The sequence below is a fragment of the Chroococcidiopsis cubana SAG 39.79 genome (assembly GCF_003991895.1).
Classification (GTDB): Bacteria; Cyanobacteriota; Cyanobacteriia; order Cyanobacteriales; family Chroococcidiopsidaceae; genus Chroococcidiopsis; species Chroococcidiopsis thermalis.
On the sequence record NZ_RSCK01000052.1, the window covers coordinates 1 to 45,691 of the forward strand.

Sequence of the window (45,691 nt, forward strand, 5' to 3'; positions counted from 1 at the left end):
GAATTGAGAGAGCAACTACAAAGGTTTCTCTAGCTTATCGGCTTCTCCTTATTCCCACAAGCTATCTAGGATTGCTATAGTAAAAAAACCAAGATTTCGCTGCCAGCTAATTAATAAATCGAAGTTCCGAATCGCCTCCAGGAAACGCTGTCTCAACCCAATAGATTCTTCTGCTTCACCTTGATAAAAAGCAATTGATTCTGCGTTATCGCGGACGTGAATTAATCCATAACGAAAATCAGCTTCTTTTTTGAGCTGGTCGAAGTTAATACTAATTAGCCTTTGACCGATCCAAGCAGTGATAATTGTCCCTAAAATTGCATAGATTAGCAGAGAAATCGATAGAGAAACGGAAATAGATAGTAAAACAGCAGTGAAAGAAATTAATGTGATAACCGATGTCAAAATTAATAGCAGAAAAGTCAGGCTAGTACGGGTAAAAGCTCTAACATCCTCAGCAATTCGCTGGTCTGGGTTGTCGATATTTCCGTTAAAATTGAGCTGGTAGTAAGCTCGATTTTGCATGTATTTATTCAGAAAACGATTCGTCAGCCACTCTCGCCAAGCTAGTCCTAATTTATCTCGAAGATAGGCAAACATGACAACAATGGGAGTGCCGATCGCCAATAGCCCAATATAAATAAAAATGAATTGCCAAAAAGTTGACGCATCCTTAGTTTGAGGAAATCTTGCTAGGGATGTATCGATATTTCTAAAAATAAAACTAATGCTGACATTAATGGCATTAACGGCGAATGACAGCAAGAGCAATAACAGTAACAGTCCTCTTGCTTTCCACTTGCGTTCGGAAAACCAGTAAGGTTTGGCGATCGCCCAAAATTTTCTCCACAATCGACGGTCAAATCGGTTCTGTCTATTGGTTGCAACGCTCATCGCTAATCGAGGTTTAGATGATTTTAATCGTAGATAAACTACAGATTAACGCAGATGAACGCTAAAAACCGCCCCTACTGTACCGTGCTAGGTCATGTAAGGGCGGTTTTGGCGATCGCTTTTAGAAATGTGTTACACCGCAAGTTATCTTTAAGCGCTACCTGTAAAAGTAACTTCAGGAAATTTTGACTGAGCTTCGCCTAGCGGTCGCCGCCTGCCTTCCTCTTGCCAGTAGTTGATCACTTCCGTGGATTTATTGAGTAACTCCACGCGCTCTTGCTCCGTGATCCAGCTTTTTGATTCTAATTCCTTTTTCAACTCCTCCCAAGCATCATTGCGAGGCCAGAAAAAGTATTTGGTTAAGGGGCTTGTGCCTTTGCCCACGACCTGATCGACTGCTAAAGCAACGTTTTCTTCTAACCACAAAACTTTTAAGATAAACTTTGTCAATCCAACCTCCGCTCGTTCCGATTCAGCAAAACTACAAATAGGTGCAATCTATTACTATACCTTAATATCTAAATAAAATGAATCTTGTATCTTACATTCGGTTAACTCAGTACCGAGAGATAAAAAGCCGCTCTCAACCAAACACCGACATTTTGACTTTTAACTTCTGTACGGGCGGGTTTATCAAACAATTTTGACTAGGGCAAATATTTTCAGTGAACCCGTCCCTACAACTTTTGACTTCTTTTTGCAGGAGGTAACGATAAATTGACTCAGCAAACTAGGGCGATCGCAGTATTTGATATTGATGGTGTCGTGCGCGATGTGAGCGCTTCCTATCGACGGGCGATCGCGGATACTGTAGAGTATTTTACGGCAGGTGCTTATCGTCCTACCCAGGCAGATATTGACCGCTTGAAGTCGGAAGGAATTTGGAATAACGATTGGGAAGCATCCCAGGAGTTAGTTTATCGCTACTTTGAGACCCGGGGAAAGGGGCGATTGCAGCTCGATCTAGACTATCCTACTCTAGTCGCCTATTTTCAATCTCTTTATCAAGGTGCAGACCCGCAAAACTGGACGGGTTATATTTGCGATGAAACATTGCTGGTGCAACCTACGTATCTCGAACAATTGAGTGCGGCTGGTATTCCTTGGGGTTTTTTCAGTGGTGCGACTCGCGACGAGGCGAAATACGTCTTAGAACGTCTTGGTGTAGTATCTCCAGCCTTAATTGCAATGGAAGATGCACCAGGTAAACCCGATCCGACAGGATTGCTAGCTGTCGTGCATCAGTTAGAAGTCCAGCATCAGCTACCAGCAACAACCCCAGTTTTGTATGCAGGAGATACGGTAGCGGATATGTATACCGTCATCAAAGCCGCAGCACTTCAACCTCAACGTCAATGGATTGGGGTGGGTATCTTACCTCCTCACGTTCAAGCTATCAGCGATCGCTGCCACAATTATACGGAAACTCTCAAATCTGCGGGTGCGGCGATCGTTTTTGGCAATGTTGAGGAACTTACGCCAGCACAAATTCAGGCATTGCTACCAGTTTGAGTAATGATTTAGTGCAAGAAGGCAGGAGGTAGAAAGCAGAAGGTAGAAGAAAATAATGCTGACAGGCGTAATAAGACGATCGCGTTATTCAACTGTAAAGATTCTTTTGCTATATAGCACTAGTCTGTATTACCTTTGCGTGCGAAGTTTTTGGATATCTTTGAAGAGTGCCGACTTAAATTCGTATCCCAGTAGTTGCTTAAGTTTAGGTGTTGCACGGTCTACAACCTCTTGTTGCAAGCCGTGCAACGGATCTTCCAGTGGACGCACGAACTTAGGTGCGTAATTGCCAAGAATTGATACCCTGGGCTTTTGAGTGGAGTTAACAGAGGTATCGTGCCAGCAAAGACCGTGAGACAAAACTAGCGAACCAGCCTTTCCAGTTATTTTTTCAGCCGTTTTAGAAAAATGCTCGAAGTTAGGTAAGTTCCCCAACTTCTGACTACCAGGGGCAAAAACTGGCGCACCGTTTTCCGTTGTAAAGTCTTCAACCATCCAAATTGCTTGTACTTCTAATGCTGGATAAGTAGGGAAAGGTGGCTGCATCGCCCAATAGGGATAATCTACATGGATACCCATGCTTGTTGCGCCAGGATGAAGGATATGAGCAGAAAAACCACCAAGTGTCATGTCTGTACCCACAATAGCTTCGACGATTTCAATTGCTATTGGGTGTTGTACCATTAATTCAAAAATGTCACCTTTGTAAACTAAACCATATACTCTTTCTCGCTGCCCTTCACTTAATATCTGCCCCCGTTCTCTCTCGTCTTCCAATAATTTAAGGACGGTTGAGCGAGCTAATTCTGCTTCTGCTGTACTTAAGAGATCGGGAATCACAACGTAACCTTTCCCGTTAATAATTTCGTCTACCAAACTTGCAACTGCCATATCAAATTTCTCCCGATCGCGGTGTAATTTTGTTGAATGGGAAATTTTATGCTTCAACTAACATTAGCAAGGACGGGTTTACCTGTAGATATAGCTTGTTCGATAATATCGGCAGCGCGAGTCACGCCACCAGATGTTTGAATTGCCTGTTGCAGTTTTATTGCATTTTGTTTGTAAGAATTTTCTGTGAATACTTTCTGGACTGCTGCGCTTAAATTAGGCACGCTCAAGCGAGACAATGGGACAAATTCTCCTACTCCAGTCCAAGCTATACGCGCTGCTACACCTGGTTGGTCGTTTGTCACTGGAATTGCTACTAGTGGTACGCCATTACTTAAAGATTCTAAAGTTGTATTTAACCCTGCATGAGTAATTGTTAAACTCGCTTTTTTCAATAAATCTAACTGAGGTGCATATTTAACAATTAAAGGATTTCCAGGTAAGTTATGTAACGACTCTGGCTCGGCAGAATCCCCTAGAGAAATTACTAATTGAGCGTCCAATCCGTGACAAGCTTCTGCTATGTAGCGGAATACATACTGCAAGCGATTTTGTAGGGTTCCCATTGAAGCATAAATCAAAGGTTGTCCGGTTAACTTTTCAAACGGAAAATCAACAGGTTTTCTGCCACTAGAACTGTGATAAGGTCCGGTAAAGTGAAACCAAGGTGGTAGATTACTACGGGAATATTCTAACTGAGCAGGTTGCTGGCTAATAATTGCTAGTTTTGAGTATAGTTCGTCAGATTTAGAGTAAGGCGGTAACTGCCACTGCTGGCGGTACTCGCTTACTACTTGCCGAATCGGCTGTGTGACGCGGCTCATCACAACATAACCTGCACGATTGCGCAAACGCGCCCATCCTGTGGGATTATATCTCCAGGTGCTGAAACATGGGGGAATGCTGTCTTCGTAATTCAGTACTAAAGCACTACACACGTTCACATAGGGAAGATCGAGAAATTGCGCTAAAGTCCCTCCTGGCGATGCGGTCACTTGGTCAATTATTAATGCTTCTACACCAGCTTTTTTAATGACTCCTGGGGCATCTCGTAGTAGCCAATTCGCTGATTGCTTCAGTACATTTCCAGTCTGGCGCAGTGCTGTCAATCCATTCAGTTTCCCTAAATCGGCAAATAATCGTGCCATCGTTCCCTGAGGACAATCAGACTCAGCGATCGCTAAAAAATTCAACCCAGCCGACAATACTTTAGGTTGACCGTCAAGTATTCCAATCCAACTTACCTCATGACCCCGCGATTGCAGTTCACAGCCCAAAGGTAACACTGTATTGAGATGTCCGGTTTCTGCGGGGCAGAGGATGCCAAAATGAGTCATAAACTACTGCGTAGATTAAGTTATATAGCTTTGGCTGAGTTATTAAGCAATGCGATCGCATCACCAACAACTCTCCTTGTATTTAACTTCAATCCCCAACAGTCTTATTACTTCAATTGTGACGATTTTTTCACAACCACCAATTCACTAAGGCTAATTCATGCCTTAAATAGCAAAAGACGCGGAATTTCGCGTCTTTTGCTATGTTAATTTATTTTGATTGGCAGCTATACAGTCGAGAAAATGCCCCGAGCTAATGCTACAAGCATCGTTCTCCCCTGCTATCTCGTACTAGCTTACTGTCCGTCTCCACCAGTAATTTTATTAATGGTATTAGCCGTACCTTCAACTGCATCAGCTACACCCTGGACTGCCTTAGATACAACACTACCCTCCTGCATCTGTTGAGCTTGAGGTGATTTCATCGTACCGTGAAGTTTTGGATCGGGTTGAGGAAGATTTGGTTCTGGTCCTATTGGCTGCGGATTTGCTACATACTCAAACTGACCTTTACCGTCGATTGAAGCACCTTTCGCCCAACGACCTTGAGCGCTTTCTTCTCCCTCAGAGTGATTCCAGAACTGATAAGCGTTCTCTTTCTTCCCATATTCATACGCGATCTTGGGAACAACTGTTTCCTCAAATCCTTCGCTTTTCAGATCTTCAATTGCCGCTAACCACTGGTTTTGATGCATGGTGTCGCGGGCAATATTGAAACTGAGCATGTCTCTTACACCTGGGTCGTCTGTCATTTCGTACAACCGTACAGCCTGTAAAAGACCCTGAGATTCGGCGTGAAGATTAGAGCGGAAGTCTGCCAACAAGTTGCCACTAGCAACAATAAAGCGTCCGTTCCAAGGAAAACCTACGCTATCCGCTGGCATTGCCCCCCCACCCGAAACAGTGGCGTGTTGAGGATTCATTGCCGCTGCCATAATCACATCTCGCGGACGAACGCCACCCATGACCGCACCAACGACTGGATCTTTTGCCCCATCTTCTTGCATATTGACTGGTGCTTTATCCAACAAATGAGCAACCATCGTTGCTAGCATTTCAACGTGACCGATTTCCTCAGTTCCAATGTCTAATAGCATATCGCGGTACTTAGCGGGTCCCCGGCAGTTCCAACCTTGGAATAGGTACTGCATCATCACGGTCATTTCGCCAAAAGAACCGCCAATTAGTTCTTGAAGCTTTTTTGCATAGGCAGCATCGGGTTTTGCTGGTGGAGTGAAATACTGTAGCTGCTTCTTGTGGTAAAACATGAAGATCTCCTGAAAAAATTTTACTGATCGACGCGATCGGTTGTAGTGCGATCTATATTTTGACTGGCGAAATTTTGTTGCTAGAATTTTGTTGCATTACCCTATCTAGGTAACTACTGACTCACTTCTTTTTCCTCAACCTACAGACAGAATGACGGAATTCAACTGAAAGAGATAGGTATTATTATTTAGGTTTAGTTGCTCTATTCTTTTTTGAAAACTAGAATATTTTTAATCGAACAAAGTTTCCTTGCAGAGTGGGTGCTATCCAATCTGAATTTCAATTTCACATATTAAGTAAGACTGCTATGCTTTAAAGATATTGTTAAAATTCATCTGCCGATACAGCAATCTGGCGATCAAATAGAATTTACGGCAGCGAACTCAAGAAAATAAACTGAAACTACTGTAAGATACGCTCTATCAAATAGTGCAGCCGCTATTAAATAGTAGCGGCTGAAAGCTTTATTCCTCACTAACAAATCTTATTCATCTCTTCCGTGAACCTGTGACGGAGGACTAGTAGCTTCGACAGCAGTAAAAGGTTCCAAAATTTTATAAGTATGAGATGCACCTTTAGGTACAACCCAAGAATCTCCAGGTTCTAGTAATACCATTTGACCTTCAAGATGTAACTCTGCCTTACCGCTAATTACATAGCCAACGGTTTCATAGTCTCTTGTCGTGGGAGATTTAGTTTCTGCTGGTTGTTCGTTTTCCCACAAACGCATCGAAAGAGATTTACCGGAAGCTAAATACTTCTGTCCCTGCTTACCATGAGGGGAACTACTAGAATCTACCTTTTTAACACTGGTATCGCTCATATTTTCATCTCCCATAGAATTTGCGATTGCACTGCCTGCTCTTTTCCATCCCATCTCGATTTCTGCTTTAGCGCATCATCCTTAATTGGTAATTGGTTGTTATAAGTGGCTAGTGGCTGGTGGCTAGTGGCTGGAATCTTTTCTAGCTTAAATTTAACAGTTCGATATTTGGAAAAGTCGATCGGTTAGTGGCTAGTGGCTGGAATCTTTTCTAGTCACCAGTCACCAGTCGCTAGTCACTCTCTACTGTCAACTGATATCGTGCGACCTGTCCGTGCTGCTTCGTAAATTGCTAACATCAATCTCACATCCTGTAAGCCTTCTTCACCAGGAGTTTTCGGTTGCCGATCTTGCATGACCGATTCAGAAAGATGATCCATCTCTAGGGCAAACTGGTTTTGTTCCTGAATCTGCCGTTCTTCTTGTACCTTTTCTCGTTTTACAGTTAATTGATGCCGATAGTAATCTGTAGCAGGGTCGAGTTCGAGCGTACCATTACTACCAAATACCTGAAAGCGTTTGGTACTGGAGTAGCCATAACTAGAAGTACAGTTGGCTAGCACGCCGCTAGGGAAACGCAAAATGAAGTTAACGTTCTCCTCTACCTCCTTAAAGCGAGGATCGTTGGGAGTGCTATAGGTCATAGCACAGACTTCTGTAGGTTCTTCGCCTGTAATGTAACGCGCAGCCTGTAAGCTGTAGATCCCAATATCAAATAGCGAACCACCACCAGCCAGTTTCTTATTCATCCGCCAGACATCCGCTGGGTCTTTGGGGTCGAGGTTGCGCCCGTGGTCGGCGACGATCGCCTTGAGTTGACCGAGTTGTTTTTTCTGCGCGATCGCGATCGCCTCTAAGTTGAAAGGTTCGTATTGAGCGCGGTAAGCTATCATCAACTTGCGGTTTGCTTGATTACAAGCAGCAATCATCGCCTGACACTCTTCTACCGTATTTGCCATCGGCTTTTCACATAAAATATGCTTTCCTGCTTGTGCGCCACGGATAGTATATTCAGCGTGTAAACCGTTAGGTAGAACTATATAGATAATGTCTACTTCTGGATTATTCCGAAGGGAATCGTAATTTTCGTAATTGTAAATATTTTTAGGATTGACATTATATTGCCGCGCATAATTTTCAGCTTTAGCGCGATCGCCACTCACCAACGCCACTAATTTTGACTGCTTGCACTGCGAAAATGAAGGAATAATTTGTTGCGTAGCAAATTTACCCAACCCGACAACAGCCCAACCGAGTTTCTTTTCGTCGGGTATTGGTGGTTCTTTAGCTGGTTTATAAGCGGGCTGGGCGATCGCAGGTGAATTTCGCGTTACCACTCCCGCCACTCCTACACCCAAAATTCCCATCCCAGAACCAATTATTTGCCTGCGCGTGAGGAGATTTTTGACTGCATTCAACATATATTTTTTTGCCCTGTAATTGTTAGTAGGGGCGCACAGCTGTGCGCCCCTACAGATTGTTATCGCAACAGCACTGGTTTCGCATTAATGCGGGTACGAAACAGACTGTATGGTTTTTCGCGCAAATCTTTCTTCTGATGGAACTGGGGCTGACGGTGAAGTTGATTGGCAATGAAATAGAGGTAGCCGTCATTGGCGACAGACAGCGTATCAGCCCATAAAACGCGAGGATCGTGAACTACAGTTTCATACATCCCATCAGGCGATCGCCGCAAAATTGCATTATGCTCGTAGTTGGTCAGATAAACTCGATTTTGAGCATCCGACTCTAAGCCATCAGATGCACCGCCTTTATCTCCCAAATCTTGTACGGTCGCTGCTACTTCTTTGTCGCTTAATTTCTCATCGACTAAAGCATCAACGCTGACACTATATAACCTTCTTCCAGCTAAATTACAGTAAAATAACTGTTTCCCATCGGCACTGATTGCAATTCCATCCGCACCAATTGTAATTGGGCTAGGTGGCTTGTCTGGCGGACGGTTCATCAACGGTTGTCCCTCCACTACTGGGAGAAAATTCGGTTCTGCTTTCGTAGAAGGATGGTCGTTCAGCCGCCGCCAACTTTTACCAGAATCTAAATCGACAACAATAATGGCATTAGCACCGTTACCGGAAGAATCGGTAATAAAAGCCATCCCTGCTTTACCGCGCCGTAAATCGAAGCGGATATCGTTCAAATAGGTAGTCGGTAGCGCTACATCTTGGGGAAACAAGATAGTCTTAAAAATTCGATTTTGTTTCAGATTTATCCCGATTAATTTCGGTCCCCCATAAGCAGTAGGTGCAAATTGAATGCTGCCAGTATCCAAGATCCACAAACGGTCTAAAGGATCGACAACCACACTTTGAACAGAAACGAGTGACTTCGATTGGTCTTTTTGAGGGCGATTGAATTTGGCGTTGGGATAAGCTACGGCTTTACCCCTGACTATCTCCGCTACCGTATAATCTACTTTGTCTCCCCAGCGAGGGAAGTTAACAAAAATTCTCCCTCTTTGAGACACTGTTACTCCGGTCGGCATAGCACCGTTAAACGAAGCTACCGATTCAATCTTGCCCACAGTCTTTTCCTGCGGTAAGGCATAAGCCGGAGGAACAAAAGCAAGAAACAATAAACTCGATAAAAGCAGACAGAAGAATTTTTGTCGCAAGCTGTGCCAAAACATAGTTTTTTCTTTGGTAGTTACTGGTTGGTAATTGGCAAGTCGCAACTACCAATTACCCATTACCAATTACCTATTACCAATTTCAAGGCTTCAACACAACTTTGATACAATTATCTTTTTTATGCTTGAAGATATCGTAGGCGTGGGGTGCTTGTTCTAAGGGAAGAGTATGAGTGATGATGAACGTTGGATCGATGTCACCGTTTTGAATGTGTTCTAGTAGTGGTTTTAAGTACCGATGGACGTGGGTTTGTCCCATCTTGAATGTCAAACCTTTGTTCATTGCCGCACCCATTGGGATTTTATCGAGGAAACCACCATACGCCCCTGCGATCGAGACATGACCTGCTTTCCCGCAAGCAACGATCGCATTACGTAAGGCTGTGGGTCGGTCTGTTTCCAACCGCACGACTTGTTTTGCTTTATCGAACAAGTTCATAAAATCAGTACCGTGCGCCTCTAGTCCTACGGCATCAATTACCGCATCGGGACCGCGCCCGCCAGTCATTTCTTTTAACGCTTCCCCGACATCCACGTCTTCGTAGTTAAGTACGTCGGCTTTGCCCTGTTCCTTAGCCATTTGCAAGCGTTCGGGGATGCGATCGATCGCGATAACTTTTTCCGCACCCAGCATATACGCACTCTTAATCGCGAACTGTCCTACCGGACCACAACCCCAGACAGCAACGATATTACCAGGCTTAATATGACAATTCTCTGCTGCCATGTAGCCAGTGGGAAAGATATCGGTTAAGAATAATACTTGCTCGTCTGTCAGCCCATCAGGAATCTTAAATAACCCGACATCGGCAAATGGGACTCGCGCGTACTCCGCTTGTCCGCCAGCATAACCGCCAAAGATATGAGAGTAGCCAAATAGACCAGCTGGTGAATGTCCCATCAGCTTCTCTGCCATCCAACCGTTGGGGTTAGAATTATCGCACAACGACCACAGATCGCGATTGCAGAAAAAGCAGTTACCGCAAGAAATTGTAAAAGGAACGACGACGCGATCGCCTACTTTTACATTCTTAACCGCACTCCCAACCTCAACCACTTCTCCCATAAATTCGTGACCGAGGATATCCCCTTTCTCCATAGTGGGGATAAAGCCATTATAAAGGTGCAAATCCGAACCGCAGATTGCTGTTGACGTAATTTTGACAATTGCATCGCGGGGATTTGCAATTTTAGGATCGGGGACTGTATCTACCTTGACATTCTTTTCCCCATGCCAGCAAACTGCTTTCATAATTAATGAGTGAGTAGGAAGTAGTTTTTTATTTGTCCTTTGTCATTAGTCGTAAGTCAATTGGTAATACGTTTCTTACTTACGACTTACGACTTACGACTTAATTTGTATTTTTCTGATAAGAACCTTGCTCTTTTCCAGTGACGGGCTTAACTGTTTTTTCCACGTTTTTCTGAGCAGAATTCAAAACTTCTTTCGTACCAGGATCGAGTGGCTCATCTAAATTGAGCTTTTCTCGAACATTTTCAGCAGTTTCTTTGATGCTTTCCTTAGCCTTTTCAAGCGGATTTCCTCGATTCATTTCAGTTCCAGGCTGCTTTGCTTGATATGCTCTAGCTTCAGGTGTTACTGTTTCAGCTCTAGCAGACAAATTACTGTTATAGCCAAATTGCAGTATAGAAACAGTCAACCCTACCAAAAAAACAATTATTACCTGACGAAAAAGGGAAATTAATTTCTTCATTGTCATCCTCTACTTTTACTTTTCAAGTGTTAATTATAATTACCAATTACCCATCTACGGTTTCAGTACAACTTTGATACAGTTGTCTTTCTTTTGTTGGAAAATGTCGTAGCCGTGGGCAGCTTGTTCTAGCGGTAATTGATGCGTGACCACGCGGGAGGGATCGAATTTCTCTTCCAGAATCATCTTGAGCAACAAATGCATATATTTTTGTCCGTGCATTTGTCCCATTCTAAAAGTTAAAGCTTTATTAAAAGCTGCACCAAAAGGCATCTTATCTACAAAGCCACCGTAAACACCCATAATTGAAAGAGTTCCACCTTTACGACAAGATAGAATCATTTGTCGCAAAACATGCGGACGGTCGGTTTCTAGCTTTAATTTCTGCTTAGTCTGGTCGTAAAAGTCTTCAAAGCCAACTCCGTGCGCTTCCAAGCCTACAGCATCAATACAAGCGTCGGGACCCATACCCCCCGTCATTTCTCTCAAAGCTTCGCCTGCATCTACTTCTTCGTAGTTAATTACTTCTGCTTTAGCGAAATTTTTGGCTAATTCTAAGCGTTCGGGGAAGCGATCGATCGCAATCACTTTTTCTGCACCCATCATGTAGGCGCTAATCATGGCAAATTGCCCGACTGCACCGCAGCCCCACACTGCTACTGTATCCCCAGGTTGAATGTCACATAACTCAGCTCCCATGTAACCTGTAGGAATGGCATCGGAGATAAATAGTAACTTTTCGTCTGGTATGTCCTTAGGGACTTTGACCACATCTACATCGGCAAATGGGACGCGCACGTACTCTGCTTGCGCCCCAGCATATCCACCGAAAGCATGGGAGTATCCATAAATCGCTGAGGTGATATTGCCAAACAACTTCTCTTCAACCCAACCGTTAGGGTTAGAGTTATCGCACAGCGACCACATATCGTGTTGGCAATAATAGCAACCACCACAACCGATTGTAGAAGGAACGACGACGCGATCGCCGACTTTTAAGTTGTTAATTCCTCTACCAACTTCGACCACTTCCCCCATAAATTCGTGACCGATAATGTCACCTGGTTGCACGGTGGGAATGTAGCCGCCGTAAATGTGCAAGTCAGAACCGCAAATTGCAGTAGAGGTAATCTTTAAAATCACATCGCGAGGATTAAGAATTTTCGGATCGGGTACGGATTCCACCCGCACATCATTTGCGCCGTGCCAGCAAACTGCTTTCATACTTAACTTTTAGTTGTTGGTTGTTGGTTGATAGCTGATGGTTGATGGTTGACTATCAACCGCCTTTTGGTTGTCCTTCAGTGGTAGCAATTTCACCTGCTTCCATAAGCATTTTGAAGCGGCGCAGGTCGTCACCAATTTGTTGTTCCGGTTCCTCACCAAAGAGTTTGGCGATCGCCGATGCTAAGACTCCGCCTGGTGGCGCGTATTCAATGACTACTTTTACTTCCGTACCGCGATTTCCTGGTGCTGGCTTAAATCTGACAAAACCAGAATTGTCTACATCTGCCCCTTCTACCGAAGTCCAGGAAATAAATTCGTTTTCGCGGTCTTCAATAATTTCTGCATCCCATTCAACACTTGCACCTAAAGGTGCATTTGCTACCCAATGCGATCGCTTGTTGTCGTACACCTCTACTGACTTGAGATGTTTCATAAAAGTTGGCAGATATTTGAAATCATGCCAGTAACGATACAGCTCATCAGCAGGCTTATTTATCGTTACCGTCTTTTCTACCTTAATTGCTTGGTTTAAACCCAATGCTTGTTGCATATCGCCCTTTTCCGTTGCTGCTTTATATGCCAATCCACCACCTGCGATCGCCAACAAAGCACCCCGTAGCGATCGCTGTTGTAACCCCATCAGTACCATTGCACCACCACCAATCAGTGATGCCCAGCGCCCGATTTCGTTACTATCTCCCTGTCCTTGCTGATTCTCTACCGTCGAAGCCACCTTCTCTGTCTCCCTTGTCTGAATAGATCTCCCCTCTTAAAAGTGGAGATTGCAGGGATCTCTTAGCCCCCTTTTTAAGGGGGGTTGGGGGATCTTCCTACATAGTTACCGCCGCCCCAGTTGTCGGCTTCCCAGGCTGTGTCGTTCCTACACGCAAGCGATAGAGTTCTGCCATATGGCGTTCGTACAGCGCTCCATCTTGCTCGATCTGCTTAAATAAGGCTGTTGATACGGGATCTGTAAATTGAACAAACAGATTGTGCGCATCTACCACACCTGTCTGAATATCTCCTAAAGCCCGTCGCATTAGATTGCGATCGTCGCTACCTTGTAAAGCAGTTTTCACTTTGGCATACTTATCAGCCACATTTGCCGTCAGTGATGGTTTCTCGCCTAAAGCTGACAGTCTTGCTTCTAGCCGCTCGATGTGTTGCTGCTTATTAGCAACAATCTCTAGCAACAATGCCTTAAATTGAGGGTCAGATGCTTTCTCTATATACTGCCCAAACGCCTCTTGAGCGTACTTTTCACCAGCTAAAGCAGTATTTAGCCCTTTGACAATTTCTCCTTTAGTAGAACCACCCCAAGCATCAGCTAGTTTCCACCATTCTGCATTGACATCTCGCACATCTGGTAAAGCAGCTTCTTTGCCACCGTAACCTAGACGGCTGAGGATAGCTGTGGTGAAAATTGCTAAGTCTCCGGGCTGACGGGAAGTGATTAAATTACCATCAATTACCAGTGGCTCATCGACGTAGTTTGCACCCGCATTGATCATGTCCTTGCGCACGGCAATAAATCCTGTGGCTTGCTTGCCTTTTAGCAAATCGCCTTCAATTAAAACTTGGGGTCCATGACAGACAGCAGCAACTAATTTCCCTTGTTGCATTGCCTCTTGAACGAAGCGCACGGTGTTGGGGTTGACACGCATTTTGTCGGGAGCCATCCCACCAGGAATAACCACGGCATCAAACTCTGATGCCATTGCTTCAGTTGTCGTGCCGTCTGCCGATTGCGAAACTTTACCTTGCTTACCTTTATATGTTTCGTTGGTTCGAGAACCGAGAACTACAGTTTCAATTCCCGCCATTTTCAAGGCTTCATAAGGAATTTTGAATTCCGCATCTTCCACACCATTCTCAATCAGAATGGCAACTCTTTTTTTTCCGAGATTACCGTTAGCTTGTGTCATAAATATCTCTCCTACTTTGTAAGTTTTATTGAAAGCCGAAAACAGCGATCGCTACGAAGCAGCAAACGCTCCTAGATTCGATCCTGTGGCGAATAAGTCGATATAATCGTCCGAAAAGTTAGCTTTGAAATCGGTGAATTCTCCAGGTGTCACTGCATTCTGCAACACTGCAAATACAGCCCGAACGTGGTTAGCTGCGACAGTTGGCTCTACTTGTTCTTTGGCACTGACGCGCTGTAGAAATTCTTCCATTGAGAAAGGCTGACCGTCTTCACCCTCTCTTCCACGCAAATATTCACTGAATTGTTGCGGTAATTGCGAAGCTAAATCTTTGGCTTCGTTACCGACAATCCTTTCTCTAATAGTTTCTAGAGTTGCTTGTGTCGCCCGTTGTGCATCTTCACGGGAATCCATCTGTGCCACTGTCTGAACGTGTTTGATGAACTCGTCGTACTTCACTCTGTATGTCCTCAAACTCAGTAAAACTTCTTTGCTCCAGTACCAAGCCTATGCAGCCGTACCCCAAATCCTCTTCCTCCAAAGGGTATGGATTATGTTCTTTTCTGGGGATATAACTCTGGGAATAGGTGCAATTTGATATAAAACGCTATCTTGAAGTGGAGCTATCAGTGACCAACGAATAGTTGCCAACAACCATCAACCAACAACTAAATGACTCTGAACTTATGGGCGATCGCAACGATAAAAATCTTCAAGACTTATCCGAAGAAATTACTGAATCTTTTGGTACTGGCGTTCACGATGACCCAAGGACGAACGCTGGTAGAGAAGCAGGAGAATACACTAATACTAGTCCAGAATTGACTGGCGGAGATGTCGATGCATCGTGGCAAACAGCAGCAGAAGAAGGAGATGAGGCTGTAGGTGGTACTGTTGCTACTCCCGACCAAGATGTAACTGAAGAGATTGAAGCAGCTGTTGGTCTGGAAATGGACGATCGCAGTTTTTTACGCACTCAAGATATTCTAGAAGACCGCGACGATCGCCGTTGGGAATTAGATCCCAAATCTTCTGATGACTACCAAGAACGGCGCGATTGAAGTAACATTCGCTTCAATTGCTACTTCAGCAAATGCTTTGTCAGTAAGGCGCTTGTTGCCACGCTCATGCAAAGAATTAGGGTGGGCAATGCCCACCAGAATATACAAGTTTTTTTCTAGCTGGTTAGCATTGAAACCTAAAACCCGCCGCTGTAGCGCTCCTCTGCCCAAGGTTCGCCTCGACGATGATAGCCGTTCCGTTCCCAGAAGCCTAATTCATCTTGTTCTAAAAACTCTAGACCATTGATCCACTTGGCGCTTTTCCAAGCATAAAGGTGAGGTACGACTAACCGCATTGGTCCACCATGTTCGGCAGGAAGAGGTTCGTCAAATACAGTGTGGGCAAAAAAGTTTTCTTCCCGCAGAAAGTCTTCTAAAGGAATATTTGTCGTGTAGCCGCCATAACAATGTTCCATGACATAAGCGGCTTTAGGATCGATTTCAATCAGTTGCATGAAGTCTGTCACCTTCACGCCAGTCCATTTGACATCCAATTTAGACCAGCGAGTGACGCAATGAAAATCCGCAGTAAAATCATGCTGCGGTAGCGCCATAAAATCTTCCCAAGTCAGAGTCTTTGATTGTGCCAGACCCCAAACCTTAAATTGCCATTGTTCTCGATTAACCCGAGGAGTATCACCATAGGTTAGTACGGGAAACCCCTTGGTTAAGTATTGACCAGGAGGGACGCGATCGCTTTGTTCTGCTCCTGGTTTCTGAAAAAATTTTCCTACCATGCGGTGTAGACGTATAGGTTATTGTTGCATTCAAAGGTTAAAAAACCTTTACTTAGATCTTTAGCGCAACTCACCGATCTCTTACAACACTTCTAGGCAGATCCATGAGCGATAGATGCCTAAGCGCACCACAACTAGGATTCAGTATCTTCTTCCTCTTCTTCAGGATTGGGATAGACAAACTTAGAGCGTCCGCTGAGAATAGACTTACCTAACGACAGGGCTTTTTGTGCTTCTATTGCAGCTTTTCCTCTCCAAGTAGCTCGGCGCTTATCTCTTTTAGACTTAGATGTTTTCTTCTTTGGAACAGCCATGACGACACAGACTTAATTTTTCACAACCTTTCCATTGTAAGCCAAATATTTATTGAGTGGTAATGGGTAATGGGTAGTTGGTAGTTGGTAGTTGGTCACTGCTCCCTGATAACTGATAACTGATAACTGATAACTGACAACTGACCTCAAGGTTGTGTCGTCGGCGTAGTGGTTCCAAAAGGTGAAGTCGTGGGGGTAGAACTCGTTCCTGGTAGGGGTGAGGTTGATGGAGTCAGGGGTTGACTGGGTGTGAGTCCCGAAGGAGTAGCAGGCGTTGCTGGAGTTATACCCGTGTTAGAAGATGAAGCAGGAGTTGTTGTAGACGGACTGGTTGATGTATCTGGTGATGAATCGGGAAATGCAGTTGGTTGGTTTGTCGGCGTGTTTGATGAATTGGGGGTTATGGAATTGGGAGTTGTATCTGGCAACGATTGAGGGACTAAACCCGTACCTGGTTGTGTTTGACTGCTAGGTGTATTGGTTGAGTTTGTCGTACCTGGCTGACTAAAAGGAGTGGTGTTAGTAGGCTGTTCCGATGTAGATGGAATCAAGCGTCCTGGCTGGGAGAACGTTCCCTGTCCGCTACCTCTTGTGTTGCTAGAATTCGAGTTGGCTGGCATTCTCGATGAGGAGGGAGTTGGATTCGGAAACGATCTTCGAGGTGCGCTATCGGCATCGTTTGTTGCTACATCACGCTCGTCAAATCGAAGTAGCGATCGCGCTTGGTCGAAATATTTAATTCCTTGCCGGGGATCGGGGTCAATTCCTTCAGTGCGATTTGCTGTCAGCGAAAGTATAGGTGCAATTTGCCCGCGATCGCGGATAACTACCGTAACGGTGATATCTGTAGCTTGTCGATTGGTTGCTAAATTCTGTGTTGCTGCTGTTCTAGCCGCTGTTCTAGCCCGACTGCGTAATGCTTCGTAGGTTTCGTCGGGGCGACGGTCGAGTGTCACGTCAGTATTGACTGTTTGGGTGCGGGCAATTTGTGGTACTTGATGCTCTATTACCAGCCAGAAACTGCTTGCTAGCCCCAGGGAACTGAATGAAACAACAGCAATTTTAGTCGCTTTGGCTGCTAGATCCAACCATTGGTGAAAGAAGTATCTCCCCATAGTCGCTTAACACTTATAATTTGGTAATTATATTGAGCGCCGATAGCCGCGATCTCCTTCTTTTTAGGTTGTTGCAGCTCAGCCTCAGTATAACTCCATGTCAAGCGATCGTCACATCAGTCGTAGTGCGTGAATTTCATGGCGACTTGCGAAAGAGCGATTTGTGACTTGATAGTTGCTCCCTGCTCGCTTTCTTCACTGATAACTGTTAACTGATAACTGTTAACAGTAAGGGGTTACGTCTTCACCACATTCGTCGGCTAGGTAGCATAAGGCGCGGAAACGCAAGCCTACAACTTCTTCATATAGCGGGTTGAGCTTGCACATTGGTGGAATGTGGAACAGCTTGCGACCGAATAGAACGACATCCCGTTCAAACGGACACTGGGAAGGAATAAGTTGACATAAGCGATGTGCTAACTGAGGGTTGCGAACTTCAACGCTATCCAGCCAGCGGCGCAGAGGTAACAACAAGTCTAATTTGCGCTGTTTGGGTTGCTGTAACGGACTAGCTGCAATGGGTATTTCTGGAGACTGTTGAGTTTGGTCGATCCAGATCCAACTGGCTAGGGCAATATCTTGGGATGTATATGGGGAAGCATTCATGATTCACTCCTCGTACTGTATGAAGCAACTTGAGCTTGCTATAGAACACATACAATGTCTCAACGATCTTTACCGGAATAATGTTTCCTAAATCAATTAAAAATTTTTGAAGGATTTTCTCTCAATTCAGGAACCTATTTATCACTACCCCACGTTAACTAACGATTTGGCAGAACTGGTAGGTTACTAAAGAGATTTTTCTGAAATTTGACCTATATAAAACTTTAGTGAAGTTTAGCGAATTTGACTGGAAGTGCATGTATAACAAACATTCAAGCGATGCACGAATCACATCTACATCAATTTCGTATTCAAAAATACAAATTTATTCTTTGTAGTTTCAAACACAATTTTTGTTCTACCTCTCTAATAGGAATCGCTTTGATTCTGCCTAAAATTCCTGCGTGATGTATGAGCAACAATACGGAAATTTTTAAAATAATAAAGAAATAATTAAAAGCAGCTTCCGTATATTTACCGATGTTTGACGATTTGTCAAGCTAATTTCGTTAGATTTTCTTTATAGTTGATGGAGAGTTGATAGTTGATAGTTGATGGTTGTTAGTCACTCTATAAGTGATGTGACATGTCATAGCAATTCTCGATTGTGTGGATGACATTGGTAGGGGTGCACAGTTGTGCGCCCCTACCAGACATATATTGCATCCAATTGAAAAGCGCTATCAGACTTCTACACCAATCGCTGACAACATAAAATCCCCCGTAATCGCCTTTTGAAGGCGCATCGGAGGGATTTTACGTATTGAGCCATTTAGATAGAAACCCTATCTGTCACTGACAGCCGGTTACTGGTTGCTGGTTGCTGTTCACGAGGCGACTGGTGCAGCAGCAGTGCGTCGCCGTCTTCTACCGTCAGCTGCCTTGACAGGTTCTTCAGGGATAGGCATGAGTAGAGTGACAGTGGGTTGACATTGTAACTCGCGCCGAATTGCCCGTTGTAAGTCTTTTTCTAGCTGTACCTGCAATCCCGTCCAATCAATATCAACTTCTTGTCCGTCAAAGGAGCGACCGAAATCCGTCCAGCGATCGCTTAATATTTGCTCGATTTGTTCTTGTACCCACTTTTGCAACAAATCGCGGTTAATCGTAGTGACTACGCCTCGCAAGTGAATATCCGGCTTGGTCATTAGCTTCCCATTCCAATCGATCGCGACGGCAATAGTAACAATGCCATCTGCTGCCATTTGCTGACGTTCTTGCAGCACTTTACCGCTGACAATACCACTACCAGAAGTATCGACTAGTTCGATCCCCGCTGGCACTTTCCCGACTACCTTAATTTCCTCTGTTGATAGTCCTACTACGTCACCATTTTGGATGATGACCATATTCTCAGCCGGAATCCCCATGCTTTGTGCTGTTTGAGAGTGCTTCACTAGCATCCGATGTTCGCCATGCACGGGTAAGAAAAACTTGGGACGAGTTAAGGCAATCATCAGTTTTTGGTCTTCTTGGCAACCATGTCCAGAAACGTGAATGCCCTGTTCCCGACCGTAGATGACTTTAGCACCTTGCATCATCAAGCGATCGATCGTATTGACTACGGCGATCGTATTACCTGGGATCGGGTTCGCTGAAAATACGACTGTATCTCCCTCGCGGATTTTGAGATGGGGATGTGCGCCGCGAGAAATTCTCGTCATGGCTGACATCGGTTCGCCTTGAGAACCAGTAGTTAGAATCAAAACATTTTCATCGGGAAGTTGGCGAATGGCGTGTAGCGGCTGCAACAGGTTATCTGGACATTTGATGTAGCCTAGATTTCGAGCGTGAGCAATTACGTTTAACATCGATCGCCCGACGACTGAGACGACACGATTGTGTTTTTGCGCCAATTCCAGAATCATGTTGATCCGGTGTACGGAGGAAGCAAAGGTGGTGACGAGGACTCTACCCTTAGCTTGCATAAAAATACGGTCTAAGTTGGGGTATACCGATCGTTCTGAAGGCGTATGTCCTGAGACTTCGGAATTAGTGGAGTCGCTAATTAAGCACAATACGCCTTTTTCTCCATGTTCTGCCAGCCGTTGGATGTCGTAATGTTCGCCATCAACTGGAGTATGGTCGAATTTAAAATCCCCCGTGTGGATAATTACGCCGAGGGGGGTGTGAATGGCGACGGTGAAGCTATCAGCGATTGAGTGGGTGTTGCGGATAAATTCAACAATAAAAGAGGAACCAATACGGACGAGTTCGCGGGGACGTACCGATCTTAACTCCGTGCGATCGCGGACTCCTGCTTCTTCTAGTTTCCCCTCTAGCATTGCCATCGCCAAGCGGGGACCGTAAATTACCGGAATATCAAATTGCTTTAAATGAAAGGCAATGCCACCAATATGATCTTCATGACCGTGGGTGACGATCATGCCCTTAATCTTATGCCGATTTTCGCGTAAGTACGTAACATCTGGTAGAACGATGTTTACGCCATGCATTTCATCTGTAGGAAATGCCAACCCTGCATCGAGGAGAAAAATTTCATCGTTGTATTCAAAAACGCAAGTGTTTTTGCCAATTTCGTGCAAACCGCCAAGGGGAATAATTTTGACGGCGGCTGTCGTTCCGTTGTTACTCATTTGTATCCTTAATTTACAGTTGTTTTTTTAGATTCACGTTTGTTGTTTGAGTTAGATAAAACAAAGTCAGGTGGTTTTGCGATAGATAAGAGTTGTCAATAGGGGCAGTTATTTTCAATCCGAGCGATCGCGATAACGACTTGGAAGTATCTTGCACGAATTATTCAGTTGTCTGAAAGCTCTATACCTATATCAGGTTTAACTCTGCTAGTACTGGCTTGAGTTTCTGTGCTAATCCATTTTGGTCGTCTTCTAACGGTAGACGAGTTGAACCTACATCCCAGCCTTGAAGTCTGAGGGCTGCTTTTACGGGAATGGGATTTGTTGACAGGAACAGACTTTTGAATAGAGGGAGTAGTTGGAGGTGAATTTGAGTTGCCGTTTGAACTTGTCCTGCGGCAAAGGCTTGAATCATTTGTTGTAGCTGCTTGCCAACTAAATGACTTGCCACGCTAATGACACCATATCCACCGATCGCCAGTAAAGGTAATGTGAGGGAATCGTCACCAGAGTAGATTTTAAATTCTGGCGGTGTCATGCGACTAATTTCACTAGCTTGGTCGAGGCTACCCGTCGCTTCTTTAATTCCAACAATGTTACCTATTGCTGACAACCGAGCCACTGTTTGCGGCAAGAGATTTTGACCCGTGCGACCGGGAATATTATATAACACCATTGGCAGATCGGGACATGCTTGTGCGATCGCCTGAAAATGGCTAAATAACCCTGCTTGTGGAGGCTTATTATAGTAGGGGACTACTTGTAAAGAACCATGTACTCCTATTTTAGCTGCTTTTTGGGTAGCCGCGATCGCTTCTTGAGTAGAATTAGAACCCGTTCCCGCAATGACTAGCGCTTTACCTGCAACAGCTTTAATTACGACTTGGAATAGCTGGTACTCTTCGTCCCAACTCAAAGTGGGAGACTCTCCTGTCGTACCACAAACCACCAAAGCGTCACTTCCTTGTGTCACCAAATGCGCTGCTAGTTGCTCCGCAACTGCATAATTTACGCTACCGTCTGCTTGAAATGGCGTGACCATTGCGGTCACCACTCTGCCAAAATCTACCACGCTTGACTCCTAATTTTTAGCTGTCGGCATTCTTTGCCAAAGCGCTCAGCTGTAAGAACTGTAAAAAATCTGCTTGCACTCAATCTGCCTACACTGCTGCTACTTCGGAGGGCTGAAGTAAGTTTTTGGCTACCAATAATTCTGCAATTTGCACGGCATTCAATGCCGCACCTTTACGGATTTGGTCGCCACACAGCCATAGTTCTAAGCCTCGGGGATGGGAAATGTCTTGGCGAATGCGACCTACGAGTACTTCATCGCGACCGGAGGCATCGATGGGCATGGGAAAATAGTTAGCAGCGAAGTCTTCGACTACACGCACGCCAGGAGCTTGTGACAAAATTTCCTTTGCTTCGGCGACGCTTAAAGACTGCTCGAATTCTAGATTAATCGCTTCTGAATGCGCTCTGAGTACGGGAACCCGCACACAGGTTGCCGTAATTTGCAACTGAGGTTCGGCAAAAATCTTGCGGGTTTCGTTCACCATTTTCATTTCTTCCTCACAGTACCCTTGGTCATTGAGCGGAGTGTTGTGAGGGAAGAGATTAAACGCCAGAGGGTAGGGGAAGATCTCAGTTATGGGGGTGTTGCCTGCTAAAATCGCTTGAGCTTGAGCTTTAACTTCTTCCATTGCCCTAGCACCAGCACCGCTCGCTGATTGATAGGTCGCGGCAACAATCCGTTTTACTGGACTGACTTGATGGAGGGGATAAACAGCAACGTTCATCAAAATGGTGGTGCAGTTGGGATTGGCAATAATCCCTTTGTGGGTAGCTGCTGCTTGGGGATTCACTTCTGGAACGACGAGGGGAACGTCTGGGTGCATCCGAAAGGCGCTGGAGTTGTCGATAAAAACAGCCCCTGCTGCTACGGCTTTGGTAGCATATGCCTTAGAAGTGGAACCACCAGCTGATGCTAGGACAATATCTATGTCGTCGAAGGAGCGATCGCTTACTGGCTCTACCGGAATATTTTCTCCTGCAAATGTCACGATCGTACCAGCACTACGAGGCGATGCGAGTAGCCGCAATTGGGCGACAGGAAAGTGGCGTTCTTCTAGTAAACTTAGTAATTCTGTCCCAACAGCTCCCGTTGCCCCCAAGATGGCAACTGAATAGGATTTGCTCAAAATTTCTGCCTCCTAATATTGCAATAAACTGAAACGAGTTTTTTTAAAAGTTTGGGGTTATACTTTAAAATTTTAAAAAATTCAAATTAGCCTTGGCGATCGCGACCCATTAGCGTTTGGATTCAATGATGATGAACTTAATAATTGTGTTGTTAGAACGAAAAAGATAAAAAGTCTATCTATAGATTTAAGGATTCACTATTCTGCCTCTTGTCTGCCGTTTTCTATCTCCCTACTTAAGTAATTTTAACAATTCAGTTAACCTTCGGCTTTCGCCGATCGCTGGCGGCTTGGGGCGGATGGTCGCAAAAAGTTCCAATGATTTTAACAATTATCATCACATATAAGCTGGCATATTATCAGAAAATTGAGGAGAATGCATTCAGTTCATAACAGGTGTTCCAGCAGTATAGTCTATAGATGACTAGTTACGTCTAGCAACTAGACCTCAAAGCAGTTATTTGTCCGAGCAAGTCGAGAGCCAAGCAAACAGAAAAGCTAAAACGCTTTAGAAGTCGTCCTCCCTCAAGGCAAGCAATGTCGGTCACAGCCGCTAATTTATGGCATTAGGCGATCGGAGTAGGACTAGTGCTAGTGTGGTACTTCAGCAGGTAAAAAACAATCAGTTACATATCTTCTATCAAAATGAAAGTCACCCAGGAAAAGCTTCCCGCCAGTCAAATTGGTCTGGAAATAGAAATTCCCGCCGACAAGTCTCAACAGAGTTACGAGCAGGTAATTCAAAACTTCACCCGCGCCGCCAACATTCCTGGGTTCCGTAAAGGTAAAGTGCCGCGCCAAATCTTATTGCAACGGCTAGGGACAACGCGGATCAAGGCAGCAGCGTTAGAAGAGTTAATTCAAAGTGGCATTACGGAAGCCATTAAGCAAGCAGAAATAGAAGCGATCGGTCAACCTCAGTTGCGTTCCTCTTTTGAGGATTTAATTGGTGCGTTCGAGCCAGGAAAACCCTTGACATTCTCCGCTGCGGTGGATGTACTGCCGGAAATTGAGCTGAAGCAGTACAGCGGCTTACAAGTTAAGGCAGAAGAAGTCAAGTATGACCCAGAAAAGGTAGAAAAAGTTTTAGAAGAAAATCGTCAGGAACGAGCTACCTTAATTCCTGTAGAAGGGCGGGCGGCGCAAATGGGAGATGTAGTCATTATAGACTTCAAGGGCTATCTCGTACCGGAGGCAGAAGGCGAAGAACCACAGGAGATCGAAGGAGCCTCAGCCACGGATTTTGAAACAGAGCTATCGCCAGGAAGATTTATTGAAGGCTTTGTAGATGGCATTGTCGGTATGAGTCCAGGGGAAACAAAGGAAATATCGGCGCAGTTTCCCGAAGGATATCCTCAGCAAGAAATAGCAGGCAAGCCAGCAAAGTTTACGGTAACCGTGAAAGAGTTAAAAGAGAAAGAGTTGCCGGAGCTGAATGACGATTTTGCTCAAGAAATTAGTGAATTTGAGACTTTAGCAGAACTGCGCTCGACGCTAGAAACTCGGTTTCGCGAAGAAGCAGAAAAGAAAACTAAGACAAATAAGCAACAGGCATTGTTGGACGATCTGATCGAGCATCTAGAAGCCGATTTACCGGAGACGATGATCGAGCAAGAAGTCGATTCGGTGTTGACGCAAACGGCGATGCAGCTCCAAAGACAAGGAATTGATGTCAAGAAACTGTTTACTAAAGATACAGTGCCGCAGCTAAGACAGCGATCGCGTCCAGAAGCGATCGATCGATTGAAGCGATCGCTAGCTCTACAGGAAGTCGCGAAAAAAGAATCGATTGAAGTCGAGCCAGCTGCCGTGGAAGCACGGGTCAAAGAGCTAATGGCTGAATACTCCGGTCAAGATATCGATCGAGACAGGCTCAAAGAAGTCGTCCAAGAAGAACTGCTAACAGACAAGATTTTTGTTTGGCTAGAAGAACATTCCGCGATCGAACTCGTACCAGAAGGTTCTTTACAGGACGATGAAGAGGATGAAATTGATGATGCGGAAATTATAGAAGAATCGACCCAGCCAGAAGCGTCAGAAGCGACTATAACAGTAGAAGCAACTGAAGCTGAGTGATTGGGAAGTCGGGAGTCGGGAAGCGGGTGGAGGCGGAGGTATCCTCCGCATCGGAGCCGCGTAGTCGGGAGTGGAATGTAAGAAAATTTTGACTTTTGACTTTTGATTTTTAACTTTTCCCTTACCCCTTACCCCTTACCCCTTACTCCTAACCCCTAGTTCATGAGGCATAATAGTCAACAGATAGCAAAGCCACTGGTGAAAAGTGCGATCGCCTTCAGCGCCAGTTAAATCCACTGCATCTGGCTCTACTTCTGGAACAATTATCTATGCTTGTATCTCAGTCCTCATACTATCCACTCATTAGCAGCCACAAACATCTAGAGCTAAACTCTATGATGGCTCCTAGCAACATCGTGCCAATGGTAGTGGAGCAATCAGGCATGGGAGAACGTGCCTTTGATATTTACTCTAGATTGCTCAGAGAGCGGATTGTTTTTTTGGGCACTCCAGTCGATGATGCTGTTGCTGATTCGATCGTGGCTCAGTTGTTATTCTTAGAAGCTGAAGACCCAGAAAAAGATATCCATCTTTACATTAATTCTCCAGGCGGCTCTGTTACGGCTGGTATGGCGATTTATGACACAATGCAGCAGATTCGCTCTGATGTTGCTACTATTTGTTTTGGATTAGCAGCTAGTATGGGAGCGTTTTTGCTCGCAGCCGGAGCAGCCGGAAAACGGATGTCTCTACCCAGCGCGCGAATCATGATCCATCAACCCCTCGGTGGCGCTCAAGGACAAGCAGTTGACATTGAGATCCAAGCCAAAGAGATCCTCTACCACAAGCGGCGATTAAATGAAATCCTCGCCTACCACACAGGTAAACCCTTGGAGAGAATCGAAGCCGATACGGAACGCGACTTTTTCATGTCGGCAGCAGAGGCAAAAGATTACGGGTTGATCGACCAAACGATCTCTAAGCAAAATCTCCCCAAAGCGGGCGAAGCAGTCACATCAGTGAAGTAAGAGGCTTCTTATGTCTAAGTACGACTCCCATTTAAAGTGTTCATTTTGCGGCAAATCGCAAGAGCAGGTACGGAAATTGATTGCCGGACCGGGAGTCTACATCTGCGATGAATGTGTAGATTTGTGCAATGAAATTCTGGATGAGGAGTTATTAGACTCAACTGCTGCTGCACCCCAACAGCCTCGTCCAGAACCACCACCAAAGCGGCGCAGTCGAACTGGGGGGATCTCGCTCAACCAAATTCCCAAACCCCGCGAGATTAAAGCACATCTCGACGAACACGTTATCGGTCAAGATGAGGCGAAAAAAGTTTTATCGGTAGCAGTTTACAACCACTACAAACGCCTGAGCTTAGTACAGTCGAAAAATAGTAGCGGTAAAGCTGGTGCAGAAGATATCGTAGAGTTACAAAAATCTAATATTTTGTTAATTGGTCCGACTGGTTGCGGCAAAACTCTACTGGCGCAAACTTTAGCGCAGATTCTTGACGTACCCTTTGCGGTTGCCGATGCCACAACGCTTACAGAGGCGGGTTACGTTGGCGAGGATGTAGAAAACATCTTGCTCAGATTATTGCAAGTTGCCGATTTAGATGTAGAAGAAGCTCAAAGAGGCATTATCTACATCGACGAGATCGATAAAATTGCCCGCAAGAGTGAGAACCCCTCAATTACCAGGGACGTTTCGGGAGAGGGCGTACAACAAGCGCTGCTAAAAATGCTGGAAGGCACTGTGGCAAACGTTCCACCCCAAGGGGGGAGAAAACATCCTTACCAGGACTGCATCCAAATCGATACTAGCAACATTCTATTTATCTGCGGTGGGGCTTTTGTCGGGTTAGAAAAAGTTGTAGAGCAGAGAATTGGCAAAAAATCAATAGGTTTCATTCAGCCAGGAGAAGGGCTATCGCGAGAAAAGCGGACGGCAGATATTCTCGTCCACTTAGAGCCAGACGATCTGGTAAAATTTGGCATGATTCCCGAATTTATCGGTCGCGTGCCAATGGTAGCTGTGGTCGAACCATTGGATGAAGAAGCGTTAGTGGCAATTCTGACTCAGCCTAAGAGCGCGTTAGTCAAGCAATATCAAAAACTGCTGAAGATGGATAACGTCCAACTAGAGTTCAAACCTGAAGCCCTGCGGGCGATCGCTCAAGAAGCCTATCGTCGCAAGACTGGGGCGCGGGCGCTGCGAGGAATTGTAGAAGAACTCATGTTGGAGTTGATGTACGAGTTGCCATCGCGCAAAGATCTAACTCGTTGTGCGGTGACGCGGGAAATGGTAGAGAAACGCTCTACCGCCGAACTGCTGCTGCATCCGTCTTCCTTGCCCAAACCGGAATCGGCTTGATGGTCGTTGGTCAACCGTCATTTGTCATTTGCCTCAAGTTGCTAACAAATGACAAATGACAAATGACAAAGGACAAAAATTATAGATGCCTTATATTTCAGTTCGTGGCGTTGAGCATTACTACGAGTGGATTCGGACACCGGAAGCCAAACAAGATAAGCCTGTAATGGTATTTCTGCATGGCTGGGCTGGTTCAGCTCGTTATTGGCGCAGTACGGCACAAGCACTTTCAGAACAGTTCGATTGCTTGTTATATGACATGCGGGGATTTGGGCGATCGCGCGGGAAACCTGCCCTATCTGCTGCTAACGTTGATGTAGCTGAGGCAGAGTCACCGCAAGCACAAGCTGAGGCGATCGCTGAGTTAAGCTACGAGCTAGAAGAGTACGCCGAAGATCTTGCAGGATTGCTGGATCGGCTGGAATTACCTTGGGTATACCTTAACGCTCATTCGATGGGAGCGTCGGTAGCAACATTTTTTCTCAATCGCTATCCAGCACGGGTAGAAAAAGCGATTCTTACTTGTAGCGGCATCTTTGAGTATGACGAGAAGGCTTTTGCTGCCTTTCATAAATTTGGCGGTTACGTTGTCAAGTTTCGTCCCCAGTGGTTGAAGAAAATACCATTTGTCGATTGCATGTTTATGGCGCGGTTTCTGCATCGTTCGATTCCTGCTACCGAACGCCAAGCTTTTCTAGAAGATTTTTTGGTAGCGGATTCCGAAGCAGCTTTGGGAACGATTTTTACTTCCGTCAGCAAGACAGCAGCAGAAGTGATGCCCCAGGAGTTTACCCGTCTGAAAGTGCCGACGTTATTAATTTCTGGGGAGTATGACAAGATTATTCCAGCGGCGATGGGGAAACAGGCAGCTGCATTGAGCGATCGCGTGGAGTTTGTGACGATCCCCAATACGGCTCACTTTCCCATGCTGGAAGATCCTCAGAGTTACCTTCAGCAAGTACGGGAGTTTTTGGCGCTTCCTGTGTCTGTGTAAAACAGGCAGAAGGCAGGACGGGTAGGGGCGCACAGCTGTGCGCCCCTACGTTTATCCTAAAAAAGGATCGCCGTAAGTTTCGCTGAAGCAAACGCGATCGCTTTTGAAACGCCCGCCGTATTGTTTGAAGGGTTCGGCGGCGTAGCCGAGGGCGACTAAACAGCAAACATCGACATGGGGTGGAATATGAAAGGCTTCCTTGACTTGTGCTGTAGAAAAGCCTTCCATCGGGCAACTATCAACACCAAAGCTTTTAGCAACTAACATTAGATGGGCGACAGCTAGCATGGTGTGGCGGTTTGTCCACGCTTCCATCGACTCGAAACTAGGATGGTTTTCAAAGAAAGGTGGAATTTGCGATCGCATGTAATTTGCGTAGTCATCGTTCATCGCCCCCACTTCAGAACCCAATGCGATGACGGCTTCAATATTTTCCATTTCCGCACTGGCGCGATCGCCACAGCAAATTAGTACGACTGGGGCTTCCCCTACTTGACGCTGATTAAAGGCACAAGCTTTCAGTTTGTCGCGATTTTGTTGTTCTCGCACGACGATAAATCGCCAAGGCTGGAGATTAAAGCCAGAGGGAGCGCGTAATCCTATCTGAAAAATTGCTTCTAGAATTGCTTCGGGAATTGGATTGGAACGAAACGCTCTAGCTGCACGGCGCTGCTCGATCGCTTCTTTCAAACCAGTGGAAGGATGAATGTCTACAGTCATTTTATTTACTAAATGCTGAGTATTAATCTAATATTTTAAGTATAAATGATTTAAGTTTAAACAGTTATTGGCGATCGGGGATAGCAACTAACAACCATCAACCATCAACCATTTCTTAATCAATCCCTAACTCGCGTTTGAGAGAATCAATTGAGTCAGTGGCAATATAATTTTCGCAACAAACAAGTTGGGGCGGGCGAATAATGTTTTCTCTCGCAGCTTGAACGGCGGCTCTAACAGCAGCATAACTGGCGCGATCGCTAATAATTAAGTGGGCGCTTTTGACAATGCCATTAAGCTTATAGCTATCTCCTGTTTGGGCTGTTCGTACTAACAATTCGCTCCCTCGTAGGCTATAAATAATGACTTCAGCAGCTCTTAACAAACCAGAGCTGAGGCTGACAATCCCCACACAATTACCTTTAGGTAATTTTTTCAAAGTTTGAATTTCTTGACTGTAATCGTAGACATCTACAGGGATGACACGCACTCCTTTAGGTGAGGCGATCGCTTCTGCAACACCAATAAAATAGCGGCTCGTCACCACCGTACCAGAAGGTGTTTGTTCTAGAATTGCAGCTAATTCCTCAATCGGAACTAGCTGAACACTTACACCTAATGCTTTTTGCAATTCATCCACCATCAACTTACCCGCGCCGATATCATCACTTGGAACCGTCACCAAGACTTGAGCGCTACTGCGCAATCGCCAATCAATTTCAGCGATAAATACTTCCCGTGCTTCGTTGAGCGAACAGCCTAACTTGAGTAATTCCTCTAAACTGCGTCGGACAATCTTTTCTGCTGCGGGATACTTTTCTATCACGGGGGAAGACGAGCGGGGGCTGCTATTATGAGCTTGAGCGCGGACGTAGATGCCCGAACCTGCCAAACTTTCGACTAAACCGTCTTCCTCCAACTGACGATAAACTTTACTAATAGTGTTGCGATGCAAACCAGTCTGGATTGCTAATGCTCTCGTACTGGGTAAACGCTGTCCAGGTGGAAACTGCCTAGAGGCGATCGCATAAAGAATTTGATTGTAAAGTTGAGTAGAAGCAGGAATATCGCTATCTGGCTGAATGTGAAATTGAACCATTTTTTTAGAGAGTCGGGGGAAGAGAGCTGAGGGAGCCCAGGGGGCTGAGGGGGCTGAGGGAGCAATTCAAAATTCACGCACCACGTACCACGCACCACTCCTTGATAACTGAATCTATACCATCATGACAGATAAAGAAATTCAGACAAATCACGTCAAAATTTTGGCTGGAGATTTGGATATCGATGCTTATCTAGCAGCACCAACAGTAGATGGGACGTATCCTGGGATTGTGGTGTTGCAGGAAGTATTTGGGGTCAACTCTCACATACGGGATGTGACGGAGAGAATCGCTAAACTGGGATACGTGGCGATCGCTCCCGCGTTATTTCAACGCCTCGCACCAGGTTTTGAGACTGGTTATACTCCAGAAGAATTGGAGGTGGGGAGAAAATATGCTTGGGAGCAAACCAAAGCGTCAGAACTGTTAAGCGATATCCAAGCCGCGATCGCCTACTTAAAAGCTTTGCCTCAAGTCAAACCAAACGCAATTGGTTGCATCGGCTTTTGTTTTGGGGGTCACGTCGCATATCTAGCGGCAACTTTACCAGATATTAAAGCGACTGCGGCTTTTTATGGTGCTGGCATTCCTACCCGTACTCCTGGTGGTGGTTCTCCTACCCTATCTCGTACATCCGAGATTTCCGGCACAATTTATGCTTTTTTTGGCTTGGAGGATGGGAGTATTCCTACCGAGCATATAAACCAAATTGAAGCCGAGCTGACGAAATACCACATATCTCATAAAATCTTTCGCTATCATGGAGCAGGTCACGGCTTCTTCTGCGATCGCCGCGCAAGCTATAATCCAGAAGCTACAGCTAATGCCTGGGAGCAAGTGAAACACCTGTTTGAAACTTTGTGAGGAGTCAGAAGTCAGGAGTCAGGAGTCAGAAGAATACAAATCTTAATTACTCCCTTGTCTCCCTTGTCCCCCTTGTCTCCCTTGTCCTCCCACTCTCGACTCCCTTTTTGTATTCCTATGAAATCTGATTCGACCCCATCTGTATCTAGCTCATCGTTCTCGATGGAGGATTTTGCTAAAGCACTGGAACAACATGACTATCAGTTCCAGAAAGGGCAAACAGTACGCGGTAAAGTTTTTCAATACGACAGCAACGGCGCTTATGTCGATATTGGTGGTAAATCCGCTGCTTTCCTCCCAGCAGATCAAGCTTCCCTACAACAGGTTACGGATTTGTCTACCGTACTACCTTTGCAAGAGGAACTAGAGTTTCTGATTATCCGCGACCAAGATGCAGATGGACAGGTCACTTTATCGCGTCGTCAGTTAGAAATTCAGCACATTTGGGAGCGCATCGAGCAGATGCAAGAGAATCGCCAGACAGTGCAGGTACGAGTGACAGGAGCAAATAAGGGTGGCGTGACAGTTGACGTGCTGGGTTTGAGGGGATTTATTCCGCGATCGCATTTAGTTGAAAAAGAAAACATGGAATCGCTTAAGGGTCAAACCCTGACAGCTAGTTTTCTGGAAGTCGATTACGACAATAAAAAACTCGTCCTTTCCAATCGTCTAGCAACTCGCGCTAGCAGCTTCAGTCAATTGGAAATTGGTCAACTTGCTACGGGTAAAGTTGCTAGCATTCAACCTTTCGGCGTGTTTGTCGATCTCAATGGAGTCAGTGGTTTACTCCACATCAAACAGGTAAGCCAAAATTACACTGCTTCCCTACCCGCCTTGTTTAAAATTGGGCAGGAAATTAAAGCGGTGATTATCGATTTGGATGAGGGTAGAGGCAGAATTTCTCTTTCCACAAAAGTTTTGGAAAACTATCCAGGAGAAATTCAAGAAAAAATGGACGAAGTGATGACAAATGCTGAAGCGAGAGCCAATAAAGCCAGAAAGTTAGTCAGCGAAGAATAACATAAATGTAGAGACGTTGCATGTAACGTCTCTACATTTACAAATTACGAATAAACTCCTGCCATCTGCCGCCCAATTAAAGCATCACCCGATTGAACGTCAAACCAGTGCAGGTGTTGAGGTGGTAGGGTGAGAGCAATTTCTTCCTCTTCGTTCCAACGACGGTCTGTGGGTAACAACGCCCGCACGATCTGCGTTGGGGCGCTGTGACTTTCGACCCGCGTACTGACCAAATAATTCATTCCCAAGTTTTCTACTACATTGACTCGTCCTCGGACAAAGCTAGTATCGCCAGGTCGAGCAATCCCAACGTTTTCAGGACGGATACCCAAAATAATTTCTGGTGGTACGGTGGGCAAGTCAGGTAGGGGAATTTGGAAATCTCCCAGCATTGCCGATCTACCTTTACAGGGTAGGGTAAGCAAATTCATTTGAGGACTGCCAACAAATCCTGCTACAAATCGATTTGCCGGATGATTGTAAATGCGATCGGGCGAGTCGAGTTGCTGTAAGTACCCATCATTGAGCAAAGCCACCTTAGAAGAAAGCGTCATTGCTTCAGTTTGGTCGTGGGTGACGTAGACTACAGGGGCTTTTTGGGCTGCAAATATGCGCTTGAGATCGGCGCGGACTCGTTCCCGCAATAACGCATCGAGGTTACTTAGGGGTTCGTCTAACAAGAATACCTGAGCTTGACGTACCAGCGCCCGACCGACAGCTACCCGTTGTCTTTGTCCGCCAGATAGCTGTCCTGGTTTGCGGTTCATTAACTCATCCAGTCCCAATAGTCTGCTAACTTCCGCTACCCGTTGTTCGATGTCGGCGCGAGAAACTTTTTTCAGCTTCAGTCCAGAAGCGAGGTTTTCGCTTACCGTCATGTGCGGGTAGAGAGCATAGCTTTGAAACACCATCGCCATATTGCGATCGCCTGGTCGTTTGGAGGTGATATCTTCCCCACCTAAAAAGATGCGTCCGCGAGTTGGGGCATCTAACCCTGCAATCATCCGCAACACTGTAGACTTACCACAGCCACTAGGACCGAGTAACGTCAAAAATTCTCCATCATCCACAGTCAAACTCACATCTTTAACTGGGACAACTTTAGGAGCATAAGTTTTATTTAAATTTCTGAGTTCGAGTTTAGCCATTGTTAAAAGTGAATAATGAGTAGTGGCGAGTGTTTAATTTTGACTTTTGACTTTTGACTTTTGACTTTTGACTTTTGACTTTGACTTTTGAATCATCCCTTAACAGCGCCAGCAGTCAGACCTTGAACGATCTTGCGCTGGAAGAAGAGGACGAGGAGAATTAAAGGTAGAGTGCCTAAAATGGTTGCAGCAGCGATGGGTCCATAAGGAATTTCAAATACTGAAGCCCCACTCAATTGAGCGGTTGCTACGGGTATGGTTTTCATTGATTCTCGCGAAATAAATGTTAGGGCAAAAATGAACTCATTCCAAGCAGCAATAAAAGTCAGAATTCCTGTCGTCACCAAAGCGGGAAGAGTCATGGGTAATAGAATCTTCCATAGTAATTGAAATGTGTTGTATCCATCTACTCGCGCTGAATCTTCCAAATCTTTAGGTAGTTGTTGGAAAAAACTGCGCATTACCAAAATTGTTAGAGGTAAATTAATCGCCGTGTATGGAATTATTAGCGCTAAAAAGTTGTTGGCTAAATTGGTTACTTGAACAATTTCCAACAGTCCTAGAAATAGTAATACCGTGGGAAATAAGGTAACGATTAGGACGATCGCGAGAATAACTTCCTTACCCACTAATCGCAACCGTGCCAAAACATAAGCTGCTGGTGCGCCAAAAGCTAGACACAGTAGGGTAGAGGTAATAGAAACAAAGGCACTATTTAAAATGTAAAGTCCAAATGGACGACGGGTAAATAGAGATGCGTAATGCTCGAAGGTGAAGCGAGTGGGAAAGTAAACTGTAGGAACGGCTGAGATGTCTTCGTTAACTTTTACGGAAGTTAATACCTGCCACAGCACGGGGGCGAGAAAGAATATAACAACTAAAGCTACTGCAATTGGTAGCCAAATGGCTCGCCAATTTATCCCTGCTTTGGCTTGCGATCGCGATTGTGCAATTGCCATAATTAACGTACTCCTGCGGCATTAGCCCGCGCTCTGGTTAAGAGTAAGGATGCGATCGCGACAGCAATGACTAAAATCAAAAATGTCACGACAATCAACGCCGAACCGTAGCCGAAATCTAAATAACGCATCACTGTACTGTAGATATAAATTGAAACCGTTTCCGTTGCCCCACCAGGACCACCGCCAGTCATAACTTGAATTAAGTCGAAGATAGCGAAAGCTTGAGCAAAACGGAACAACAAAGAAACAATAATTTGCGGCATTAACAAAGGGACGGTAATCTTCCAAAAACTCTGCCACGGAGTCGCACCATCTAAAGAATGCGCTTCGTACAAGTCGCCAGGTATTGACTGCAACCCCGCTAGCAACAGCAATGCAATAAATGGTGTCGTCTTCCACACGTCAGCTAAAATGACCGCAATCATTGCCAGCGTTGGATTTCCCAGCCAACTAATCCCTGTTTCAATTAACCCCAGGCGGCGTAATATATCGTTAACTACACCATACTGGTCGTTAAAAATCCACGCCCACGCAACCCCCATGACTGCTGTTGGCAAAGCCCAAGGAATTAAGGTAATTGTCCGCACAATTCCCCGTCCTTTAAAGGCTTGGTTAAGTACCAAAGCGACACCAATACCTAAAATTAATTCTGACAACACGGAAGCGGTTGTAAACACGGTGGTGTTCCACAAACTTTGCCAGAATCGCCCGTCGTTAAACATCCGCCCGTAATTACTCAAACCGGAAAACACTAGTTCTAACTCAGTTCCCAGGTTTTGAGTAAAGACGCTCAGCCAAAACGCTCGTAAAATTGGATAGGCATACACTACCAACATGACAATTAGTGCTGGTAAGAGTAAGATCCATCCAGTTTTCTGTTCTCTTTTTTGTACGACATCGAGTTTCATATTTGATTTGGTAATTGGTAGTTGGTAATTGGTAATTGGTAGTTGGTAATTGGTGATTCATTTCAATTTTCCATTACCCATTACCCATTACTTAAGCTTGATTTCGACCTAATAAAGTGCGGGTTTCTTTAGCAGCCGCTTCCATTGCTTGTTCGGGACTCATACGGTTGGAAAGGGCAGCACTGAGGTAACGTTGCAAAATATCAGAAGCTTGCGCGTATTGGGGAATTGCCGGACGCAGAACTGCTTTTTGAGCAATTTGCAGTAACTCTGGAAAGTAGGAATATTTTGCCACAACGTCTGGGTCGGTAAATAATTCCTTCCGGCTGGGTACGTATCCCGCCCCTAAGATAAATCGCTTTTGCGCTTCCCGACTCATAAAGTATTGCAGGGCTTTCCAAGCCTCTTCTTTATGGGTCGAGTTACTCGAAATACCAAAACCCCAGCCTCCTAAACAAGCACCACTTGTTTCTCCTGGGGCGTGAACCATTGGTTTAATAGCTACTCGATTTCTGAGTTGAGACCCTTTTTCATTTGCTAAAGGTAAGACATAGGGCCAGTTTCTTAAAAAGGCAACTTGACCGCTTTGAAATAGGCGGCGAGTGTCCTCTTCTATGTATGTTGTTACCCCTGGTGGAGAAATACCTTTTTCAATCGTACTGCGGAGAAACTGGACTGCTTGAATTGCCTCGGGTTTGTCTAGCCCAACTTCCTGTGTATCTGAATTTACCCAAAATCCGCCATAACCTTCAAGAACTTCAACGAACATTGCTGATAGTCCTTCATATTGCCGTCCTTGCCAGACATAACCCCAATCGACTTTATCTTGTTTTTGTAAAGTTTGAGATGCCTGAATTAAATCTTGGAAGGTTTCTGGCGGTTTTAATCCTGCTGCTTTGAGTAAATCTTCGCGGTAGTAGAGTATGCCAACATCTGCACGGATTGGGATGCGATATAATCCATCCCTGTATCTTCCTGCTTCTATATCTTGGGCTGTAAATGCTTTTAATTCCTCTGGACTTACCCGATTTTGCAAGTCCATCAACCATCCAGCCGCCGCAAATTTTGGGGTCCAAATGATATCTAAAAGTACTAAGTCGTAAGGAGATTCACCTAAGAGAAAAGCTGAGGAGTAAAGATCCTCAATTAAATTAGCAGCATTTGGACCTTCAATAACGTTGATGCGAATTCCTGGATTTTCTTTCTCAAAGTCTTGAAACATTCCTGCTCGTAGATCTTTGACATCGGGTGCAAGAATTAAGGTATTCAAGACAACTGGTTGCTGTGCGATCGCTATCCATGCTGTCAGGATAATACTAAGGGACAGCACGAAGAGCAGCATCCATCGATACCACTTTTTCAGTTTTTGATGGAGAGTATGCAGTTTGTTTTTTGACTGACGATCCATTGTGATGTTAAGAGTTCAATCGATGTGAATTGAAATGTTATTGAATTGAAAATCGATCGTTGGGTTAATTAAAATCGCGATCGCCGATCGCGCACCGTTTTAGACTGAGTATATTCAAGCACTCAACCCAGTAGAAATTTTGCTATTGGTGTTGAAGTAAATCAACAACTATGTTGTACTAAACCAACATGAAACGATTTTACCAGTTTATTCTTGCTTAGATTGAGTATGACTTCAATCCCGTTCTAACTCGCAGTTTTCTAGTTAAAATTACTTATGGTATTAGCGGCAATTATCCCGCAATTTATAAAATAATCTAATTGTAATTAAGACTACAACTCTCTCAAGATATAGGGAGGCGATCGCGACAAACTGTCTCAGAGCGTATGCTTCTTGCTCGAATAAAGTGATAGTCTTGCCGCTGATGAGTATTTCTTTTCATTTCAACCCTATTTAGAGTTAAATTCTGTAAAGTACATATAAATTTAGCTGATAAACACTCGTTAGGCGATTGCTTCTAGTAAAACTGCTTGCTTTAAATATTAACTTTTATGTATATTTTTACATTCAAAATAATTTAAGAAATATTGCTAATAAGTTTATATAGCGTGTCTATTGTTAAAAAATAAATTGTTTGGCGGCGATCGCTGTCAAACCTAAAATATTAATTTTTGTATATATTAGTTCTCTCAAATAAATTAAAAACTATTAAATTTATCTTGACTAAAAATACTTATTAATTTACCTGCAATGTAACTAAAATTGCCAAGCTAAGAATGAATCTCAAGATAGAAGTAAAAAAACTCTTAATCTCCGAAAATAAACAAAATTAGATTTTCAAATTGGTAATTGGTCAACTGATAGCTAGTCGAAAGTTACAAGTCAAAAGTCAAAGTTAACTGGTCACTGGTCACTGATAACTAATTATGTCTCCTGGTGCATTAATTTTTGTGGCGATGCTAGGTGTCGCCCTTCTTTTATTTCTCGTCATTGGCGTGCGCTTGCAAGCATTTGTTGCCCTGTTATTGACGAGTCTGTTTGTTGCCATAGCAGCGGGTATACCGTTAGATAAAATAGCCGAAACGATCCAGCAGGGAATGGGCAGTACCCTCGGCTTTATCGCGATCGTGGTAGGCTTAGGGACGATGTTTGGTGAAATGCTGCGGGTATCTGGCGGCGCGGAAGTGCTAGCAGCTACGTTAGTGAAAAAATTTGGTCAAGATAAAGCTCAATGGGCTTTGAGTTTAACAGGTTTGATTGTATCGATTCCCGTTTTTTTTGATGTCGGGCTAATTATTCTCATCCCCTTAGTTTATGGTTTAGCAAAACGCACGGGGAAGTCATTGTTATATTATGCTATACCTCTGACAGCTGGATTGGCGATCGGTCATAGTTACATTCCCCCGACTCCTGGTCCAGTTGCAGTCGCCTCATTAATTAATGCAGACTTAGGTTGGGTGATTTTATTTGGTGCGATCGCGGGGATTCCTGCTACGATTTTCGGTGGTGTACTTTTCGGTAAATATATAGCAGGGAAAATTCACGCTACAGTCCCAGAATATATGGAAATTGAAGCACCAAAGCACGAACTCGGCAAGGAACCACCTCGCTTTGGTACGGTAGTTTCTATCATTGCCATTCCCTTAGTATTAATTCTGCTCAATACTGTTTCTACAGTCATTTTGCCAGAAGGAAACTTTTTGCGGAACTTCCTTACCTTTTTAGGACACCCATTTACAGCTTTAATGATTGCTGCCCTACTTTCCTTTTATATTTTAGGAATTAAACGCGGATATTCCCTGGATGAAGTTCAACAAATTGCTACCAAATCGCTAGAACCAGTAGGATTAATTATTTTAGTCACGGGTGCTGGGGGTGTATTCGGTAGAGTTTTAGTCGCCAGTGGTGTTGGGGATGTTTTAGCTAGGGCAATGGCAGCCTCAAATTTACCAATAATTCTGCTAGCATTTCTGATTGCAACTGCCGTGCGAGTCTCCCAAGGTTCAGCTACAGTATCGATGGTAACAGCAGCAGGAATCATGGCTCCAGCAATTGAAGCGGGGAAATATTCGCCGCCTATGGTAGGCTTGATTACAATTGCGATCGCTTCTGGTGCAACCGTACTTTCCCACGTTAATGATTCTGGTTTTTGGTTAGTCAGTCGTTATTTAGGATTATCAGAAAAAGAAACCTTACGGGCGTGGACGGTCATGGAAACAATCGTTGGTTGCGTAGGATTTTTAGTAGTTTTTATTATCAGCTTTTTCGTGTAATAAAGATTTAATTCTTGTAGACTATTTGCTATCAGTTGAAAAATTTATATGTTGGCAAACTCAATATTTTCATAGAGGTCTGCAATTTGAATTTGAAACTCAAAAACTTTAAAAGATAGCGTCACATTAAGATCGTCATATTCTGAGAGCAACCATTGATTAACAGCAGTTTTAACATAGTGTTCTACATGAATGCTGTATTGGTCAATTAGTAAATATTCTTGAAAATTATTAATAGTACGATAAGCGACAAACTTTTCACCACGGTCGTAATCTTGCGTCGATTTAGATAGAACTTCGGCAATAAAACAGGGATTAACTAATGTATCTGTGCGTCCTTCTTTAAATTGGAGAGGCTTTTCGACTACCATGACATCAGGGTATGTATATAAGTTGCGATCGCCAATCCAAAGCCGTTGGTCGGTATGAAATGTTTCGTAAGGCTTACGTCTCATAGCGACGCTCAAAGCGATGTAAAGATTTCCACTGATGCGGTTGTGTGCGGGTGTACCTCCTGCCATTGGGGTAATTGCTCCATTACGGTATTCGTTGCGGGTTTCGGACGCAACTTCGAGTTCGAGATACTCTTCAGGCGTGTAGATTTGTCGTTCGAGTGCTTGTGTCATGACGTAATTTCACCATCTTTGAGATCAACAAAATAGAAGTAAAAGAATAGCGATCGCATGTTTACAATAACAGTATCATCTAGAAGATGTTACTTGCTTAATGAAAGTGACAACTCTTTCTACTTCTTGAAACCCCACCTTTGTATGAAAATCATAACTTGCCGTGTTGTCCAATAAAGCATCTGAAGCAAGCTCCATACATCCACGTTCAATTGCCCACTGTTGAGCAAATTGAATTAATTTTGTCCCTATACCTTGTTTGCGATATTCATCTTCTACATAAATTCCTTCTACATAAGCCACAGGACTTTGAGTAGCACCAGGAACATAGTCGTAGCGCAGCGAAAGATTTATAAATCCAATTGCTTTAGCGTTATCATCTTTGACTAAAAATCCTGCTTCGCGAGGAGAGTAAAGAATATTGGTCAGACTTCTTTGCATTTCTTCAACTGATTCATCTGACCAAAGTTTTAACGCCAGGTCTAGCCACGCATTAAAGTTCTCTTGATTAACTTCAACAATTTTTACTTTTTGCATTTTACCTCTTAAATATTTTCTGTTTCTGCTGATGTAATTGTCTTACAAATGTCAGCTACAATTCAAATGGCGATCGCTACTTAAAACAAACTGTTATTTAAATTGAAGCGATCGCACTTTCTCTCACACAAAAACCTAAAATTGATTTTATAAATAATTTTTCTCTGTCCCCCTTGTCTCCCTTGTCCCCCTTGTCTCCCTTGTCCCCCTTGTCCCCCTTATCCCTTCCCATCATGACTTACTTCCTCGGCGTAGACATCGGCACAACTAGCACCAAAGCGATCGCATTTTCTCATGATGGTGCTATTAAAGCTAAGGGCAGTCAGGGATATGAAATTATCGTCCCGCATCCAACTTGGGCAGAACAAGACCCAGAAGCGCTGTTTAATGCAGTCATTACATCCGTGCGTCAAGCAATGGGTACTGGTATCTCTAAACAGGAAATCGCCGCAGTTGGTTTTAGTGCGGCAACTCATAGTTTACTGCCAGTAGATGCTAACAATAAACCCTTATCAAATATCATTATTTGGGCGGACAATCGCAGTGTTACTCAAACAGAAAGACTCAAACAGGAGGAGATTGCTCATAATTTATATCTGCGAACGGGTAGCCCAATTCATCCCGTCTCTGTTGTAACTAAACTCATGTGGCTGCGGGAAAAAGCGCCAGAGATTTTCCATAAAGCAGCAAAATTTATTTCAATTAAAGAGTATATTTTCTTCAGACTTTTTCAACGTTATGTAGTAGATTATTCTATTGCTTCCGCGACAGGATTATTTAATTTAAAACAACTGAATTGGGATGCAGAAGCTTTAACAATAGCAGGAATAAAACCAGAACAATTAAGCCAATTAGTCTCTACCACCCACATCTTACGCGGGATGCAAACAGAGTATGCAGAAGCAATGGGACTCGATCCGCATACACCTGTTATTATTGGTGCAAACGACGGCGTATTAGCAAACTTAGGCGTAGGCGCGATCGCCCCTAGTGAATTTGCCATTACCATCGGTACGAGTGGTGCAGTACGCACTGTAGCCGCCGAACCGATTACCGATCCGCAGATGCGAACTTTTTGTTACGCCCTCACCGAGAAACATTGGGTGATCGGGGGACCGACCAATAATGGTGGAATTGTTTTACGATGGTTGCGCGATCGCTTTTGTCATCCAGAAGTAGAAGAGGCGAAACGATTAGGTATCGATCCGTATGACGTAATGATTCAAGCGGCGATGGAAATACCCGCAGGCGCAGAAGGATTGATCTGTTTACCCTATTTATCGGGAGAACGCGCCCCCTACTGGAATCCTAAAGCGCGAGGTGTCTTCTTCGGATTGAATTTCAACCACACGCGATCGCATACAATTAGGGCAGCGATGGAAGGAATTATCTTTGCCGTCTACAGTATCAACGTGGCAATTCAAGAGATCGCTGGAACGACAGGAGAAATTCGCGCTTCTGGGGGTTTTGCCCGTTCTCATGCATGGTTGCAAATGATGGCAGATGCATTTGGTATGGTGGTAGCAATACCTGAAGTTTACGAAGCCAGTGGCTACGGGGCAGCTGTATTAGCAATGTATGCCGTAGGTGCGATCGCCGATTTATCTGAGGTGCAACCGACAATTAAAATTCGCGATCGCATTTCGCCCAACCCTGACTTGACACGCACCTATCATCAGTTATTCTCTCGCCATCAACGTTTATATCGGCAGCTAGAGGCAGAGTTTTAATAGTGACTAGTGGCTGGTGGCTAGAAAAGAGTTCAGTCACTAGTCACTAGCCGCCAGCTACTCACAAATGACTAACCAAAAAGCAATCTACTTTTGGATAGATGTCTTAAGGAGGAGAATTGCTTCAAAGTATCGAAAGATAGGATGTAAAAATTTATCAGTAATTTGCTCAGTAATTGAGTATATTCTATTACTGGTAGTCAAACTTCTTTTTACCTTTTGTCCTCTGCTTTCTGCCTTTCTCGATCGCCCGTAAAGTACTGCATCTATAAATAGGATTTATGACACAGCACCGCACAGTTCTAATTGTTGATCGTTGTGCGCCAGAGCGAGAAATTTATCGAGAGTATCTTTTAGCAGAGCAAGAAGTTAAGTATAAAATTATAGAGGCGGAATCGGGACAAAGTGGTTTATTGCTGTGTCAATCGCGATCGGTTGATGGAATTTTATTGGAATATCAACTGCCAGATTTAGATGGTTTGGCATTTCTAACTAGGCTGAGACAGCAAGCAGGTGAAGATTGCCCTCCCGTAGTTATGGTAACAGGTTATGGGAGTGAGGCGATCGCAGTCAAAGCACTGAAAAATGGTGCAGTAGATTATCTCGTTAAAGGGCAAGCCACAGCTGATGAATTGCGTCAAGCGGTAGGTAGTGCGATCGCAAATACTCAACTACGACAAAAACTGCAAGCTAGCGAACAACGGTTCCAAACATCTGTAGAAAATTTACTCGACTGTTTTGGCATTTATTCAAGTATTCGCGATGAATCTGGACGCATCGTAGACTTTCAAGTTGAATACGTCAATGCAGCGGCTTGCGAACAGAATGGCATGTCCCAGGAACAGCAAATTGGGAGAAGACTTTGCGAGTTATTTCCCGTTCACAAGGACAGTGGTTTGTTTGAGGAATATTGCCAAGTCGTAGAAACAGGCAAACCGCTGATTAAAGAATCTCTCGACTATAAAGATGTTTTTGGCGATCGCTGCTTAAACCGAGCTTACGATATTCGGATTAGTAAATTAAATGATGGGTTTGTTGCAGCTTGGCGAGATGTAACAGCACGCAAACAAGCGGAAATTGAGCGAGAACAAATATTAGCTCAAGAAAAACAAGTGCGTGAGGCAGCGGAAAGAAATAAACAGCAATACCGTTTGTTAGCGGCAAAACTGCGAGAGAGCGATCGCCGTTTTCGCGCCATCTTCAATTCCACATTTCAGATGATTGGATCGCTCTCCCCTGAAGGAATTTTACTCGAAGTGAATCAAACTGCCCTAGATTTTGCGGGAGTGGCAAAAGAAGAAGTTATCGATCGCCCGTTTTGGGAAACCAAATGGTGGACGATTTCACCCGAAATTCAAGCACGGTTACGAGAAGCGATCGAGCAAGCGGCGGCGGGGGAATTTGTTCGATATGAAGTGGATGTGTTGAGTGCAGGTGACAGGGTCGCAACAATTGATTTTTCCCTCAAACCAGTGTTTGATGAAACCGGACAAGTTGTGTTGCTTATTCCTGAAGGGCGAGATATTAGCGATAAGAAACAAGCTGAAGCAACCCTACGAGATGTTTACGCTCAACTAGAGCAACGCGCAGCCGCATTAACACAGAGCAATCAGAATTTGCAGGTGGCGTTAGAGGAACTGCAAATTTCTCAAGAGGAACTTAACCAACAAAACGAAGAACTGAGCCAAGCTCGTAATTTGAGCGAACTACAAAGCCAGCGGTATCAAGATTTATTCAATTTCGCCCCAGATGGATATTTAGTTACCAATTGCCAAGGCATAATTCAAGAAGCCAACAGAGCGATAACGAGCTTGCTAGCGATCGACCAACAACAGTTAATTGGCAAACCTTTAAGTGTCTTCGTCGATCCGCAAGAAATGCAAGTTTTTCGGAGTCAGTTAAATCGATTTGCCGCAAAGGCGAATCATTCTGCATCCGCGCAGCTAATTCAAACTTGGGAATTGAACTTAAAACCCTTCCGAGGTAAGCCTTTTCCTGCTGAAGTTTCGCTGGCGGCGATCGGCAATGGTCAAGAAGATTTAGTCGGTTGGCGTTGGTTGATTCGAGATATTACACAACGCAAACAAGCCGAAGCAGCTTTGCGTCAAAGCGAAGCTCTCTTCCGAGGCGTATTTGAATCCGATCTGATCGGCATTCTCTTTTGGAACACCGAAGGGCAGATTATCGATGCCAACGAGACCTTTTGTCGCATGACTGGTTATTCGCGACAAGAAATGCAAGCTGGACAAGTTCACTATAAGAATATTACACCGCCGGAATACCACGCAACTGACGCTCAAAAGTTAGAGACTATACAAACTGCGTGTCAATACGCCCCATTTGAGAAAGAATACATTTGCAAAGATGGTAGTCGCATTCCAATTTTACTCGGTTGTGCTTTTTTGCCAGGGTATAGCGATCGCGGTGTTGCCTTTGTATTAGACATTAGCGAGAAAAAGCGATGGGAACGAGAACGGGAAGCACTTTTAGCCAAAGAACAGCTAGCCCGCCAGGAAGCAGAACGAGCCGATCGCAGTAAAGATGAATTTTTGGCGATGGTTTCCCATGAATTGCGATCGCCCCTTAATTCCATTCTCGGCTGGGCAAAACTGCTGCGTACCCGCAAATACGATCCTCAAGTAGCTGCCCGTGCTTTAGAAACGATCGAGCGCAACGCTCAAGCACAATCCCAACTGCTCGAAGACTTGCTAGATGTCTCGCGCATGATTCGGGGCAACCTCCGCCTCACCCTTGCCCCTGTTAATCTCTTGAATGTAGTCGAATCAACTGTAACGAGCTTGAAACTAGCAGCTCAAGCCAAAAACATCGATTTACAATTCCGAATTCCGAATTCCGAATTCCGAATTCTGACTTCTCCCTTCATGGTTTCTGGCGATCTCCATCGTCTCCAGCAAATTATCACCAACCTGCTGACGAATGCAATTAAATTTACTCCTAACGGCGGACGAGTTGAGATTTCGCTCAAACGAGTCGAACAGGGAGCAGAGACGAGCTGGGAGCAGGGGGACAAGGGGGACAAGGGGGACAAGGGGGACAAGGGGGACAAGGGAGAAGTTCTAGCCACTAGCCGCCAGCCACTAGCCACTCACACTACTCCCGACTCCCCAAAATTTGCTCAAATCCAAGTTACCGATACAGGTCAAGGTATCAGCCCTGAATTTCTACCTTATATTTTCGAGCGTTTTCGGCAAGCAGATGATGTGACAACGCGCTCGAAAGATGGCTTAGGATTAGGGTTGGCGATCGCCCGTCATTTAGTTGAATTGCACGGGGGAACGATCGCGGCTGCAAGTTTAGGAGAAGGGCAGGGGGCGACTTTTACTGTCACGTTACCTTTACGGGAAACCAGACAGGGGGATGGGGAAGACAAGAAGGACAAGGAAGACAAGGGAGATTTGCCCCTCCAAGGTATCCGAATACTTGTGGTTGACGATGATGCAGATGCGCGGGAATTTTTGCATTTTGCTTTGACCCTAGAGGAGGCGGAAGTCAAGGTAGCGAGATCGGCTAAAGAAGCACTAGAAGTCTTGAACCAATTTCAACCAAATGTAATTGTCAGCGATATTGGAATGCCAGAAGAGGATGGCTACTCTCTGCTACGTCAGGTGCGATCGCAAACAGCAGCCAGAGGAGCCGAACCAATTCCCGCGATCGCTCTGACTGCATTTGCTAGAGAGTCAGACCGTCAAAGCGCGATCGCGGCTGGTTTTCAGCGTCATCTCGCTAAACCTGTGGTCGTAGCAGAGTTAGTCGCCGCGATCGCCGATCTCATTCAAAGTCCGCTCTAGTTCAAAGTCGATAATTCTCAGCCAAAATAATATTTAATTTGATGAAATTTAGCTCTTTTCCTCTGAATATATACGACTGCAAAGACCTTTTGTTTCGGCGATCGTTGAAAGTAATTATCGATTGCGTGCGTGACATTTGTAGGGGCGCACAGCTGTGCGCCCCTACAGATCGTCTGTTTTACGCAATTGAAACCCACTATGAAAGCACAAACTGAAAATTAGCGGTGCGTTCGTAACAACTTTTAACGGGACTTAAACAAGTTCTAAGCCCAAATAAAGCCTAAACTCTGCTTGTAAGCAGCAAATACGTCCTTGTTATGATT

The 45,691-nt window shown here is 44.6% G+C and carries 42 protein-coding genes; 12 read left to right on the plus strand and 30 right to left on the minus strand.

The features are described from left to right. Nucleotides 1-48 precede the first annotated feature (48 nt). Nucleotides 49-894, minus strand: coding sequence for an SbmA/BacA-like family transporter (locus DSM107010_RS24130; protein ID WP_241994331.1), 846 nt, complete (start codon nt 892-894; stop codon nt 49-51). 150 nt (nt 895-1,044) lie between these two features. Further along, complete coding sequence (locus DSM107010_RS24135) at nt 1,045-1,383, minus strand: 30S ribosomal protein PSRP-3 (protein WP_071925429.1); 339 nt, start codon at nt 1,381-1,383, stop codon at nt 1,045-1,047. Nucleotides 1,384-1,611: 228 nt separating this feature from the next. Between DSM107010_RS24135 and DSM107010_RS24140 the strand changes: the two genes are divergently transcribed. Beyond that, complete coding sequence (locus DSM107010_RS24140) at nt 1,612-2,406, plus strand: TIGR01548 family HAD-type hydrolase (RefSeq protein ID WP_106168279.1); 795 nt, start codon at nt 1,612-1,614, stop codon at nt 2,404-2,406. Between the two features lie 129 nt (nt 2,407-2,535). Here DSM107010_RS24140 and DSM107010_RS24145 read toward each other — a convergent pair whose 3' ends face one another. Together DSM107010_RS24145 and DSM107010_RS24150 are read right to left on the minus strand one after the other, a co-directional pair. Next, nucleotides 2,536-3,297, minus strand: a complete 762-nt coding sequence (locus DSM107010_RS24145; RefSeq protein WP_106168280.1) for a phytanoyl-CoA dioxygenase family protein — start codon at nt 3,295-3,297, stop codon at nt 2,536-2,538. A 53-nt stretch (nt 3,298-3,350) separates the two neighbouring features. Then, nucleotides 3,351-4,634, minus strand: a complete 1,284-nt coding sequence (locus DSM107010_RS24150; RefSeq protein WP_106168281.1) for a glycosyltransferase — start codon at nt 4,632-4,634, stop codon at nt 3,351-3,353. Here DSM107010_RS24150 and DSM107010_RS39985 point away from each other — a divergent pair. After that, a complete protein-coding gene (locus tag DSM107010_RS39985) occupies nt 4,626-4,844 on the plus strand; it encodes a hypothetical protein (RefSeq protein WP_181246402.1) in 219 nt (72 codons plus the stop codon). The two genes, DSM107010_RS24150 and DSM107010_RS39985, sit on opposite strands and share 9 nt — an antisense overlap. A gap of 86 nt (nt 4,845-4,930) precedes the next feature. On the opposite strand, the gene DSM107010_RS24155 is transcribed toward DSM107010_RS39985, so the two are convergent. The 10 genes from DSM107010_RS24155 to DSM107010_RS24200 all read right to left on the minus strand — a co-directional run bounded on the left by DSM107010_RS24155 (nt 4,931) and on the right by DSM107010_RS24200 (nt 14,702). Beyond that, nucleotides 4,931-5,902, minus strand: coding sequence for a manganese catalase (locus DSM107010_RS24155; RefSeq protein ID WP_015153848.1), 972 nt, complete (start codon nt 5,900-5,902; stop codon nt 4,931-4,933). A 485-nt stretch (nt 5,903-6,387) separates the two neighbouring features. Next, on the minus strand, nt 6,388-6,726 hold the full coding sequence (locus tag DSM107010_RS24160) for a cupin domain-containing protein (protein WP_041462945.1): 339 nt from the start codon (nt 6,724-6,726) through the stop codon (nt 6,388-6,390). Between the two features lie 236 nt (nt 6,727-6,962). Then, nucleotides 6,963-8,147: a Gfo/Idh/MocA family protein gene (locus DSM107010_RS24165; RefSeq protein ID WP_015153850.1), complete on the minus strand. Its 1,185-nt coding sequence runs from the start codon at nt 8,145-8,147 to the stop codon at nt 6,963-6,965. 59 nt (nt 8,148-8,206) lie between these two features. Next, nucleotides 8,207-9,376, minus strand: coding sequence for an L-dopachrome tautomerase-related protein (locus DSM107010_RS24170; RefSeq protein WP_106168282.1), 1,170 nt, complete (start codon nt 9,374-9,376; stop codon nt 8,207-8,209). Nucleotides 9,377-9,458: 82 nt separating this feature from the next. Continuing rightward, nucleotides 9,459-10,628, minus strand: coding sequence for a zinc-dependent alcohol dehydrogenase (locus DSM107010_RS24175; protein ID WP_106168283.1), 1,170 nt, complete (start codon nt 10,626-10,628; stop codon nt 9,459-9,461). Between the two features lie 100 nt (nt 10,629-10,728). After that, nucleotides 10,729-11,091 carry a hypothetical protein gene (locus DSM107010_RS24180; protein ID WP_127024111.1) on the minus strand — a complete coding sequence of 121 codons (363 nt, stop codon included), beginning with the start codon at nt 11,089-11,091 and terminating at the stop codon, nt 10,729-10,731. Nucleotides 11,092-11,145: 54 nt separating this feature from the next. Continuing rightward, on the minus strand, nt 11,146-12,315 hold the full coding sequence (locus DSM107010_RS24185) for a zinc-dependent alcohol dehydrogenase (protein ID WP_015153854.1): 1,170 nt from the start codon (nt 12,313-12,315) through the stop codon (nt 11,146-11,148). A gap of 55 nt (nt 12,316-12,370) precedes the next feature. Continuing rightward, complete coding sequence (locus DSM107010_RS24190; RefSeq protein ID WP_015153855.1) at nt 12,371-13,051, minus strand: SRPBCC family protein; 681 nt, start codon at nt 13,049-13,051, stop codon at nt 12,371-12,373. A gap of 97 nt (nt 13,052-13,148) precedes the next feature. After that, nucleotides 13,149-14,243 carry a DJ-1/PfpI/YhbO family deglycase/protease gene (locus DSM107010_RS24195; protein ID WP_106167522.1) on the minus strand — a complete coding sequence of 365 codons (1,095 nt, stop codon included), beginning with the start codon at nt 14,241-14,243 and terminating at the stop codon, nt 13,149-13,151. 51 nt (nt 14,244-14,294) lie between these two features. Continuing rightward, nucleotides 14,295-14,702 (minus strand): DUF2267 domain-containing protein, encoded by a 408-nt coding sequence (locus tag DSM107010_RS24200; protein ID WP_106167523.1) that lies wholly within the window; start codon nt 14,700-14,702, stop codon nt 14,295-14,297. A 227-nt stretch (nt 14,703-14,929) separates the two neighbouring features. Between DSM107010_RS24200 and DSM107010_RS24205 the strand changes: the two genes are divergently transcribed. Then, nucleotides 14,930-15,304: a DUF6335 family protein gene (locus tag DSM107010_RS24205; RefSeq protein WP_106167524.1), complete on the plus strand. Its 375-nt coding sequence runs from the start codon at nt 14,930-14,932 to the stop codon at nt 15,302-15,304. A gap of 137 nt (nt 15,305-15,441) precedes the next feature. Here the strand turns inward: DSM107010_RS24205 and DSM107010_RS24210 are convergent, their stop codons facing one another. The 7 genes from DSM107010_RS24210 to DSM107010_RS24240 all read right to left on the minus strand — a co-directional run bounded on the left by DSM107010_RS24210 (nt 15,442) and on the right by DSM107010_RS24240 (nt 22,874). Then, entirely contained in the window at nt 15,442-16,041 is a 600-nt protein-coding gene (locus DSM107010_RS24210; protein WP_106167525.1) for a sulfite oxidase-like oxidoreductase, read from the minus strand. A 134-nt stretch (nt 16,042-16,175) separates the two neighbouring features. Then, entirely contained in the window at nt 16,176-16,355 is a 180-nt protein-coding gene (gene rpmF, locus DSM107010_RS24215; protein ID WP_015153860.1) for a 50S ribosomal protein L32, read from the minus strand. A gap of 146 nt (nt 16,356-16,501) precedes the next feature. Then, nucleotides 16,502-17,470 (minus strand): hypothetical protein, encoded by a 969-nt coding sequence (locus DSM107010_RS24220; protein ID WP_106167526.1) that lies wholly within the window; start codon nt 17,468-17,470, stop codon nt 16,502-16,504. A gap of 222 nt (nt 17,471-17,692) precedes the next feature. Further along, nucleotides 17,693-18,076 (minus strand): Mo-dependent nitrogenase C-terminal domain-containing protein, encoded by a 384-nt coding sequence (locus DSM107010_RS24225; protein ID WP_106167527.1) that lies wholly within the window; start codon nt 18,074-18,076, stop codon nt 17,693-17,695. Nucleotides 18,077-18,903: 827 nt separating this feature from the next. Beyond that, nucleotides 18,904-20,673 carry a ribonuclease J gene (locus DSM107010_RS24230; protein WP_106167528.1) on the minus strand — a complete coding sequence of 590 codons (1,770 nt, stop codon included), beginning with the start codon at nt 20,671-20,673 and terminating at the stop codon, nt 18,904-18,906. Between the two features lie 187 nt (nt 20,674-20,860). Next, nucleotides 20,861-21,745, minus strand: coding sequence for a 4-hydroxy-tetrahydrodipicolinate synthase (gene dapA / locus DSM107010_RS24235; RefSeq protein ID WP_015153864.1), 885 nt, complete (start codon nt 21,743-21,745; stop codon nt 20,861-20,863). 88 nt (nt 21,746-21,833) lie between these two features. After that, nucleotides 21,834-22,874, minus strand: coding sequence for an aspartate-semialdehyde dehydrogenase (locus DSM107010_RS24240; RefSeq protein WP_106167529.1), 1,041 nt, complete (start codon nt 22,872-22,874; stop codon nt 21,834-21,836). Between the two features lie 645 nt (nt 22,875-23,519). Between DSM107010_RS24240 and tig the strand changes: the two genes are divergently transcribed. The 4 genes from tig (at nt 23,520) to DSM107010_RS24260 (ending at nt 28,263) form a co-directional block, all read left to right on the plus strand. Then, a complete protein-coding gene (gene tig, locus DSM107010_RS24245) occupies nt 23,520-24,950 on the plus strand; it encodes a trigger factor (RefSeq protein ID WP_015153866.1) in 1,431 nt (476 codons plus the stop codon). 269 nt (nt 24,951-25,219) lie between these two features. After that, nucleotides 25,220-25,918, plus strand: a complete 699-nt coding sequence (gene clpP / locus DSM107010_RS24250; RefSeq protein ID WP_041462410.1) for an ATP-dependent Clp endopeptidase proteolytic subunit ClpP — start codon at nt 25,220-25,222, stop codon at nt 25,916-25,918. Between the two features lie 10 nt (nt 25,919-25,928). Further along, complete coding sequence (gene clpX / locus DSM107010_RS24255; RefSeq protein ID WP_015153868.1) at nt 25,929-27,269, plus strand: ATP-dependent protease ATP-binding subunit ClpX; 1,341 nt, start codon at nt 25,929-25,931, stop codon at nt 27,267-27,269. A gap of 85 nt (nt 27,270-27,354) precedes the next feature. Continuing rightward, nucleotides 27,355-28,263: an alpha/beta fold hydrolase gene (locus DSM107010_RS24260; protein ID WP_106171051.1), complete on the plus strand. Its 909-nt coding sequence runs from the start codon at nt 27,355-27,357 to the stop codon at nt 28,261-28,263. Nucleotides 28,264-28,314: 51 nt separating this feature from the next. Here the strand turns inward: DSM107010_RS24260 and DSM107010_RS24265 are convergent, their stop codons facing one another. After that, nucleotides 28,315-28,983 (minus strand): nitroreductase family protein, encoded by a 669-nt coding sequence (locus DSM107010_RS24265; protein ID WP_015153870.1) that lies wholly within the window; start codon nt 28,981-28,983, stop codon nt 28,315-28,317. 115 nt (nt 28,984-29,098) lie between these two features. Continuing rightward, nucleotides 29,099-30,082, minus strand: coding sequence for a GntR family transcriptional regulator (locus tag DSM107010_RS24270; protein ID WP_015153871.1), 984 nt, complete (start codon nt 30,080-30,082; stop codon nt 29,099-29,101). A gap of 124 nt (nt 30,083-30,206) precedes the next feature. On the opposite strand from DSM107010_RS24270, the gene DSM107010_RS24275 reads away from it, so the two are divergent. Both DSM107010_RS24275 and DSM107010_RS24280 read left to right on the plus strand, forming a co-directional pair. Then, complete coding sequence (locus tag DSM107010_RS24275) at nt 30,207-30,947, plus strand: dienelactone hydrolase family protein (protein WP_106168190.1); 741 nt, start codon at nt 30,207-30,209, stop codon at nt 30,945-30,947. A gap of 117 nt (nt 30,948-31,064) precedes the next feature. Further along, entirely contained in the window at nt 31,065-31,967 is a 903-nt protein-coding gene (locus DSM107010_RS24280) for a S1 RNA-binding domain-containing protein (RefSeq protein ID WP_106168191.1), read from the plus strand. Nucleotides 31,968-32,011: 44 nt separating this feature from the next. Here the strand turns inward: DSM107010_RS24280 and DSM107010_RS24285 are convergent, their stop codons facing one another. The 4 genes from DSM107010_RS24285 to DSM107010_RS24300 form a co-directional block, all read right to left on the minus strand. Beyond that, entirely contained in the window at nt 32,012-33,115 is a 1,104-nt protein-coding gene (locus DSM107010_RS24285; protein WP_106168192.1) for an ABC transporter ATP-binding protein, read from the minus strand. A 92-nt stretch (nt 33,116-33,207) separates the two neighbouring features. Beyond that, a complete protein-coding gene (locus DSM107010_RS24290; protein WP_015153875.1) occupies nt 33,208-34,074 on the minus strand; it encodes a carbohydrate ABC transporter permease in 867 nt (288 codons plus the stop codon). A gap of 2 nt (nt 34,075-34,076) precedes the next feature. Then, entirely contained in the window at nt 34,077-34,985 is a 909-nt protein-coding gene (locus DSM107010_RS24295) for a carbohydrate ABC transporter permease (protein WP_015153876.1), read from the minus strand. Nucleotides 34,986-35,076: 91 nt separating this feature from the next. Next, nucleotides 35,077-36,393 (minus strand): ABC transporter substrate-binding protein, encoded by a 1,317-nt coding sequence (locus DSM107010_RS24300; RefSeq protein ID WP_106168193.1) that lies wholly within the window; start codon nt 36,391-36,393, stop codon nt 35,077-35,079. 926 nt (nt 36,394-37,319) lie between these two features. Here DSM107010_RS24300 and DSM107010_RS24305 point away from each other — a divergent pair. Further along, nucleotides 37,320-38,666, plus strand: coding sequence for a GntP family permease (locus tag DSM107010_RS24305; RefSeq protein WP_015153878.1), 1,347 nt, complete (start codon nt 37,320-37,322; stop codon nt 38,664-38,666). Nucleotides 38,667-38,710: 44 nt separating this feature from the next. Here DSM107010_RS24305 and DSM107010_RS24310 read toward each other — a convergent pair whose 3' ends face one another. The 3 genes from DSM107010_RS24310 to DSM107010_RS38705 all read right to left on the minus strand — a co-directional run bounded on the left by DSM107010_RS24310 (nt 38,711) and on the right by DSM107010_RS38705 (nt 40,064). Beyond that, nucleotides 38,711-39,292, minus strand: a complete 582-nt coding sequence (locus DSM107010_RS24310; protein WP_106168194.1) for a Uma2 family endonuclease — start codon at nt 39,290-39,292, stop codon at nt 38,711-38,713. Between the two features lie 75 nt (nt 39,293-39,367). Further along, nucleotides 39,368-39,829, minus strand: coding sequence for an aminoglycoside 6'-N-acetyltransferase (gene aac(6') / locus DSM107010_RS24315; protein ID WP_127024114.1), 462 nt, complete (start codon nt 39,827-39,829; stop codon nt 39,368-39,370). Nucleotides 39,830-39,926: 97 nt separating this feature from the next. Next, complete coding sequence (locus DSM107010_RS38705; RefSeq protein WP_158631855.1) at nt 39,927-40,064, minus strand: hypothetical protein; 138 nt, start codon at nt 40,062-40,064, stop codon at nt 39,927-39,929. On the opposite strand from DSM107010_RS38705, the gene DSM107010_RS24320 reads away from it, so the two are divergent. After that, on the plus strand, nt 40,063-41,559 hold the full coding sequence (locus DSM107010_RS24320; protein WP_127024117.1) for a gluconokinase: 1,497 nt from the start codon (nt 40,063-40,065) through the stop codon (nt 41,557-41,559). The two genes, DSM107010_RS38705 and DSM107010_RS24320, sit on opposite strands and share 2 nt — an antisense overlap. 281 nt (nt 41,560-41,840) lie before the next feature. Then, nucleotides 41,841-45,368, plus strand: a complete 3,528-nt coding sequence (locus DSM107010_RS24325) for a PAS domain S-box protein (RefSeq protein ID WP_127024120.1) — start codon at nt 41,841-41,843, stop codon at nt 45,366-45,368. Nucleotides 45,369-45,691 lie beyond the last annotated feature (323 nt).

Excerpts from the sequence above, each read along its gene's own strand:
- DSM107010_RS24130 (WP_241994331.1), bottom strand. The coding sequence starts at position 894 with ATGAGCGTTGCAACCAATAGACAGAACCGATTTGACCGTCGATTGTGG.
- DSM107010_RS24145 (WP_106168280.1), bottom strand. The coding sequence starts at position 3,297 with ATGGCAGTTGCAAGTTTGGTAGACGAAATTATTAACGGGAAAGGTTAC.
- DSM107010_RS39985 (WP_181246402.1), top strand. The coding sequence starts at position 4,626 with ATGAGTCATAAACTACTGCGTAGATTAAGTTATATAGCTTTGGCTGAG.
- DSM107010_RS24150 (WP_106168281.1), bottom strand. The coding sequence starts at position 4,634 with ATGACTCATTTTGGCATCCTCTGCCCCGCAGAAACCGGACATCTCAAT.
- DSM107010_RS24155 (WP_015153848.1), bottom strand. The coding sequence starts at position 5,902 with ATGTTTTACCACAAGAAGCAGCTACAGTATTTCACTCCACCAGCAAAA.
- DSM107010_RS24160 (WP_041462945.1), bottom strand. The coding sequence starts at position 6,726 with ATGAGCGATACCAGTGTTAAAAAGGTAGATTCTAGTAGTTCCCCTCAT.
- DSM107010_RS24165 (WP_015153850.1), bottom strand. The coding sequence starts at position 8,147 with ATGTTGAATGCAGTCAAAAATCTCCTCACGCGCAGGCAAATAATTGGT.
- DSM107010_RS24170 (WP_106168282.1), bottom strand. The coding sequence starts at position 9,376 with ATGTTTTGGCACAGCTTGCGACAAAAATTCTTCTGTCTGCTTTTATCG.
- DSM107010_RS24175 (WP_106168283.1), bottom strand. The coding sequence starts at position 10,628 with ATGAAAGCAGTTTGCTGGCATGGGGAAAAGAATGTCAAGGTAGATACA.
- DSM107010_RS24180 (WP_127024111.1), bottom strand. The coding sequence starts at position 11,091 with ATGAAGAAATTAATTTCCCTTTTTCGTCAGGTAATAATTGTTTTTTTG.
- DSM107010_RS24185 (WP_015153854.1), bottom strand. The coding sequence starts at position 12,315 with ATGAAAGCAGTTTGCTGGCACGGCGCAAATGATGTGCGGGTGGAATCC.
- DSM107010_RS24195 (WP_106167522.1), bottom strand. The coding sequence starts at position 14,243 with ATGACACAAGCTAACGGTAATCTCGGAAAAAAAAGAGTTGCCATTCTG.
- DSM107010_RS24205 (WP_106167524.1), top strand. The coding sequence starts at position 14,930 with ATGGGCGATCGCAACGATAAAAATCTTCAAGACTTATCCGAAGAAATT.
- DSM107010_RS24210 (WP_106167525.1), bottom strand. The coding sequence starts at position 16,041 with ATGGTAGGAAAATTTTTTCAGAAACCAGGAGCAGAACAAAGCGATCGC.
- rpmF (WP_015153860.1), bottom strand. The coding sequence starts at position 16,355 with ATGGCTGTTCCAAAGAAGAAAACATCTAAGTCTAAAAGAGATAAGCGC.
- DSM107010_RS24220 (WP_106167526.1), bottom strand. The coding sequence starts at position 17,470 with ATGGGGAGATACTTCTTTCACCAATGGTTGGATCTAGCAGCCAAAGCG.
- DSM107010_RS24225 (WP_106167527.1), bottom strand. The coding sequence starts at position 18,076 with ATGAATGCTTCCCCATATACATCCCAAGATATTGCCCTAGCCAGTTGG.
- DSM107010_RS24230 (WP_106167528.1), bottom strand. The coding sequence starts at position 20,673 with ATGAGTAACAACGGAACGACAGCCGCCGTCAAAATTATTCCCCTTGGC.
- tig (WP_015153866.1), top strand. The coding sequence starts at position 23,520 with ATGAAAGTCACCCAGGAAAAGCTTCCCGCCAGTCAAATTGGTCTGGAA.
- clpP (WP_041462410.1), top strand. The coding sequence starts at position 25,220 with ATGCTTGTATCTCAGTCCTCATACTATCCACTCATTAGCAGCCACAAA.
- clpX (WP_015153868.1), top strand. The coding sequence starts at position 25,929 with ATGTCTAAGTACGACTCCCATTTAAAGTGTTCATTTTGCGGCAAATCG.
- DSM107010_RS24260 (WP_106171051.1), top strand. The coding sequence starts at position 27,355 with ATGCCTTATATTTCAGTTCGTGGCGTTGAGCATTACTACGAGTGGATT.
- DSM107010_RS24265 (WP_015153870.1), bottom strand. The coding sequence starts at position 28,983 with ATGACTGTAGACATTCATCCTTCCACTGGTTTGAAAGAAGCGATCGAG.
- DSM107010_RS24270 (WP_015153871.1), bottom strand. The coding sequence starts at position 30,082 with ATGGTTCAATTTCACATTCAGCCAGATAGCGATATTCCTGCTTCTACT.
- DSM107010_RS24275 (WP_106168190.1), top strand. The coding sequence starts at position 30,207 with ATGACAGATAAAGAAATTCAGACAAATCACGTCAAAATTTTGGCTGGA.
- DSM107010_RS24280 (WP_106168191.1), top strand. The coding sequence starts at position 31,065 with ATGAAATCTGATTCGACCCCATCTGTATCTAGCTCATCGTTCTCGATG.
- DSM107010_RS24285 (WP_106168192.1), bottom strand. The coding sequence starts at position 33,115 with ATGGCTAAACTCGAACTCAGAAATTTAAATAAAACTTATGCTCCTAAA.
- DSM107010_RS24290 (WP_015153875.1), bottom strand. The coding sequence starts at position 34,074 with ATGGCAATTGCACAATCGCGATCGCAAGCCAAAGCAGGGATAAATTGG.
- DSM107010_RS24295 (WP_015153876.1), bottom strand. The coding sequence starts at position 34,985 with ATGAAACTCGATGTCGTACAAAAAAGAGAACAGAAAACTGGATGGATC.
- DSM107010_RS24300 (WP_106168193.1), bottom strand. The coding sequence starts at position 36,393 with ATGGATCGTCAGTCAAAAAACAAACTGCATACTCTCCATCAAAAACTG.
- DSM107010_RS24305 (WP_015153878.1), top strand. The coding sequence starts at position 37,320 with ATGTCTCCTGGTGCATTAATTTTTGTGGCGATGCTAGGTGTCGCCCTT.
- DSM107010_RS24310 (WP_106168194.1), bottom strand. The coding sequence starts at position 39,292 with ATGACACAAGCACTCGAACGACAAATCTACACGCCTGAAGAGTATCTC.
- DSM107010_RS24320 (WP_127024117.1), top strand. The coding sequence starts at position 40,063 with ATGACTTACTTCCTCGGCGTAGACATCGGCACAACTAGCACCAAAGCG.
- DSM107010_RS38705 (WP_158631855.1), bottom strand. The coding sequence starts at position 40,064 with ATGATGGGAAGGGATAAGGGGGACAAGGGGGACAAGGGAGACAAGGGG.
- DSM107010_RS24325 (WP_127024120.1), top strand. The coding sequence starts at position 41,841 with ATGACACAGCACCGCACAGTTCTAATTGTTGATCGTTGTGCGCCAGAG.